Origin of the sequence: Actinomyces oris (assembly GCF_001553935.1) — a bacterium.
GTDB lineage: Bacteria > Actinomycetota > Actinomycetes > Actinomycetales > Actinomycetaceae > Actinomyces > Actinomyces oris_A.
The window spans coordinates 2,704,278-2,761,948 of the sequence record NZ_CP014232.1; the positions used below are offsets into that span (position 1 = coordinate 2,704,278).

A 57,671-nucleotide genomic window follows, 5' to 3' on the forward strand; every position below is an offset into this window, starting at 1 on the left:
CTCCCAGTAGGAGATCGTCGAGTACTCAACGGCGGGCAGGTTGCGCCCTGCAACGACTAGGAATCCCAGTGCGAAGAGGCCGCAGACGAGGAAGAGGGCCACGGCCCACATCCAGTTGGTGGCGGTGAAGGTGGAAACGCCGTGCCAAGGACGCAAGACGATGGACATCACCAGCGTCGCGCAGGCGGCCCAGAAGAAGTTCCACACGCCGCGGACGATCGAGTCAACATCCTTGCGGTATCCGTAGAAGAACAGTGCCAGGCCGTAAAAAACGCCGGATAGCAGGCCCAAAAGATCTCCCAGGCTCTTCTGAGGTAACTCAGGCGTTGTGGCAGACAGATCCAGCCCGAAGGTCAGGAACGAACCGATGACGGACTTGTCGGCGTCAGCGAGGCCAGCGGTCGTGCCACGACTGATGGTGCCGACGAGCCCCATCCCAGTGGCGGAGAGAAGCATGGCGATGGCGCCCAGCTTCTTGTTCATGACGTGCTCTGTGACAGAGGATTCAGCGGACGATGTCTGTCACATGGCAGTTGTGTCTCCTGAGTTCTCCCCCGGCGTGCGCGACAGACCGGCATCCTTGCCGGGTCTCACGCGGTCAGGTGGGTCTTGCCAGTCCTATGGAGTGTCCGCTGACCGCGCTGAGAAGAGCAGAGCCGGGAAAGGTGCGGGGCGGCAGCCCGGTCGCATGAGCCGCCGCCCCGCACCCTTGAGATCAGACCAGAGTCGGGTCAGCAACCTGGTTGGGGAAGTAGTCCTCGCAGCCACCCTCACGGTAGACGTCGGCCGTTGCGCAGTGCAGACCACCGCCGAAGGCGTAGGCGTCGCGGAAGGGAACCGGGATGACATTCATGCCCAGCTTGTCCATCTGCTCCATCTGGTGGACCTCGCTGGCCTCGACACACACGGTCTTGTGGTCGATGACCAGGCAGTTCATGGACAGCCAGACCGAGGAGTAGCACAGCGGCGGCGGAACCTCGTGGGCCGGGGGAGCGGCGTCGACGATCTGCCAGTCGTTGGCCTCGAAGATCTTGCGCTGCTCCTCGGGCAGGCGGCGGTGCGGGTTGTTGATGATGAGCCCGGGCCGCAGCGGCACGAAGGTGGCGTCGATGTGGATCGGGTAGGGGTCGCCGGGGAAGTTCACCGCGTGCACCCGCAGGTCCGGGTAGTAGCGCTTGAACCACTCCATCGCCTTGCGGTTGGTGGTCAGACCGTGCTGGATGAACAGGTCCTTACCCACGCGCATGACGTCGGCGGCGTCCCACATCGGCTCAACCTCAGTGGTCACGAAGTCCTTGGCGGCGGTGCGCTCAAGGCGCTCCTCCAGGGAGATCCGCTCGTCGTAGTAGTTGTGCTTGTAGGACTTGTCCGTCAGCCGCGGACGAGGGGCCTGGGTCCACTTGAACTCCGGGTCCTCCTCGAAGTACTGGTTCATGAGGGGCCAGTAGGCGAGGTACTCGAAGTAGCGGCAGCGGAACGAGTTGGCCGACGCCATGATCTCGTCACCGATGGTGAGCAGGATGTCACGCGGGGGCATCTGGGTGAAACCCGACTCCGTGCGGAAGTCAGGCGTCTGGATGGCCTGGTTCCACTGCAGCGGCGTGGGGCGGTCCACCTGAACGCCCAGACCCTCGAGGATCTTGACGTAGTTGTCGAGCTGCTCGTTGGCGGCCTCGACGGTGGCGGTGGGGCGGGGGCCCCACATGCCGCGCATCTCGGAGTCGATCGGCACCTTCTCAGAGGTGGCGGGCTCCTCGGGAGGAATAACCGAGAAGTCGGCGCGTCCGACGATGACACGCTTAAGAGGGTCGAAGTCGTTCCAAGAGTTGACGATCTTCGTCATGAGTAATTCACTCCTTTGTGCTCGATGTGTGATGCGTGAATGAAGACAGGTGATGTGTCTATGGTTCAACACTGTCATTCTACTCTGAAGGAACCGCAAAGTGGCCATAGGAGTATCTGAAGATAAGAATGATCGCTGAACCGTGGCACGGTCATTGTGGGTTCAGGGTTTTCACCACCTCCTTGAAAGACCGATACCGTTGCGCCGGTCAGGCCCTGCGGATGCGCGTGTCAAGCTGCTCGGGAATTGGGGGATGGATATCGTCTGGGCCCCCGTAGTTTCCTCCGGGAGTCACGATAGTCCCTGCCTGGCCCTCAATGATGGAAACGGCGTCCTCAAGACGTCCAATTGCCGCCATATCACCGGTCAACTCAACAAATTGGCACACCGCCTCGACCTTTGGTCCCATGGAACCACTGGGAAGTCCCATGGACCGCAGTTCTGCCGGCGTCGCCCTCGGAACCTGTTTCTGGTTCTCAGTCCCGAAGTCCTGAAACACTCCATCAACGTCCGTGAGGATGAGAAGCGCATCAGCCTCCAGGGCCTCAGCCATGACCGACGCCGTCAGGTCCTTGTCGATGACGGCTTCAACACCCTTGAGCTTGCCCTCCTCGCTACGGACGACGGGGACACCGCCGCCGCCGGAGCAAACGACGATCGCACCGGCATCCAGCAGGGTGCGCACCAGGCGGGTCTCGATGACGCGCTGCGGCATGGGGGAGCCGACGACGCGGCGGTAGTGCTCGCCGTCGGGCTTGACCACCCAGCCCCGCTCCTCAGCCAGCTTCTCGGCCTCCTCCTTGGTGTACACCTCACCGACGAACTTGGTGGGGTTGGAGAAGGCCGGGTCGCCGGCCATCACCAGGGTCTGGTTGACCATGGCGGCCACGTGGCGACCGGGCAGGGCGTTCTGCATGGCCTGCAGCAACCAGTATCCGATCATGCCCTGGGTCTGGGCACCGAGGGTGTCGAAGGGGTAGGGCTCGGAGAGGCGCTCGTCATTGGCGGACTGCAGGGCCAGGACCCCCACCTGGGGGCCGTTGCCGTGAGTCAGGACCAGCTCGTGCTTCTCCGCCAGCTTGGCCAGCTCGTGGGCCGCGATCTCGACATTGCGGATCTGGGTACTGGCGTCGGGCTTCTCCCCCCGACGCAGCAGGGCGTTTCCTCCGAGGGCGACAACGATTCTCACAACTCAGTCCCAGTTTCCCAGGGTCGCGACCATCACAGCCTTGATGGTGTGCATACGGTTCTCGGCCTGGTCGAAGGCGACGTTGCGCTCGGTCTCGAAGACGTCGTCGGTCACCTCCAGGCCCTCCATGCCGGTCTTGGCGAAGATGTCCTCACCGACCGTGGTGTTGCGGTCGTGGAAGGCAGGCAGGCAGTGGAGGAACTTCACGTCAGGGTTACCGGTGGCCTCCACCAACTGGGTGTTGACCTGGTAGGGCGTGAGCAGGGCGATGCGCTGGTCCCAGACCTCCTTGGGCTCACCCATGGAGACCCATACGTCGGTGTAGAGGAAGTCGACGCCCTTGACCCCTTGGGCGGTGTCGTCGGTGATGAGGATGCGGGCGCCGCTGTCCTTGGCCAGCTTCTCGGCCTGAGCCACCACCTCGGGAGAGGTCTGCAGCTCCTTGGGGGCCACCATCCGCACGTCCATCCCCATGAGGGCCGCCGAGATGAGCAGCGAGTTGGCAACGTTGTTGCGCGCGTCGCCCAAATAGGCGAAGGAGATCTGCTCGATCGGCTTGTCGGCGTGCTCCAGCATGGTCAGCTGGTCGGCGAGCATCTGGGTGGGGTGCCACTCGTCCGTCAGTCCGTTCCACACCGGGACGCCGGAGAGCTCAGCCAGGGCCTCGACGTGCTCCTGCTTCTTGCCACGGAACTCGATGCCGTCGTAGAAGCGGCCCAGCACCCGGGCGGTGTCCGCCACAGACTCCTTGTGGCCCATCTGGGATCCGGAGGGGTCGAGGTAGGTGACCTGTGCGCCCTGGTCGTAGGCGGCCACCTCGAAGGAGCAGCGGGTCCGCGTCGAGGTCTTCTCAAAGATGAGAGCGATGTTCTTACCGGCCAGGCGCTTCACTTCGCGGCCGGCCTTCTTGTCCGCCTTGAGCTGGGCGGCCAGCTCAAGCAGGGAGCTCCACTCCTCAGCCGTGAAGTCGAGCTCTTTGAGGAAACTGCGGTTGTGCAGGGGGTGGGACATGAGGATTCCTTCGTCCAGTGTGGTGATGTACTGATAGTTCTTCTTGTGTGTCGGCCAGGGCCGACTCAGGCAAGCGGGTCCCGCAGGGTCGGGCAACTCATGCAGTGTGGACCACCGCGACCGCGACCGACCTCTGAGCCGGGAATGGTCAGGACCTCGATGCCATGGGAAGTAAGGTACTCGTTCGTGTTGACGTTACGTTCATAGGTAACGATGACACCGGGGGCGATGGCCAGGGAGTTGGATCCGTCGTCCCACTGCTCACGGGCGGCGGCCATCGAGTCCTGGGGCGTGATGAGGACGTTGAGCTCGTCGACACCCAGGGCCTGGGCGATGACGCGGTACATGTCCTCGGGGGCGTTGCGCGTGACGCTGATCTGCTTGTCACCGTCCGGGCGCAGCGTGAGCGTTGGCAGCTTCCCCAGGCCGCCGTAGATGGTGAACGTGCCGACGTCGACCATGGTCATCACTGTGTCCAAGTGCATCTGGGCGCGGGTCCGGTTCATCTCGACGGCGACGATCCGGTTCACCTTGCCTCCGGCGAAGAGCCGGCTGGCGAGCCTCTCGATGCCCTGTGAGGTGGTGCGTTCGGAGACGCCGACCAGAACGGCGCCGTTGCCGATGATCTGGACGTCTCCACCCTCGACGGTGGCAGGGCCGGCCTGTGTGCCCTCTGACCACACGGGGAAGTCGGAGCCGGCGAAGAGAGGGTGCCAGCGGTAGATCGCCTCGTAGTTGATGGTCTCGCGCTGCCGGGCCGGCATCATCATCGAGTTGATGGAGACGCCGTTGTAGATCCAGCAGGACGTGTCGCGGGTGAAGAGGTGGTTGGGCAAAGGCGGCAGGAGCAGGTCGTCGTCTTCCATGGAGGCCAGCACGAGCGAGTCCGGGCAGGAGGTGCGCTCGAGCAGCTCGGCCTTCGTGATCCCGGCAACGAGCACCTCGGCCAGCTCGGCCCCGGACAGCCCCTGAGCCAGGGCGCGCAGCGGCTCGGCGGCGCTGGGGCCGTTGGTATTCTCGTTGACGACTCGGTCCAGGACGTACTGCCTGGCTTCGGGCACCTCGAGGGTCTGGGCCAGCAGGTCGCTGAGGTAGAGCACCTCGATGTCGCGGTCGGTCAGCACTCGTGCGAACTGGTCGTGCTCCTCCTGGGCCCGCTCGAGCCACAGCACGTCATCGAACAGGAGGTGGTCCTTGTTCTGTGGAGTGAGTCGGAGCATCTCGTTACCGGGCCTGTGCAGAATGACCTGGCGCAGCTTCCCGATTTCGGAATCTACGGAAAAATCCATGACTCCCTCTCTGACACAGCACTGTGTCGCCGATGTGGATCATGACGCGCGTCACGCGCTCTGACTGTCGAAGTGGTACGCCCGTACCGGATTGGTACGAGCGTACCAGGATGCTCGACGATTGAAAACTCCCTGGTAAAAAGAAGTTCAGAACAGGTTGATTGAGTGGTCGCCATCGAGGCGTGATGTTGCTCCCACCAAGTACTTCATCGCTTCATGAGGCACCGTTGAACGCTTCCAGCCTTCGGCTGAGGCGGCCCGACATCAGTAGATGACGTACAAACGTCAGCGGAGTTCCGACCCAGTCGGAGCCGCCTGCCCCAGTGAGGCAGGCATGGGATGATGCCGGACGTGAATGCCTTGCCCCCGCACCGCAAGGCCGCCATCCCCTCGGCCCCTGTGAGTGCCGTTGTCCTCGACTACGGCAACGTCCTGTACGCCTGGGAGCCCATGGCGGCCGTCGCCGGATACGTCTCGACCAGCGCCTGGGAGGAGTTCGTGGTCGATGGCGGGTTCCTGTCGTGGAACGAGAGACTGGACCGAGGGGAGCCCTTTGAACAGGTACTCGCCGACTGCACTCGGGCTCACCCCGGCCGCCCCGACTGGGCAGAGATCCTCTCCTTGTACCGTGAGCGCTTCGCCGCTTCGCTGACCGGCCCCGTTCCCGGGATGGCGGACCTGCTCGACGAACTCCTCGAGGAAGGCGTGGCCCTGTACGGACTGACCAACTTCGACGCCGCCCCCTTCGAGGCAGCCAGGCTCCTGGTTCCCCAGCTCGAGCGCTTCGTCGGCATCGTGGTCTCCGGGCACGAGCACCTGGCCAAGCCCGACCCGGGCATCTTCGACCTTCTGCTGAACCGCTATGACCTCGTGGCCTCCAGCACCCTGTTCATCGACGACTCGAGGGTCAACATCGAGGCGGCTGGTCGGCTGGGGCTACGCACCCATCACTTCACCGGCTCAGGACGACTGCGCGCCGAGCTCATCGCCTTAGGCCTGCTCCCCACGCCGGGCCGGCGCTGAACCCCGCGCCGGGTGACGTCGCCCCTTAGACTCGGCCGCATGCGTGTGCTTTTCGCCGGAACCCCAGAGGCAGCCCTGCCTACCCTGGAGGCCCTCATCGCCAGTGAGCACGACGTCGTCGGGGTCCTCACCCGTGCCGACGCTCGCAAGGGACGCGGCCGGACGCTGCATCCCTCTCCGGTGGCGGCCGTGGCTCGTGACGCGGGGCTCGATGTACGCACTCCAGCCACCCTCAAGGGCGAGCAGGCCGGAGATGTGCGGGACTGGGTGCGTGCTCTCAAGGTCGACGTCGCCGTCGTGGTCGCCTACGGGCGCCTGGTGCCGGCCGATCTGCTGGAGGTACCAGAGCACGGTTGGCTGAATCTCCACTTCTCGCTGCTGCCAGCATGGCGCGGAGCCGCACCGGTCCAGCGGGCGGTCATCGCAGGCGACGAGGTCACTGGGGCATGCGTGTTCCGCCTCGAGGAGGGGCTCGACACCGGTCCCGTCTATGGCCGACTCACGGAGGCCATCAGCGGTCGGGACACCAGTGGGGACCTGCTCGAGCGGCTGGCGCAGGCCGGGGCGCCCCTGGTCCTCGATGTGCTGCGCCGCATCGAGAACGACAGCGTGCGTCCGGAGCCGCAGGATGATGCGCTGGCCACGCTGGCCCCGATGCTCTCCTCGGCCGACGGCCGGATCCGCTGGGAGGATCCGGCGCTGGCCATTGATCGTCGGATCCGGGGCGTCAGTCCGGCACCGGGTGCCCACACCACCTATCAGGGGGCCAGGTTCCGTCTGGGCCCGGTCACCCTGGTCCCGGAGGTCACCGATCTGCTGCCCGGCCAGCTGCGCGCCACCAAGCACGAGGTTCTCGCGGGAACCGGGGGCTGTGCCGTCCGTCTGGGGCAGGTCGCACCCGCCGGGCGCAGCTGGATGCCCGCTGACGCCTGGGCCAGGGGAGCGCGCCCGGAGGCGGGCGCCATCTTGGGGGACTCTTCTTCCAGGAACGACGACGCTGAGGGAACGATCTGATGGGGGAGCGATCGGCACGCCGGAGCGCGTCGGGCGGCCACAAGGAGAGTCGACGAGGTGCAGGCCGCGGACAGGGCAACGAGCACGGCAGATACCGGGAGCAAGGCGGCAGGCGAAGCGGGCGTGGCGGTCACCACGAGGGTGGGCGCGGCCAGGGCCGGGGCCGGCGCTCCTTCAAGCAGGACGGCCCGCAGGCGGGTGCATCGACGCGCTCGGCGCGGGGCCGATCTGACTCGGCACGTGAAGTGGCTCTGGAGGTGCTGACCCGCGTTCGTCGCGATGACGCCTTCGCCAACCTCCTTCTGCCCGAGCTGCTCGAGACCGCTGACCTGGATCGGCGTGACGCCGGCTTCGCCACTGCCCTGACCTACGGGACCCTGCGGCTCCAGGGGCGCTACGACGCGATGATCGCCGCTTGCACGGACCGCCCCCTGGAGCGCATCGATCCGGCCGTGCTCGACGTCCTGCGCCTAGGGGCCCACCAGCTCATGGGTATGAGGGTGGCCCAGCACGCCGCAGTGAGCACCACCGTGGACCTGGCCACCACCTCCTGCGGACGCGGCGCGGCCACCTTCGTCAACGCCGTCATGCGTCGCCTCAGTGGGCGGGACCTGGACTCCTGGATGGATGAGCTGCGCCGGGACGCGCCCGATAAGACGGCCGCCCTGGCGCGCACCCAGTCGCACCCGGAGTGGATCGTCAAGGCGCTGCGTCAGGCCCTGGTCACCCACGGCCGCAGCGACGAGGAGCTCGAGGCCATTCTGGCCGCAGACAACGCCGACCCCGAAGTGGCCCTGTGTGCCAGGCCCGGCCTCATCGCCCCGGAGGCGCTGGCCAAGGCCGCCCGCAAGGCCGACCGGGCTCACGACGTCGAGCCGCGTCCCGGCAGGATCAGTCCCCTCGCCGTCGTCATGGTTGGGGGAGATCCGGGCCGGATCGAGGCGATCCGCGACTGCCGGGCCGGGGTCGAGGACGAGGGCAGTCAGCTGGTGGCACTCGTTGCGGCGCACGCCCCTGTGGAGGGCCGCGATGAGCGGTGGCTCGACCTGTGCGCCGGGCCCGGTGGCAAGGCCGCCCTGCTCGCCGCGAGGGCCGCGCAGACGGGCGCCCAGCTGCTGGCCAATGAGGTCAGCCCCCATCGGGCCGACCTGGTGCGCTCGGCCCTGCGAGCCATCGCGCCGGACGTCGCCCGGGTGCGTTGCGGTGATGGACGTGACCTCGGGCGCGATGAGCCTGGCGCCTACGACCGGGTCCTGGTTGACGCTCCCTGCACGGGTCTGGGGTCGCTGCGCCGCCGCCCCGAGGCCCGCTGGCGGCGGCAGCCGCAGGACGTCACCGTTCTGGCCGAGCTTCAGCGCGAGCTGCTGGCCAGTGCCCTGCGTGCCGTGCGGCGCGGGGGAGTGGTGACCTACGTGACCTGCTCCCCGCACGCCCTGGAGACGACCCTCGTGGTGCGCGACGTGACGCGGCTGCTGGAGCGCGAGGGCCTGCGCACCGAGCCCCTGCACGCCGGGGACGTCGCCACCCGCCTGGCCCCTCATCCGCCGGCCGGATCCGACCGGGAGGCGCTTCAGCTCTGGCCCCACCTCGACGGCACCGACGCAATGTTCTGCGCCCTGCTGCGCCGCACCAGCTGACTGACCAACCACACCAGCGCATCATGAGGAGCATCCCGATGACGGCCATCCACCCCTCGATCCTCAACTGCGACATTGCCCACCTGGCCGACGAGCTCGACCGGGTCACGGGCGACGTCGGCGCCCCGGGCGCCGACGGGATTCACGTCGATGTCATGGACAACCACTTCGTGCCCAACCTGTCATGGGGGCTGCCGGTAGTCGAGGCGGTGCTCGCCCATTCCTCGCTGCCCGTGGATGCCCACCTCATGATCCGCGACGCCGACCGCTGGGCGCCGGCCTACGCCGAGGCCGGCTGCCAGATTGTCACCCCCCACGCCGAGGCCACGACGGCGCCGGTGCGTCTGGCGCGCGAGCTCCACCGGCTCGGCGCCGGCGCGGGCATCGCCCTGAGGCCCGCCACCCCCCTGGAGGCCGTCGCCGATGTCCTGGGGGAGTTCGACCTCCTCCTGCTCATGACCGTGGAGCCAGGCTTCGGGGGCCAGTCCTTCATCGAGTCGATGCTGCCCAAGATCGGCCGGGCGCGCGAACTGGTCGGTGCCAGGGGGCTCGACCTGCGAGTACAGGTCGATGGCGGCATCACCGCCCAGACGATTGAGCGCGCGGCCGAGGCCGGGGCGGACGTTTTCGTCGCCGGGTCGGCCGTCTACCGGGCCGACGACGCCCTGGCCGCCATCTGCGAGCTGCGCGAGGCGGCCTCCTCGCACCGCCATGACGCTCGCGGCTGACACTGACGACGCCGCAGGGCGCTGCCCGCGACCGGCATCGACGCCCTGTTGGAGGAGGTGTTCGTGATGCAGATGTGGCAGCCGATGCGTGAAGCCACCCCGCCCACGTTGGGCTTGTGGGAAACCTCAAAGGCATTCGAGGGGTGGGAAGCACCTTTACAAGGCCCCCGTTATGCCGCCTCATTACTGGGGTCTCGATTGTTACACCAACGCAACTCTCAGTCTTTGTGAGGTTTCCACAAATGGAATGTGGTGTCCTGACCACGTAACGTCATAGTCCAGTGGACCCGCCCCTCGACGATTGTAGGGAAAGCACGGATCCACCCCGCCGGCCCAAGGAGGGCCCGCCGCCAGCCCGGCACCGTCCAGGTAAGGAGACTCTTGGTGACCCTCTCGCGTATCCTCATCGCCAACCGTGGCGAGATCGCACTGCGTATCGTGCGAACCGCCCGCGATCTCGGAGCGACGTCGATCCTTCCGTACACGCCCGAGGACCTGATGAGCCCTGCCGCAGAGCTCGCCGATGAGTCCTACGCACTGCCCGAGGGGTCGTCCTACACTGATGCGGCGGCGCTCCTCGAGATGGCCCGTGCCACCGGCGCAGACGCCATCCACCCCGGTTACGGGTTCCTGTCCGAGGACGCCGACTTCGCCCGCTCCATCATCGATGCCGGCATCACCTGGGTCGGGCCCTCGCCTGAGGCCATGGATGCCCTCGGGGACAAGATGAGTGCCCGAGCCACCGCCGAGCGGGCCCAGGTCGCCCCGGTGCCCGGCATCACCGACTCGGTCACCGACGCGGAGACCGTCATCGCCTTCGCCGCAACCCACGGCTACCCGGTCGCACTGAAGCGCACTGACGGCGGTGGTGGACGCGGCATCACTGTCCTGAACAACGACGACGAGGTCAGGACCACCCCGGCCTTCGAGTCCGCGGCGCAGGGCGGCGGGACCCTCATCCTGGAGCGGTTCGTCACAGCCGCACGCCATGTCGAGACCCAGTGCGCTCGCGACAGCCACGGCGGTTTCGCCGTCGTGTCCACCCGCGACTGCTCACTGCAGCGACGCAACCAGAAGCTCCTCGAGGAGGCTCCCGCGCCCTTCCTGCCCGAGGGTGTTCACGACCGTCTCGTCGCGACCTCCCGTCGCCTCCTGGAGACGGTCGACTACGTCGGGGTGGCCACCTGCGAGTTCCTCCTGACCCCCGAGGGCGATGTCTGGTTCCTCGAGGTCAACCCCCGTCTTCAGGTAGAGCACTGCGTCACCGAGGAGGTCACCGGCACCGACCTGGTCGAGGTCCAACTGCGCATCGCCCAGGGCGGACACCTCGGACAGGTCAACGAGCCCCGCGGCCACAGCCTCGAACTGCGCATCACCTGTGAGGACCCCTCCCGGGGACTGGCCCCCTCCACCGGTGCCATCACCCGCCTGCGCTGGCCGGCCGGCCCCGGGGTCCGCATCGAGTCCGGAGTCACCGAGGGCGACGTCGTCACCCCCTTGTTCGACCCGATGCTCGCCAAGATCATCATCACCGGCGCCAGCCGGGAACAGGCCATCGCCCGAGCCCGACGAGCCCTGCGAGAGACGGTGGTCGAAGGCGTCACCGTGTGCACCGCCCTGCACTCCGAGGTCCTGACCCGCCCCGACTTCACCGCCCCCGACGAGGCCGGGCGGCTGGCCGTGACCACGAGGTGGATCGAGAAGGAGGTGCTTCCCGATCTTGACGACGCCGCGGCGACGTCGCAGACCGACGGTTCGGCGGAGACGGTCGCCAACCCGCGCACCCGCTCCAGCTACATCATCGAGCTCAACGGCCGCCGCATGCAGCTGACCCTGCCCGACGGAATCCTCGCCCCCTCCAACCCGGCACGAGGCTTCAGCGCCCGCAGCAACCGGGCCCAGCCCCTGCGTGGCCGTTCTGGCGCGACCCGCTCACCTCGAGGCACAGCCCCCGGTGAGACCGGGAACGCCGGCGGTGAGCCCGGCGTCATCGCTGCGCCCATGCAGGCCATCGTCACCCGTATCTGCGTGGAGCCGGGCCAACGGGTCTGCCAGGGCGACCTGCTCGTGGTCCTGGAGTCCATGAAGATGGAGAACTACGTCCACGCACCCAGTGACGGCACCATCTCGGAGATCCCCGTCAGCGCCGGTCGCACCGTCTCGGCAGGGGATGTCCTGGTGCGCATGAGCACCCCCGAGAACAACTCCGAGGAGGCCTGAACCGTGACCACCGCCCCCATCACCGGTCCCGGAGCACCTGCCGAGACACCGGCCCAGGGAACCACCATGGCCGACTCGGTCGCCACCACTGCCTTCCGCCAGCGCATCGCCCGCGTCGATCGGGAGGCCGAGGAGCGAGCCGCCGCCCGCCAGCACGCCAAGGGCAAGCGCACCGCCCGCGAGCGCATCAACGACCTGCTCGACGACTCCACCTTCCTGGAGATCGGCCGCTACTCCGGTTCGGGCGCCGGCGACAAGGCCCGCCCCTCGGGCGTCGTCACCGGCTTCGGCCAGATCGACGGCCGCCAGGTGGCCATCTACTCCCAGGACTTCTCCGTCTCCGGCGGCGCCCTGGGCACCATCGAGGGGGACAAGATCGTCCGCCTCCTGGACGACGCCCTGCGCCTACGCATCCCCGTCATCGGACTCATCGACTCCGGCGGCGCCAAGATCCAGGAGGGCGTGGGAGCCCTGCGCCAGTACGGGCGCATCTTCAACCGCACCTGCGCCGCCTCCGGACTGGTCCCGCAGATCAGCGTCATCCTGGGGCCCTGTGCCGGCGGCGCCGTCTACAGCCCGGCCCTGACCGACTTCGTCATCGCCACCCGCCAGGCCTCCCACATGTTCGTCACCGGCCCCGACGTCGTACGCGCCACAACCGGTGAGCAGATCAGCGCCGAGGACCTCGGCGGTGCGCAGATCCACGGTTCCGTCTCCGGCGTCGTCCACTACGTGGCCGACGACGAGGAGGACGCGTTGGGGCAGGTCCGCACCTTCCTGGCCTACCTGCCCTCCTCATCCGAGGTCAGCGCTCCCCTGTACGCCTACGACGACGCCGACGCCCAGGCCGACGCCGAGGCCGCCCGCAGCGTCGGCGAGATCGTCCCGGCCTCCACCCGGCAGGCCTACGACGTCGTCGAGGTGGTCTCAGCCGTCGTCGACCACGGCGAGCTCGTCCAGGTCCAGGAGGAGTTCGCTCCCAACGTCGTGGTCGGCTTCGCCTGCTTCGAGGGCCACCCGGTGGGGATCGTCGCCAACCAGCCGCTGGTGGACGCCGGCACCCTGGATGTCGACGCCTCCGAGAAGCTCGCCCGCTTCGTGCGTTTCTGCGACGCCTTCGGGCTGCCAGTGGTCACCTTCGTCGACGTCCCCGGCTACCGTCCCGGAGCCGAGCAGGAGCACGCCGGCATCATTCGCCGCGGTGCCAAGGTCATCAACGCCTACGCCACCGCCACCGTGCCGCTGGTGACGATCGTCCTGCGCAAGGCCTATGGCGGCGCCTACATCGTCATGGGCTCCAAGGCCATCGGCGCCGACCTCAACTTCTGCTGGCCGGGAGCCGAGATCGCCGTCCTGGGCGCTGCCGGAGCCGTCGGCATCATTCACCGTCGCGACCTGGCCAAGGTTCGTGACGAGCAGGGGGAGGAGGCCGCGGCCGCCGAGCACGAGCGGCTCGTGGCCGAGTACACCGACGCCGTCATCAACCCCGACAAGGCCGTGGCCATCGGTGAGATCGACGCCGTCATCGCCCCCGAGGAGACCCGCAACGTCATCGTCGACTCCCTGGCCGCGCTGCGCGCCAAGAACGACGCCCGCCCCGAGTCCCCCAAGAAGCATGACAACATCCCCCTCTGACTCCGGCTCCGAGACCCACTCGCCACCGCCTCCATCGTCTTCCCCGACTTCACCCGACACCAGTTCAGGTAACCGTTCCGAGACCGCCGACCGCGCCGTCGCAACACCGAAGGACACCACTACCGTGCACACGAACTCGCAAGCCCCCAGCCCCGCGACCACCATCGCTGAGCGCCTGAGCGGAGGCGAGCCCTACATCATCACCTTCGGCGGCCAGGCCACCCCCTGGCGCCAGACGCTGGCCGACCTGGTTTCCCTGGACCACGCCCTGGCCGCTGACGTCGTGGCGGTCGACCGGGCCGTGGCCGAGCGTCTGGCCCCCGTATCCACCGACCTGCTCACCGTGACCCCGCGCGGCTCGAGGCTCCTGGACGACGAGGCGGCCCCGGTCTCCCCTCAGCACCGCACCACCGCCGACGGCGCCGATGTCTCCGTGCCCGGCATCCTCGTGGCCCAGCACGCCGCCCTAGCCTCCCTGCCCGGCGCCGGCATCGACCCGGTCGCCCACGCCCCGGTGAGCGCCATCGGCCACTCCCAGGGCGTCCTGGGCGTCAGCCTGCTCCAGGCCGTGCAGGCCGGCGAGCGCGAGCGCGTCATCGAGGTCCACGCCATAGCCCGCCTCATCGGTGCGGCGGCCACCCGCACCACCCGCCGCCTCGACCTGGGCACGGTGGGGGAGTCCACCCCCATGCTCTCGGTCCGCGGCGTCACCCGCAGCGTGCTCGACGCCGTCCTGGCCCGAGTCCCCGGCTCGGAGCGGATCTCCGTGGGCGTGACCAACGGCCGTCAGGCGCACATCCTCTCCGGGCGCCCGGCCGACCTCGAGGCCGTCGTCACCGCGCTGGAGGCCGCCGCCGCCCGCAGCGCCAAGGCCCGTAAGGACCGCCGTCGCGGGGGTGCCGTGCTGGCCCCGGTCACCGAGTTCCTCACCACCTCGGTCCCCTTCCACACCCCGCTGCTCGCCGGTGCCGTCGACGACGTCGCCGCCTGGGCGGCCGCCTGCGGCCTGAACGAGAAGCTCGCCCGCGACCTGGCCACCGCCGTGCTCATCGACCCGGTCGACTGGCCCGGTCTGGTCACCGAGGCCCTCGCAGCCGGATCGGACGCACCGGTGCGCACCGTCCTGGACCTGGGGCCGGGCAACGTCCTGGTCCGTCTCACCGAGGGCGTCGTGGCCGGCACCGGCACCACCGTCGTGCCCGCCGGGACCGCCAAGGCCATTGACGACCTCGACCGCACCGGCGCGGCCCCCCGGCCCGGCGTCGACCGCTCCCGCTTCGCCCCGCGCATCACTCGCCTGCCCGACGGCCGCCTCACCCTTGACACCGCCTTCACCCGCCTGACCGGGCGCAGTGCGGTGCTGCTGGCGGGAATGACCCCCACCACCGTGGATCCCGCCATCGTGGCGGCCGCCGCCAACGCCGGCTACTGGGCCGAGCTCGCCGGTGGGGGCCAGACCACTCCCGCCGTCCTGACCGAGAACCTTCAGGGCCTGGAGAAGGCCCTCGAGCCCGGGCGCACCGCGGCCTTCAACGCCATGTTCATGGACCGCTACCTGTGGAACCTGCACCTGGGGACCCAGCGCCTGCTGTCCAAGGCCCGCGCCGGGGGCGCCCCCATCGACGGCATCACCATCTCCGCCGGGATTCCCGAGCTCGAGGAGGCCACCGCCCTGCTCGAGCGCCTCCACGCCGAGGGCTTCCCCTACATCGCCTTCAAGCCCGGCACCGTGGACCAGATTCGTCAGGTCCTGGCCATCGCCCGCGCCGTGCCCGACAGCCCCGTCATCATCCAGATCGAAGACGGACACGCCGGTGGCCACCACTCGTGGGAGGACCTGGACACCATGCTCCTGGCCACCTACGACGCCATCCGCGCCGTGACCAACGTGGTGCTCGTCGTCGGCGGCGGCATCGGTACGCCCACCCGCGCCGCCGACTACCTCACCGGCCGCTGGGCCGAGGCCTACGGCACGGCTGCCGCCCCCGTCGACGGTGTCATGATCGGCACCGCCGCCATGACCTGCCTGGAGGCCAAGACCAACGACGACGTCAAGCAGCTCCTCGTCGACACCCCTGGAATCCCCGAGGACTCCGGGGTCGAGGGCGGCTGGGTCGCCTCCGGGGAGTCCATCGGTGGGATGACCTCCGGACTGTCCCACCTGCGCGCCGACCTCTACGAGATCGACAACTCCTCGGCCCGGGCCTCCCGCCTCATCCAGGAGCTAGCCGGTGACGAGGCCGCCATGGCCGCACGCCGCCAGGAGATGATCGACGCCCTGGCCAAGACCGCCAAGCCCTACTTCGGCGACGTGGAGGAGATGACCTACCTTCAGTGGGCCACCCGCTACGCCGAGCTGTGCGTCGCCCCCCACGAGGGGCGCAGCGCCACCCGCGCCGACTGGGCGGACGAGGGCTGGTACGACCGCTTCATCGACCTGCTGCACCGCATCGAGGCCCGCCTGAGCCGGGCCGACCACGGCGAGATCCCCACGCTCTTCGCCGACTACGACGCCGTCATCGACTCCGACGCCGCCCTGGCCGCACTGGCCGAGCACTACCCGTCGGCCGCCTCCACCCTGGTGGAGCCCGTCGACGCCGCCTGGTTCGTCGACCTGTGCCGCAAGCACCCCAAGCCCGTGCCCTTCGTGCCCGTGGTCGACGCCGACATCCTGCGCTGGTGGGGCACCGACTCCCTGTGGCAGTCCCAGGACCCGCGCTACACCGCTGACCAGGTGCGCATCATCCCCGGTCCGGTCGCCGTTGCCGGCATCACCACCATCAATGAGCCGGTCGGCGAGCTGCTGGGCCGCTTCGAGACCGCCGCCGTCGAGGCCCTCCAGGAGGCCGGCACGGGTGAGCAGGAGGCCGCCGGCCGCCTGGGCGCAGCCCCCGCCGTGGCCGACGGCGTCCTGGCAGCTCCCGTGGCCGACGCCAAGGAACTCGTCCAGGTGGCCCCCCACGTCCTGTGGAACGGCCACCTGACGGTCAACCCGGCCACCGTCCTGGACGACGACGCCTACAACGTCGTCGCCCGCCCGGACGTGGCCGAGGACGCCTACGACCTCGACATCCGCCTCGACACCCACTGGGACGGCACTCCCGGCGGAGATGAGATCCACGCCGTGCGCCGCCTCGTCGTGCCGCTGCGCCTGGCCCGCGCCTGGGACGGTGCCGCTCCACTGGTCGACCCCGAGCGCATCAGCGAGACGATGAACGACCTGCTGCGGGCCACCGCCGGCGTGGGGGCCGTGTCCATCACGGGAGACGACGTCGACCACCTGCCCGAGGTCCGCCCCGCGCAGGCCGGGGCCACGGACGTCCTGGGACGCCCCACCACCCAGCCCTTCGGCACCATCCACGGCTCCTTCACCCTGGCAAGCACCCTGGGCCACGACCACGCCTCGGTGACCGCCGACGCCCTGCCATCGGACCTGTCCGCCGCGCCCTTCGTGCCTGACGCCCTGCTCGGCCCCTGCTGGCCGGTGGTCTACGCCGCCCTGGGCAGCGTCGTCGAGGACGGCATGCCGCTCATCGAGGGCCTGCTCGGTGCCGTCCACCTGGACCACACCATCGACCTGCACCTCACCCTCCACCAGCTCCAGGAGGCCGCAGCCACGACCAGCCCCACGATCAACGTCACCGGCTGGGTCGCCGCACTGGAGGAGTCCAGCGCCGGCCGCGTCGTCGACGTGCGCCTGGAGCTGACCGACGCCACCGACGGCACCGTTGTGGCACTCATGCGTGAGCGCTTCGCCATCCGCGGCCGCGCCTCCGGCAACGCCGTGCCCAGCGCCCCCGAGCTCGCCGGCGGCACCGGACGCGAGACGGCCCCGGCCGCACGCCGCATCCTGCGCCGCACCACCGTCACAGCACCCGCGGACATGACCGCGTTCGCCCGGGTCACCGGTGACTTCAACCCGATCCACACCTCCTACAACGCCGCCCACGTGGCCGGCATGGAGGCCCCGCTCGTCCACGGCATGTGGCTGTCGGCCACTGCCCAGCAGGTGGCGGCCTCCACCGCGGCCGACGGCTCGCGCCACGTCCTAGCCGGCTGGACCTACGTCATGACCGGTCCGGTCGAGCTGAGCGACGACGTCGAGATCACCGTGGAGCGCACCGGACTGGTGGTCGGCGGCGGCTACGTCCTGGAGGTCGTCTGCCGCATCAACGGCGAGGTCGTCTCCCGCGGCACTGCCGTGACGACGCCCGAGCCCACCGCCTACGTCTACCCCGGCCAGGGCATCCAGGCCCCCGGCATGGGCCTGGACGAGATGAACTCCTCCAAGGCCGCCCGGGAGATCTGGGAGCGGGCCGATGCCCACACCCGTGCCGAGCTGGGCTTCTCCGTCATCAACCTGGTGCGCGACAACCCCACCGAGATGACCGCCCGCGGCGTCACCTACCGCCACCCCGAGGGCCTGCTCAACCTCACCCAGTTCACCCAGGTGGCTCTGGCCACCGTCGCCATGGCGACCACTGCGCGCCTGGCCGAGGCCGGTGCCCTGGTGGACAGCGCCGCCTTCGCCGGCCACTCCCTGGGCGAGTACACGGCGCTGAGCGCCTATGGGCGCGTCATGCCCGTGGAGACGACCATCTCGATCGTCTTCCAGCGTGGCTCCACCATGCACTCGCTGGTGCCCCGTGACGCCGATGGCGCCTCGAACTACCGCATGGGCGCGCTGCGCCCCAACCAGGCGGGCATCAAGGCCGACGAGGTCGAGGCCTACGTGCGCTCGATCTCCGAGGCCACCGGCGAGTTCCTCCAGATCGTCAACCACAACCTGGCCGGCGTGCAGTACGCCGTGGCCGGCACGATCAAGGGCCTGGACGCCCTGGCCGCGGACGCCCGTGCCAAGGCCAAGGCCCGCGGGGGCAAGAACCCCTTCATGTTCGTCCCCGGCATCGACGTGCCCTTCCACTCCGAGGTGCTGCGCCCCGGCGTGCCGGAGTTCCGTGGCCGCCTGCTTGAGCTCGTCCCTGAGGACCTGGATGTCGCGCGCCTGGTGGGCCACTACGTTCCCAACCTCGTGGCCCGGCCCTTCGCGCTGACCCAGGACTTCGCCCGTTCGATCCTTGAGGTCGTGCCCTCCGAGCCCGTTGAGGAGATCCTGGCCGACTGGGACTCCTGGGTGAAGCGCCCCACCGAGCTGGCCCGAGTCCTGCTCGTAGAGCTCCTGGCCTGGCAGTTCGCCTCTCCGGTGCGCTGGATCGAGACCCAGGAGGTCCTGCTGTCCTCCCCGAGCGAGGGCGGCCTGGGGATCGAGCACATCGTTGAGGTGGGCCTGGCCAATTCACCCACCCTGGCGAACCTGGCCACCAACACCCTGCGTCTGCCCCAGCACGCCGGGCGCCACGTCACCGTGCACAACGCTCGTCGCGACGAGGCCCGGGTGCTGGCCACCGACACCGACCCAGCCGTCGAGCTCACTGAGCCGGACTTCGACGTCCCGGCCGCCGAGGAGCCGGCTGCTGAGGCCCAGGCTCCCGCGCAGGCCGCTGCTGCCGAGCAGGCTCCCGCCCCCGCGGCCGAGGCCGCACCCGCTGGTCCGGCTCCAGCCGCAGCCGGACCGGTGGACGACCTGCCCTTCGGTGCGACCGACGCCCTGACGGTGCTCCTGGCCCACGCCTCGCGCATCCGCCCCGAGCAGATCGGCGCCACGGACACCACCGAGACGCTCACTAACGGAGTCTCCTCGCGCCGTAACCAGCTCCTCATGGACCTGGGCACCGAGCTCGAGCTCGCCTCCATCGACGGTGCCGCTGACGCCGACATGACGGCCCTGGCCGCCACGGTCGCCAAGGGCGCCCCCGGCTACAAGGCCTTCGGTCCGGTCCTCACCGAGGCCATCCGCGTGGGACTGGGCCGCCTCTTGGGCCCCTCCGGCGTGCGCGCCTCCCGTATCGCCGACCGCGTCACCGGCACCTGGGGACTGGGGCAGGGCTGGGTCTCTCACGTGACCGCCGCCCTGTTCCTGGGCACCCGGGAGGGCGCCTCGATGCGCGGCGAGGACCTGGCCTCCCTGGGCTCCTCGGCCCCGCTGACCAGTGCGAGCGCCGTGGACTCCCTCATCGACTCCGCCGTCCAGGCCGTCGCCGCCGACCACGGTGTGAGCGTCGCCAAGCCGAGTGCCGGCGGTGCCGGGGGCGCAGTGGTCGACTCCGCGGCCCTGGACGCCTTCGCCCAGAGCGTCACCGGCTCCGAGGGTGTCCTGGCCACCACGGCCCGCACCCTCCTGGACGCCCTGGGGCTGGCCGAGAAGGCCACTGTCCCGGCTGATGCCGATGACGAGGCCTCCCGTACCCGGGCCGCCATGGCCGCCCTGGACGCCGAGCTCGGCGCCGGATGGGTCAAGTCCGTCACCCCGGCCTTCGCCCCTGAGCGCGCCGTCCTCATCGATGACCGCTGGGCCACGGCCCGTGAGGACGTCGCCCGCCTTGGCTCCGGCGAGACCGACCTGGACGCCTCCCGCCGGCTTCTGGCCCCCGAGCGCTTCGTGGGTCTGGGACAGGCAGTGGCCGATCACGCCACCTGGTGGGCCAAGCAGGCCAAGGCCTCCGACCTGGCCGACGGCGCCGAGCGCACCGCCGTCCTGACTGCGATCGCCCAGGCCGCGCCGAAGACCCCGCAGGCCGGTGACGCCACAGTGCGCTGGTCCGAGGACGTCGCCGTCGTCACCGGTGTGGCCCCCGGGTCCATCGCCGCGGCCGTCGTCGGGGAGCTGCTGGCCGGTGGCGCCACCGTGGTGGCCACCAGCTCGCGCCTGACCCACGAGCGCCTCGAGTTCGCCACCACCCTGTACCGCGAGCACGCCGCGGCCGGCGCCAAGCTGTGGATGGTTCCCGCGAACCTGTCCTCCTACCGAGACGTCGACGCTCTGGCGGAGTGGATCGGCAACGACCAGGTGGTCACCTCCGGCGGCTCCACCAAGGTCGTCAAGGAGGCCCTGGTTCCCACCCTCCTGTTCCCCTTCGCCGCGCCGCGCGTCTCGGGCACGCTGGCCGACGCCGGCCCGGCGGCCGAGTCCCAGACCCGCCTGCTGCTGTGGTCGGTGGAGCGCACCATCGCCGCTCTGAGCGCCATCGGCACCGACACCCACGTCGACCACCGTCTGCACGTGGTCCTGCCCGGCTCCCCGAACCGGGGCACCTTCGGCGGTGACGGCGCCTACGGCGAGGTCAAGTCCGCCCTGGACGCGATCGTCAACCGCTGGTCCTCGGAGCGGGCCTGGGCCCAGCGCGTCACCCTGGCCCACCCGCGCATCGGCTGGGTCAAGGGCACCGGCCTCATGGGCGGTAACGACCCGCTCGTCGCCGCTGTCGAGGCAGCCGGGGTGCGCACCTGGACCACGGAGGAGATCGCCTCCGAACTCACCGGCCTGTGCACCACCGAGGTGCGCACCCAGGCGGCTCAGGCCCCGGTGAACGCCGACCTCACGGGGGGACTGGGTGACGACATCGACCTGGTGGCCCTGCGTGAGAACGCCGCCGCGCAAGCCGCTGCGCCCGCCGAGGAGACCGAGGCCCCAGCCGTCATCAAGGCCCTGCCCACCCCGGTGGTGCCGACCCAGCCCACCGCCCCCCAGTGGGGCGAGGTGAGCGCCGACCTGGATGACCTCGTGGTCATCATCTCCACCGGAGAGGTCTCCACCTGGGGATCGGGCCGTACGCGCCGCGAGGCCGAGCTGGGAATGAGCGGCGGGGAGGACGTCGACCTGACCGCCGCCGGCGTCCTCGAGCTCGCCTGGGGCATGGGTCTGCTCACCTGGCAGGACAGCCCCAAGGCCGGCTGGTACGACACCGACGGAGAGATGGTCGAGGAGTCCGACATCCTGGAGCGCTACCGCGACGAGGTCGTGGCCCGCTGCGGTATCCGCGAGTTCGTCGACGACGGTGTCATCGCGCCGATCGCCGACGAGGAGGTCACCGTCTACCTCGACCGCGACATCACCCTGTCGGTTCCTGACGAGGCCACGGCCCGCACCATCGAGGCCTCCGACCCCGAGCACACGCTCGTGGTTCCCGACGCCGAGACCGGCGAGTGGACTGTCACCCGACTGGCCGGCTCACTGGCCCGGGTGCCGCGACGCGCCGCGCTGTCGCGCACGGTCGGCGGCCAGTTCCCGCGCGACTTCGACCCGGAGCGCTGGGGCATCCCCGCCTCGATGACCCAGGGCATGGACCCGATCGCCTCCTGGAACCTGGTCACCGCCGTCGACGCCTTCCTGTCGGCCGGCTTCACCCCGGCCGAGCTCCTCAAGGCCGTCCACCCCTCCGATGTGGCCTCCACGCAGGGCACCGGGTTCGGTGGCATGGAGTCGATGCGCAAGATGTTCGTCGGCCGGTTCCTGGGGGAGGAGCGTCCCAGCGACATCCTCCAGGAGGCCCTGCCCAACGTCGTGGCCGCCCACGTCATGCAGTCCTACATCGGCGGCTACGGCGCCATGGTCCAGCCGGTGAGCGCCTGCGCCACCGCAGCCGTCTCCATTGAGGAGGGCTGGGACAAGATCGCCCTGGGCAAGGCCGACGTCGTCGTGGCCGGCGCCATCGACGACATCTCGATCGAGTCGGTCGTCGGCTTCGGCAATATGAACGCCACCGCGGAGGCCGCGGCCATGCGCGCCAAGGGCATCTCCGACCGCCACTTCTCACGCGCCAACGACCGCCGTCGCGGCGGATTCGTGGAGGCCGAGGGCGGCGGCACGGTGATCCTGGCCCGTGGCTCCGTGGCGGCCCGTATGGGGCTGCCGGTGTCCGGTGTGGTCGGTTTCGTCTCCTCCTACGCCGACGGTGCCCACACCTCGATCCCGGCACCCGGCCTGGGCGCCCTGGGCGCCGGCCGCGGCGGGCGCAGCTCGCGCCTGGCCAAGGCCCTGGCGGCCCTGGGCGTGGAGGCCGACGACATCGCACTGGTCTCCAAGCACGACACCTCCACCGGTGCCAACGACCCCAACGAGTCCGAGCTGCACACGCGTCTGGCGCGCGCCCTGGGACGCTCCGAGGGCAACTCGCTGGTGGCGGTCTCGCAGAAGACCATCACCGGTCACGCCAAGGGCGGTGCCGCCGTCTTCCAGGTCGCGGGCCTGACCGAGATCCTCGCCTCCGGTGTGGCTCCCGGTAACGCCTCCCTGGACGTTGTGGACGCCCCCCTGGCCAAGGACGCCTTCTGGGTGTGGCCGCGCAGGCCCATCCGTCTGGCCGGTCGTGGTGGCCAGGACGGGCGCGTCCCGGGCGCCGGCCCGGTGCGAGCCGGTCTGCTGACCTCGCTGGGCTTCGGACACGTCTCCGGCCTCATCGCGATCGTCCACCCCGGTGCCTTCGAGGCCGCCCTGCGGCAGGCCGAGGGCCAGGAGGCGGTTGACGCCTGGCTGGCCTCAGCCAATGCCCGCCTGGCCGCCGGCACTAGGCGCCGCCGCGCAGGCATGATCGGTCGGGCCCCGCTGTTCGAGCAGGTTCAGGGCCGTCGTCTGGGGGAGGAGTCCAAGCAGCGCGACCCGCATGAGGTCGAGGCCGCCATGCTGCTCGACCCTGAGGCCCGTCTGGGCTCCGACGGCGTCTACCACGCGGGGGAGTAACCACCTCATCTCAGCGCTCACAGGACCGGTTTCACGGCTAATGGGTTCCATTTCCGTGGAACCGGTCCTGTCTGTGCTCGCACAGTCTTTCCAAAAGGAAATTCCTCGATGATTTGTAAGCTCTTCTTCATTGGGGCTCGGCGATGACAAAGCCGCGGCTTCCAGATGCTCCACAGCCTTCCCCCGGTTCTGCTGTTGTGTCAGTGGGTACGGACCTGGTGCACATTCCGGGTTTCTCCGCCCAGCTCGATCAGCCCGGCAGCGTCTTCGCACAACGCGCCTTCACGGCGCGCGAGCTCCGAGAGGCCCGAAGTCGTTCGCAGGAGAGGGGAACGACCCCGGCCCAGCACCTGGCAGCGCGATGGGCGGCCAAGGAGTCCTTCATCAAGGCCTGGAGCCAGGCACACGTTCTGTGTGCAAAATGTCGCGGAACGAGTACCTCTCCGGTTATCCTGGCCGAGGACGTCGACTGGCGTGAGATCGAGGTTGTCACCGATCGGTGGGGCCGGCCTTCTTTGCGCCTGAGCGGCACCGTTGCCCAAGCTGTTGAGCACAGCCTCGGAGAGGAGGTATCAACCCCAGGGTGTTGGCCGGTTTCCTTGAGCCATGACGGCGATTACGCCGCGGCCATCGTCCTTCACGTGCGTTGAGTCGTACCCACACAGAAGGAACGATGAAGAAACCTCGACCATGATCCAGTGAGCGGTCACTGCTGCCCGTCAAGTCATGTCACGTACGGATGTCCACATCATCCGAGGCGCTTGTCTGTCACTCATGGTCACGCCATCAGAAACATCAACGACGAGCCGCGATATACCGCGCACGCCGACCTGAATCGTTCAAGAGGCTCCAGAAGTCCTCTCTCCAACGGCGGTAGCGGTGTATCTCTTCTCTGACCGACGTGAGGACATATAGATGACTGCCACTACCTATCAAGCCATCGCGATGATCGTCTACTTCGTGGCCATGCTCGCCATCGGGGGCTGGGCCTATCTGCGAACGGACAACTTCGACGACTACATGCTCGCCGACCGCGACCTCAATCCTTGGGTGGCGGCACTGTCGGCGGGAGCCTCGGACATGTCGGGGTGGCTGCTGATGGGACTGCCGGGAACCCTGTACGTCAGTGGACTGGTCGAGGGATGGATCGCCGTCGGACTGACGGTCGGGGCCCTGGCCAACTGGCTGCTGGTGGCTCCTCGTCTGCGCGCCTACACCGAGGTCGCCAACAATTCGATCACCGTCCCCAGCTTCCTGGACAACCGACTCCACGACACGCATCGGTTGCTGCGGTGGTCCAGTGGTCTCATTATTCTGGTCTACTTCACCTTCTACGTCTCCTCCGGCATGGTCGCCGGCGGCCGTTTCTTCGAGTCCTCCTTCGGAATGGACTATCGCCTCGGCATGGTCATCGTCGCCGCCATCACCGTGGTCTACACGCTGATCGGCGGGTTCCTGGCCGTGTCCTACACCGACTTCGTCCAGGGCGTCATGATGGTGACCGCCCTGGTCATGGTGCCCGTCGCGGGTGTCATTCGGCTCGGGGGACTGTCCAACCTGAGGCAGGCCATCGCCGAGGTCGACCCTCACTACTGGGTCATCTGGGGGCCGACGACGACGCTGCTCGGCGTCATCTCGGCGCTGGCCTGGGGCCTGGGCTACTTCGGCCAGCCGCACATCATCGTCCGGTTCATGGCTATCCGCAGCCCCAGGGAGGCCGTGGCCGGAGGCACCATCGGAATCGGCTGGATGCTCTTCGCCGTGCTCGGTGCAGCCGGCACCGCGATCGTGGGCGTGGCCACCTACCAGCACGACAAGAAGCAGCTGGCCGACCCGGAGACCGTCTTCATCACCCTGGGCAAGCTGCTCTTCCACCCGTTGGTCGCCGGATTCATGCTGGCTGCCATTCTGGCCGCCATCATGTCGACGATCTCCTCCCAGCTGCTCGTGACCTCCTCGGCGCTCATCGAGGACCTGTACGGTTCCTTCGCCCGCACCCGGGAGGAGAAGATCAGCGGCAACCGCATGGTGCTCTACTCACGCATGGCAGTCTTCGCCATCGCATTGGTCGCGGCGGTCATGGCCTGGAACCCCAGTAAAACGATCCTCGACCTCGTGGCCTTCGCCTGGGCCGGCTTCGGCGCCTCCTTCGGCCCCACCATTCTGCTGTCGCTGTACTGGAAGCGCTTGAGCGCCATGGGAGCCTTCGCCGGAATGATCACCGGGGCCGTCGTCGTCATGATCTGGGGGAACGTCTCCGGTGGCCCGGGCGGCGTCTTCGACCTCTACGAGATCGTGCCCGGATTCCTGAGCAACCTCGCTGTGGCCGTGGCCGTATCTCTCGCAAGTCAGCCCTCCAAGGAGATCTCCGAGGAGTTCGACGCCGCCGTTGCGGCCTCACGGGCGTAGCCGGCCCACACCATTGCTCGCGGCGCTGTGGATCATCATGGCGCCTTGAGCGGTCCACGACTGCTGTGGTGACCCAGAACGATGGTCACCGCAGCGGCAGTGGCCCCGTAGCGATCAACGTTGTATCCTTGCGGCCAGCAACGTGCTCCGGGGTCGGTGAAAGTCCGAACCGGCGGTCACAGTCCGCGACCCGCTCGCACCGCAGCCGCTTGAGGCGGCCATGGATGCAGCGGCTGAGCCGGTGGAATCCCGGCACCGACGGTGAAAGTCCGGAGGGGAGGATGCGCGTGGCGCTCAGCGGGGAGACCCGCAGCTCGAGACAACGTCCCAAGCTCACGGACAGCCGTGAGCTCACCGGGAGGTGAACCGGGCGAGCGCCCAGCACGTGTGTGCGCCGACCGACGGCACACAGGCGGACCCCGGTGCAGCCGGGAGCACCCGTTCCCGGAACGATCCGGGAGGACACCGCCGTGTACAGCCCCAGCCCCATCGGCAAGGCCGCACGCTCCTACGCTTCCCCCACCGCAGTATCCCGCGATGCCCACGAGCCGGTGACGTCCTCAGGCTCGCCAGCGCCCTCGCCGTCGGGGTCTGCCTCAGAGTCGCCGCGCACAGTTCCGGCTCACCATGAGCCTCGTATCCGCGCAGTAGGCCGTCGCGGCCCGTGGCCGGCGTTCCTTCTCGGCGCTACTCTGCTCGTCGCGTGGCAGGCCGCCGCGGCCTCAGGCGCCGTTCCGGCGATCTTCCTGCCCAGCCCGCTGGCCGTCGTCAACCGGATGTGGCTGGGCCTGACCCAGGCTGGGCTGGCCGCCTACGCCGGGGTGACGCTCAAGGAGGCGCTGCTGGGTTGTCTGCTGGCTGCGGCCTTTGCGCTGCCACTGGCCTGGGTGCTGCACCATTGGCGGTTCTTCTCCCGGGCGGTGCTGCCCTATGTCGCTGCGAGCCAGGCGGTTCCCGGTATCGCCTTAGCCCCGCTCCTCGTCCTGTGGATCGGCTACGGCACTCTGCCGGTGGTGATTCTGTGCGCCTTTATGGTGTTCTTCCCCATCACGATCACCGTGCTTCTGGGGCTGCGGGGCCTGGACACTGACGTCATCGACGCCGCCCGGCTCGACGGCGCGCACGGGCTGAGCATGCTCGTGCACATGGAGCTGCCCATGACGCTTCCGGCGATCTACACCGGACTGCGCACAGGGTTCACCCTGTCGATCACCGGCGCGGTCGTCGGAGAGATGATCATGGGCGGTGACGGCCTGGGAATGCTGTTGTCCACGCAGCGCGACAAGGTGGACACCACGGGCATGTTCTCCACCATTGCCCTCCTGTGCATCCTGGCCACCACCATCCACTGGGCGCTCCACGAGCTCGAGCAGCGCAGCCGCACGGTGGACGCCCTGCGTGGCCGGCGTGCCGGCTGAGCTGCCCGACCATCGCGCCCTCGCTCCCATCGCCCTGCCCTGATCCGCCTGGAAAGGAAACACTCATGCCCCTCTCGCGCCGCCACCTGCTCGCCAGTGGTCTCGTCCTGAGCGGAACCGGCGTGCTCGCCGCCTGCTCCTCACAGTCAAGCAGCCCACTGACCATCGGCCTGACCTACACGCCCAACATCCAGTTCGCCCCCATCTACATGGCAAAAAAGAACAGCAAGTACGCCTCCGGGGTGAGCCTGCGTCATCACGGGGCCCAGGAGGGGCTCTTCGACGCTCTTCTGAGCGGAAAGGAGCAGCTTGTCGTGGCGGGAGCCGATGAGGCCGTCGTCGCCGCCTCCAACGGGTCTGACCTTGTCGTCGTCGGCGGCTACTACCAGTCCTATCCGGCCTGCCTCATCGTGCCGGAGAGCTCGCCAATCAAGACACCCGCGGACCTCAAGGGCAAGACCGTCGGCACGCCGGGACGCAAGGGGGAGACCTGGTACGCCCTCCAACTGGCCATGGACACCGCCTCGCTGAGCGAGTCCGACCTGACGATCCAGGACATCGGCTACACCCAGCAGGCTGCGCTCGTGGGTGGCAAGGTTGACGCCGTCGTCGGCTTCTCCAACAACGACGCCGTGCAGATCAAGCAGGCCGGCACCGCGGTGCGCACGATCCAGCCGTCCGAGTCGATCCCCCTCATCGGCGTCTCCCTGGTGACGACCCGCAAGCTGTTGGACTCCAGGCGTGAGGACCTTCAGGCGGCGGTCAAGGCCTCAGTGGAGGGCATGACCGCGTTCGTCAAGGATCCTGACGCCGCGGTCGAGGCGACCAAGGAGTACGTGCAGGACCTGGTTGACTCCACTCAGGCCGCCAACGCCCGCGAGGTCGCCGTGGCCACGGGCAAGCTGGTCAGCGGGGAGGGCAAGGCGGCCGTCGGCTCAGTGCGGGTCGACGACTTCACACCGATGATCGAGTTCCTCGCCTCCCACAAGATCCTGGGCGACAAGAAGACACCCAAGGCCGCCGATGTCTGCGTGCCCCTGGGGCAGTAGAACGCAGGGGAGTGGGCCAGGGCGTCCGCCCCGGAAACGTCACCGGGGGAAGGCGTCTACAGCCGGCAGGCCAACAGTGAGGAGACGAGGATGGCGCGCGCCCCGACCTCGTAAAGCTCGTCCATGACCCGGTTCATGTCGGCTCGCGGGACCATGGCGCGTACCGCCACCCAGTCGGGGTTCTGCAGCGGGGAGACAGTGGGGGACTCGATGCCCGGGGTGAGGGCCGCCGCCAGGTGCAGCTTGTTCATGGGGATGTCGTAGTCGATGAGCACGTAGGCGCGGGCGCGCAGCACCCCCTCCAGCCGCCGTACGAGCGTGGCCAGCCCGGGCTCTGCGCGGAACTGCTCGGTGGTAATGAGCACGGCCTCGCTGACAAGGATCGGGTCCCCGAAGGTCTCCAGGCCGGCGGCCCGCAGCGTTGTTCCGGTCTCGACGACGTCGGCGATGAGGTCGGCAACGCCCAGCTGGACGGAGGACTCCACGGCGCCGTCGAGGTGAACGGTCTGGGCATCCACGCCCCTGGCGGCCAGGTAACTGCGCACCAGGACGTCATAGGAGGTGGCCACGCGGCGTCCGGCGACATCGGCCAAGGAGCTCATCGTGCCCTTGGGGGCGGCGAAGCGGAAGGTGGAGCGGGCGAAACCCAAGGGCAGGTGCTCGACGGCGTCGACCCCGGAGTCCAGGAGCAGGTCGCGGCCGGTGATGCCGGCGTGGACGGTGCCTTGACCGACGTAGACGGCGATGTCGCGCGGCCTCAGGAAGAACAGCTCGACGTCGTTGGCCTCGTCGACGAGCACGAGCTCGCGGCCGGTACGGCGGGTGCGGTAGCCCGCCTCGGAGAGCATGGTGATGGCGGGGTCGGACAGGGAGCCCTTGTTCGGGACAGCAATACGCAGCACAGCGGTTCCTGATCTGTGGTGGGGGAGTCGAGTAGGAGGCGCGAGGGGCCTGGGGGCCTACAGGTAGCGGTAGACGTCCTGAAGGCTGTAGCCCTTGGCGACCATCATGACCTGGGCGTGGTAGAGCAGCTGGCTGATCTCCTCGCAGGCGGCCTCATCGGACTCGTGCTCGCAGGCCATCCAGGCCTCGGCGGCCTCCTCCACGAGCTTCTTGCCGATGAAGTGGACCCCACGGTCCAGTTCCTCCACGGTCCCGGAGCCCTCAGGGCGGGTGGCCGCCTTGTGCTGCAGCTCGTCGAAAAGGTCCTCAAAGGTCTTCATGGACCTAGGCTATCGGAAAGCCGGTGAGACACTGACCGACCGTTGTCCCATGACCTCGGTAGAACCGGGCCGGCTCGCAGCGCTCGGTGCTGGTGACGCAGACAGCCATCTCCGAGTGACGTTTTGCCCCGAGGCGACGGCAGGCCTCTATGGCCGCAGAGACCAGCTGCCGCAGATTGATTCAATCCCGGATGGAGGCGTCTCTGGCTGCCCGGGGCGGCTGACCTCATCGCCACCGGCCAGATGCTCGGGATGAGCCCGACGATCGGCAACTACGCGAAGTCTGCTGCCCCTTGTGAGGGGCTTGAGGCCGTCCCACCCTGAGGTTTTCCACAGGGTGTCCTTGGGGGCTGGTGTGGGGGTGTTGGGGCGGGTAGTGTCAATACACCGTCTGGACGGGCAGTGTCGCCCGACCTGGCGGGGTACGAGTTGTTTCGGTGGCGAGGAGGCTTCCGTGATGAGTGCGTCCCTACGATCTGCTGCGCCCGTGGGTGCGCGGCAGCCAGTTCCCGGTCCGGGCCGGTGGAGAGTGTCGCAGCGGGGCTGTGCCGCGCACGGCCGTGGCGGCCGGCTGAACTGTCATGGCATTAGTGAGTCTGCGGAGTGGGCCCGGCTGGCGGTCGGGCCGGAGTGGTTGAGCAGGCCGGTGCTGTTGGGGCGCGGTCGGCGGCCAGGGACTCGTCTTGGACGTCGGAGGGGTGTGTCTGGGCTGGTGGCGGTGTGTGTGCTGGCGCTGGGGGTGGCGGCCTGCTCGGCAAGGGACGCCAAGGCGGAGGCCAGCGCGAGCGCCAGCGCCAGCGCGTCAGCGGCTATTGCTCGGGCCGAGAAGGGCATCGCGGATGCCAACGCCAGCGCGACCGCCTCGCGCGAAGCCGCCCTGACTCCTGAGCTGCGCGCCAAGCGCGACGCCGCCCTGGCCGAACCCGCCCCGGCCAAGCCCCCACAGCTGAACGAGGAGAGCGCCGAGGGCGCAGCAGCCAGCGTCGGCTACTTCCTCAACCTCTACCGCTACGCCTTCATGACCGGGAAAACCAAAGAGGTTGACTCCATGAGCGAGAACGGATGCGTCTTCTGTAAATCAGTGATCGACCGAGCAAATCAACTACACAAAGATGGAGGATGGGCTGATAAGTGGGACCAAGACATCACGAACGTCAGGTACTACGACAAACTCGAAGGATATGATTACAGTCGAATCGAGGCAACCATAAACTACGGAGAAATGACCTCTTATTCTGGGGGAAGTTGGGAAAAGAGTGTTGCACCTCCCACCGAAGGACAGAAAGTGCGTTTCGCCATTAGGTACGTCAACGGGGGCTGGGCGATCCGGGAAGGTGAAGTACTGCAATGAACCATACACCTTCCTCTATTGCTGCCTATCTGATCTTATCGTTGACATTATTTGTTTCGGTCGAGGCTGCCGCTCTCGGCATTGGTTGCGACAATGAGGGAAATAGTAAAGACTCTTCGGGAACTAATGTTCAGTTAGGTGCAAACAACTCGGGTGACTCGACTGAGTTTACCGGAGATAAGCAGGTAACCATCGAATCTCCATCGTCAGGAGAAGGAGACCCTTCATCCAGTTCTCCAACCGTTCAGGCTTCGGATCCGTCGATGTGGGAGGAGCAGTCGCATCGGGAGTGCTCGCCCGAGAAGGACGCCTACGGGCTGGACAAGTACAAGTGCAACCTGGCCACCCTCAACCGCCCCGGTGGGCCCGACCAACCCACCACCGCCGGTGGTCCGCGTACGGTCACGGTCACCACCCGTCAGGCCGCCACCTTGATCGCCTCGGGCTCAGGCATCACCCGCCAGCCCCCAGGACCCAAGGTCATCATCTCCAAGGCCTTCATCGTCTACACCAACCCCGCCGTGCGCTACCAGACCACCACCATCCTGGGCACCTCCATCGAGGTGGAGTTCACCCCCACCTCCTACACCTGGGGCTGGGGAGACAGCACCACCACAACCACCACCGACCCAGGAGCCCTCTACCCCCACCAGACCGTCACCCACCACTACCAGCACACCGCCACCGGCGTCACCACCACCCTGACCACCACCTGGACCACCAGGTACCGCCCCGCCAGCGAGGACCAGTGGCGGCCCATCGAGGGCACCATCACCACCACCGAGACCTCCACCCCCTACGACCTGGTCCGCATCGTCACCTACCTCACCGACGACGCCGAAGAAGCCCAAGGCCACTAACCCCCACACCCAGCACCCACGCCCACACCCCACACCGCCCACCTCACTCCACAACCGGTGTCACAAACGGCGACTTTTAAGACCACACCCGGCCCGACAACCACCGCACCCTGACACATATGCGCAGGCCAGAGCCCCACAGGCCCAGGCACGCCAGCCGACGAACAGCCTAAAAGTCGCCAACCGTGACACCGAGGGCGCACGGCACACCGACACCACCCCCACTCAGTCCCGGATGGCGGCGCGCCGGGCACCTAGGGCCGCTGTCCCCATCGCCACCGATCCGACGAGCAAGCTGAGGACGACGATCATCAGCCAACGCTCGGGGAACTGGTGAGCGATACTCATCCAGACCCAGGGGGCCAGCCGCCACAGCCAGGTGGCCGCCAAGACCTCGTTACCGCCGATGAGCAGCCCCATGATGACAAGGATGATGTTGAGGACGATCGCCACGACGATCCGGGTGCTCAGAGCCACCGCCAGGCTGACGGCCGCGATCATGAAGGCAACGACCGGCATCACCATGAACCCGTAGACCGGGCCGGTCACCGCCGGCAGGTTCGGGTCGGTGCGGGTCAACGTGTCGCCCAGGACCGTCATGCCCCAGGAGGCGCCCAGGACCGGGATGAGGAAGAACCCACTCAAGACCGCAGCTGAGGTCAGGATGGCCCCGGCACCTCGGCGGGTGATGAGCGCACGCCAGGCAGGTTGGAGACGTCCCCACACCGTGATGCCGACGAGGGCTGCGGCAACCGGCACTCCCATGAGCTCGAGGAAGCTCTGCCCGTACCCGGGTGGGTACACGATGTGGAGGATCCCCAGGAAGGCGAGCAGCAGGACCGCCAGGACCACCCACACGATCCAGGGCAGAACGCCGGCCATCGCCAGGACGGCACTGCGCGGCCCGGGAACACGGGCCATACGGGTGGTGGGCGTGGCTCCACGAATCGGGATGCTTTGGGGTCGCGCGCCCGGGGCCTGCTCCAGTGACTGCACCGAGACGGTCTCCGACTGATCGTCAACGGCATCCCTTCCGCCAGGAAGCAGTCGGCTGAGCCGGGAAACCGACGACGCCGAGGCCCCAGCACCACCAGAAACCCCACAGAGCACGGCCAGTCCGACGCCGGCCAGGGTCAGGCCGATCGTCAGCAGGAACCCGGGCAGGAGCGGGTAGCCCCACACCGGCGAGTCTGCCTCAAGCAGCACGCTGCTGCCGTGAACACCCAGCAGAGGCAACGGGACCCTCGCCGTCCAGGCCCACGGGAGCATCCACCAGTCGCTCCGCTCGGCCTGGACCACGCCCGCCACGGACCAGACGAAGCCGAGGACAGGGGCGACCCCTACGGAAACAACTCGCAGCACGTGGAAGGCTGCCATGCCCCAGGCGCAGGCGCCGGTGACGACGATCCACATGTAGGTGGCGAACAGCAGGTACCGGTCCCAAGGACCCCAGCCGTTGCCAACGATCAGGGCGTGCCCCACCACCGGGGCGACCAGCGCCACCTGGCAGGCCAACGCGGACAGGCTCAGGACCACGAGGCGGGCACCCGCCACCCGGCGCGGCGCGACGGCGCGCCATGCCGTCCCACCCTGACGCCACCGCTGCTCACGCCACTGGGCCATCGCCCCGGTCAGCAGCCCCAGAGGCACGGCGAAGCCCCCGGCATACATGTGCATCCACGCCAGGGCATTGCCGTTCCACTGGAGCTCCGTGACCACTCCTGAGGAGATTGAGGCGTTCGCCAGGATGATGGTGTGAACGGTGAAGATGAGAGTCGCCCCGATCACGCCCCAGGTGAAGGTGCGCCGACTGCGGGTGAACTCAGCGCGCACCAGGTCCCACAGGCCTACTCTCACCTTTGCCGTCCCCTGTGCCTTCACCCGGGTCTGCGGCTGCACAACGGTGCTCATGCGCGCACCTCCGTCCCGACAGGGCGTCCGCTTCCGGTGACTGCCGCCAGGAATGCCGCCTCCATGGCCCGTTCGTCGTCGGCGTCGGCGAAGTCGGCCAGCGGCCCCTCGTAGACGAGGCGCCCGGTCGCCAGAACCCCGATGTCGTCACTCATGCGGGCGATCTCCCCGAGCTGGTGGCTGGAGACGACGACAGTGCGTCCCTCGTCAGCCAGGTTCCGCACGAGATCACGCAGCTCGATAATGCCCTGAGGATCCAGTCCGTTCTGGGGCTCGTCGAGGATGAGGACCTCCGGGTCGGTCAGAAGCGCCATAGCCAGAGACAGGCGCACCTTCATGCCCGTGGAGAAGGAGCCAGCACGCTTCCTGCCGACTCCAGCCAGCCCGACACGCTCCAAGAGCGGGGCAATGGCCTGCGGCGAGGTACCGGTCAGACGGCAGTGGACGAGCAGGTTGCGTCGCGCGGACAGCTGGGGAAAAAGGGCGGGGCCGTTAATGGAGGCCCCCACCTGGGCCAGGCTGCGACGGGAGAAGGGAGCACCCTGAATCTCCACACGCCCAGCGTCGGGTGTGAGCAGCCCCAGGGCGATGTTGAAGGCGGTCGACTTGCCCGCCCCGTTGAGACCGAGCAGCCCGTAGACACGGCCGGGATAGGCCGACAGGTCCAGATCGGTGAGGACCTTCTGGCGACCGAATGACTTGGAAATCCCGGCGAGCCTGAGACCGGGCGTCAGGCCGACGGCGTGGGCGGGGGAGGGGGGAAGTGATGATACTGCGGTGGCTGTCATGGTTCCATGCTCGTGCGCACCAGTACCTCAACGGATCCCCACCAGGGATACAGTCCGCATCCGCTCCCACACTCCCGTCTCCTCCCTGAGGAGGAGAGCTACCGCGGCTGGACGAGTCCCGTGGTCAGGGCGTAAATGACGAGCTCGACCCGGTTGTGGCAGCCCGTCTTACCCAGGATCGTCTTGACATGGGACTTGACCGTCGACTCGGCGACATGGAGCCGCTCACCGATACTGGCGTTACTCAACCCCTGGCACACCAACGCGAGTACGGCGTCCTCCCGAACAGTAAGAGCCTCGTAGGGACCCGACGGCGCCCCCACAACGGGCACAGCCCCATCGATCGGTGCCGACCGGGAGGCCGACGACGGCGGGGCACCAGGTCCGGTACCTGCATCAAGATGCGCCAGAACGGTTCCGGTGACGGCCGGATCCAGCCAGGACCCTCCGCCGGCGACGACGCGGATCGCCTCCAGCAGTGTCGCCGGCTCGGCGTCCTTGAGGAGGAAGCCGTGGGCGCCGGCACCCAGCGAGGCCAGGACGAGCTCCTCATCATCGAAGGTGGTCAGGACCAGAACCCGCAACGAGGCAGTGGCCGGTGCGGCACGCAGCTCGCGAATGGCACTGACCCCGTCCAGGACCGGCATCCGCAGATCCATGAGCACAAGGTCGGCCCCTGCGTGGAGACCGGTGGCTCGAGCGGTCAAACCCTCCACGGCCTGACGCCCGTTGACGGCCTCCAGAACCACCTCCATGTCGGGCTGTGCAGCCACGAGAGCACTGAAGGCACTGACCAGCAGCGGCTGATCGTCGACAACAGCCACCCTGATAACACCGGTCGTCCTGGTCGTCATCTGCAGTCTCCTGATTCTGTCTCGCCGGCCGTCATGGCGCTCGCGGGCAGCTCGAGCGGCGCCACCGGGAAGTCGACATCAATGGTGAAGAAGCTGTGGTCCCCGTTGTTGTGGACGCCGTGGGTCATGGTTCCGCCCACGAGCCTGAGCCGCTCCTCGAGGCCGACGAGTCCGCTGCCACCGAAGGGGGAGTGCTCTGCGACGTCGGGCACCGGGTTGGCGACGTGAAGGTGGCAGGAGTCCTGCGACAGTGTCAGGCTCAGCTCGATCTGGCCGGTTCCGTGCCTGACGGCATTGGTGAGGGTCTCTCCTACCAGACGCACGAGGGTGAGGCGTTGTATCGCAGACCACGCCGAGTTGCACCGCTCCAGGACCTCCGGTTCGGGAAGCACGGCGCTGATCCGGCTCCCCGAACTGCGAGTGGTCTCGATGAGGGCCGGGATGGTCCGCAGGTCCGCCAGGGGAGTGATCTCGCCGGCGTCGGAGCGCAGCACGGAGACGAGCTGGCGCACGGAGGCCAGGGAGGCATCGGCCGTGTCACGCACCGTGGTCAGGGTGCTGCGCAGCCGTTCCTCGCCTCCCAGGGCCAGGCCGGTGGCGGCCTGCACCTTGATCGTGGTGAGGCTGTGGCCCACCAGGTCGTGGAGCTCTCGGGCCAGGCTGAGGCGCTCGGCCGCAACCGCCTGGGCCGCGGCGATGCCAACGTCGAGGGCCTGGCTCTCGGCGATCCGGCGCCGGGAGGAGGCCAGCAGGTAGGTGAGTACCACGGCACCGACGAAGACCAGGCTGGAGAGTGCTCTGACCAGGAGGATGGTTCCGTCCCAGCCGGAGCCTGTCGTCGGGTCGGCGTCTGATTCGTAGGGCGGGGTGTAGGAGGCGAGGGTAACGGGGTTGACCAGGGCGCCGGCCAGAGCCAGCAGGAGTGCCGCCGTGCCCCAGCGCCGGTCGGGCTCCCAGCGGGTGACGGTGTAGAGACTGGTGATGGCCGTGGCGATGATCGGGTTGAGGCCGAGGTTGACGGGAGAGAGGACCACGAGGATCGCGTAGGCCGCCAGCAGGGCGTAGGTCGCGATGAAGGAGACACGCAGGAGACGCAACCGTCCGAACTGCGTCAGCGCCAGCGCCAGACACAGGGCGAAGTCCGCAACATAGATGGCATAGCCGCCGAAGCGCAGGATGAAGGTGACCGACTCCAGTGCGAAGGCGAGGAAGACGATCCCCAGGGCGAGATCCACGACCGGGATCGAGTAGTGTGCCCAGCGACCTCCTCGTCCCGGCACCATGCGGTGACGGGCCTGCCAGTCGTAGGCCGCTGACAGACTCGCTGTCGTCGGCAGCACCGCGCTGCGGGCCGTCGCGCCCGGTTGGCCGTCTCGATCAGCCATGCGCTGTTCCCTCGTCCAGGACCCGCCGTGCGTGGCGACCGGCCGCCGCTGCGGCGATGAAAGCGGCCGCGTCCTCATCCAAACCTCGTCGCATGGTGGACAGCCTCACCCCGGTCTGCGCCTCCACCTCCCGCAGCAGCTCCAGGAGCCCGTCGGTGGGAACCTCGACGAGTCGGTGCTGCCCGGCGCCCGGCCGGGGCGCGCACAAGGCCTCGGCCTCCTGACGCACCTGTGCCCCCAGTGGCCCCTCCAGGTCGGGGACGACGACGTCGGCCCCCACCAGTGCGACTCGCCCGTAAGCCGTCATCGAGTGGTGGGACACGCCCCGGTGGCGGGCGCGGGCATCGGCGTCAGAGACACGCAGGCAGGCCACCGGGTGTCCGCCCAGCGTGGCGACGGCGTTGATTGCGTCCCCGCAGGCCACCCCGGAGAAGCCCCAGGGCGTCTCGGTGCCCAGATTGCCGGGCCCCTGGATGACGACGGCGGCATCGGCGTGCAGGACGTGCCGGGCCGCCAGGAGCGCGTTGTGAACGCTGACCGCCTCAATGTCACCGCCCCAGGCCTGCCCGGCCGTGATGGTCCCGGTCAGCCACCCGGCCAGGCTCAGGGCGGCAACGACACGCGAGTAGGCCAAGGGCAAGGCCCCGCCGTCGGTCATGATGTAGGCGACTCGTGGCTGCTCCTGGCCGTCGGGGAAGCGCAGCCCGGCGAGCACCGCCGGCAGACTCGAGTGCAGGTCGGCCACCACCACCGGCATCCCCTCCAGATGGAGGCTGCCGATCGGCTGGGACAGCAGGCCGTGGTGGGCCGTGCCCTGCTCGTCAACGCCGGTGACCATCACCTGGTCCGGCATGTAGCGGGCCTTGACGAGGTGCCCCTCGCGCGGAGGATCGGGGGGCAGGACGTCGAGGCGAGAGCTGACCATGGCGTGCCCACCCGTGCCCAGGGCACGGTCGAGGGCCGAGACCTCCAGCCTCACCCGCTCCCCAGAGTCGGGCAGCCCAGTGAGGGCCTCGTAGGCGACCGCACGGACCCGCTGGCCGGGCAGCAGGCCGTCCGCACCATTTGGGGCCCCGACGATCTCCACGTCCAGCTCGACGCAGGATCGCCCCACGGGTCCCCATGCCGTCCTGGTCCCGGTCACTACGCCGTCGCGCCACATCATGGCGGCAGACTATCCGGGCGCGCGCGCCACCAGCCGCAGGCCACCGGATTCTCCTAGGCTGGGGCACCGTGAGCCAGCCGACCCGTAGCACCGAGGAGCGCCTGGTGAGCCTTCTGCTCACCTTGCGCAACACCACCACCGGTCTCAGTGCCGAGGAGCTCGTGGCCAGTGTGCCGGGATACGGCTTGGCGGACCCCTCCACGAATCCGCTCTCGGCTCGCCGCAAGTTCGAGCGGGACAAGGACACGCTGCGCGAGCTCGGTATCGAGGTGACCACCACCGGACGCCCCGAGGAGCCCCGGTACCGGATCATCGAGGAGGACTACACCCTGCCCGCGCTCCACCTGAGCGCCGAGCAGGCCACCTGCCTGAGCCTGGCCGCATCCGCCTGGCGCGACGGCGATCTTCCCGCCACTGCCCGGAGGGCCCTGACCAAGCTGCGCGCCGTCAGCGAGGGACCGACCGGGGGCAGCCCCACCAGCCTGCCGGTCCTCACCGCGGACCTGTCCGGTGAGGAGATCCCCGAGGAGCTCATCACCGCGGTCGACGAGCGCCGCCTGGTCACCTTCGACTACGTCTCAGCCCGCTCGGGCAGCACCCGGGCCCGCACTGTCGAGCCGCACCACCTGCTCCTGGCCGAGGGCGCCTGGTACCTCGACGCCGTCGAGCCGGCAGGCGCCCACAGCCCAGACGCCAGCAGGCAACCGGAGGAAGCGGAAGGAACCGCCGTCGGGCTGCTGACCTTCCGACTGGCTCGCATCACTGGCTCAGTCACCGTTCACGGAAACCCCGGAGCCTTCACCCGGCTTCCCGCCAAGGCGCCCAGCCGCCAGCGCGCACTGCTCGCCGCCCTGCCGGGGCGGGCTCTAGGACTGCGCCTGGCCGGGGCCCACCTCGATCCGGTTCAGGCCTCTGCGGCCGACCTGCCGGCGCACCTGGAAGGCCGTGATCTCATCGCCGTCGAGTACGAGGATCCCTTCTCCTTCGCCGGAACCGTGGCAGCACTTGGCGACGCGGTCGTCGTCCTCGCCCCCGAGTCCTTGCGCCAGGCGGTTCTGTCCCACCTGCACGGCGCCGCCGGGCTTGCGGCACCGGAAGGGGAGTGACGATGGCGCGCGTATCCGCCTCCGACCAGCTCACGCGACTGCTGGCCCTGCCCGCCTGGGTCGCGGAGCACCCCGGCGTGACCGTCACGGAGGCCGCCAAGCACTTCGGCGTCACCCCGGCCGTCATTGAGCGCGACATCAACACGCTGTGGGTCTCCGGCTTGCCCGGAGGCATGCACGGGGACCTCGTGGACTTCGACGCCGCGGACTTCGAGGCCGGGCGCCTGCGCCTGTCCGAACCACTGGGGCTGGACCGCCCGGTTCGCCTCACCCGGCAGGAGGCGATCTCTCTGCTCATGGCACTCAGGGTGCTCGCCGATCTCTTGGCCGACGACGACGCCTCCGCACCCGTCATCGCCTCCACCCAGCAGGCGGTGACCGCCCTGCTCAGCTCAGGCGCCTCCACCGAGGACTCCGACGCCCGCGTCGATCCGGGAACCGTCACCACCACGGGCCCAGGCCCCGTACACGCCGGACGCTCCAGCCATGCGTCCCGGATCCTGGCCACGGTGCGCTCCGCCCTGCAGAACAGACGGCGCCTCCACCTGGTCTATGTCTCCGCCACCGACACCCCCTCGGAGCGAGACGTCGATCCCATCACCCTGGAAAGTGATGGATCACATATGACGCTGGTGGGCTGGTGCCTCAGTGCCCAGGCCCAACGCAGCTTCCGCCTGGACCGGATCACCTCGGCTGAGGCGCTTGACACCCCGGCCGTGCGGCATCGCTCCTCACGCAGAAGGAACCAGCCCGAGGCCGACCACTCCGCGAGCGACAGACCTCGCGCCACGCTGGTTCTCCAACCCACGGGCCGCTGGCTCGCCGAGCAGGTCCCGTACCTCTCGCAGGAGGAGACCGCGGACGGATGCCTCAGGGTCGTCGTCGAGGGACGCGACCGCGCCTGGCTCATCGGCCTGGTCCTCTCAGCGGGTCGCCATCTCGTGGCGGTGGAGCCCCCGGACCTCGCCCAGGAGGCGGCAGCATCCGCCAAACAGGCTCTGACCTCATACGACTGCTGAGCCCTGCCCCGTCCGCCTTGGGGAGAACCATCAGGACCCTCGTTCTGAGGCGCCCGCCCGGGAGGCTACACTCAGCCCGTATCGATAGCCCCTACCACAAGGAGCAGCACCGTGAAGTTCACTCCGACACACATTGTCGTCCTGCTTGTCCTCGTCCTGCTTGTCTTCGGCTCCAGCAAGCTGCCCGACATCGCCCGCAGCGTGGGCCAGTCCATGAAGGTCTTCAAGAAGGAGGTCAAGGAGCTGCGCGACGACGACTCCAAGGACCCCCAGGCTCAGATTCAGCAGCCGCAGGAGGGCACCTACTACACCGAGCCCACCCAGTCCGGCCAGACCGCTCAGAGCGCCGAGGGCTCATCCCAGAAGTGATGTCATCCGGCCAGAGCCGGTGACCTGCAGACGAAGGAGGCCGTGGTGCCCAAGCTCCCTCAGATCAAGCGATCGAGGCGCAAGGACAACCCCGAGGCACGCATGTCGATCGGGGACCACCTGCGTGAGCTGCGCAACCGGCTCTTCATCTCTGCCCTAGGCGTCCTGGTGATGTCGGTTGTGGGCTATGTGCTGTACGAGCAGGCCTTCTCCCTCATCACCCGGCCGATCGATGCCGCCAATGCCCGCGGCGCCAACCTCACTCTGAATTTCGACACGATCCTGGCCTCCTTCGATATGAGACTCCAGGTCTCCATCTGGCTCGGCGTCCTGTTCTCCGCCCCACTGTGGATGTACGAGTTCTGGGCCTTCGTCGGACCGGGCATGACCCGCAAGGAGAAGGCCTACACCTGGTCCTACGGCGTCGTGGGACTCTTGTTGTTCTCCGCCGGCGCTGCCCTGGGGATCTGGGTGATGCCGCATGCGGTCGCCATCCTCACCAGCTTCATTCCTGATGGCCCCACGGCGGGCCTCATCAACGCAGGCGTCTACCTGTCCTTCACCATGCGACTGGTGGTCGTCTTCGGACTCGCCTTCCTCCTGCCCGAGCTCCTCGTCGCCCTCAATATGCTGGGGCTCATGAAGGGTTCCACGATGCTCAAGGGCTGGCGCTGGGCCGTCGTTGCCATCTTCACCTTCATGGCTTTCGCCAATCCGCTACCCGATGCCTGGTCCATGATCTTCATGGCACTGCCAGTCACTGGCCTGTACTTCCTGGCCTGCTTCATCTCCATCATGCATGACAAACGGGTGGAGAAGAAGCGCGCTGAGCTCGATGCCGAGCTCGAGGCCGCCCTGGCCGAGTAGCAGGGTGCTTCACCCCGTCCCTGCCTGACTTGTCCCAGCCTTTCCTTCGATGCGTATCGCTCTGCTGTCCAACCCCTCCTCGGGTCGGGGACGTCATGCGGCCGCTGACGACGTCGCCCGCCGGATCCTCACCGAGGCCGGTCACGAGGTCCTTCACGTGCGTGGCAGCTCCTACGAGCAGGCGCGTGACGCAGGACGGGCCCTCCTGGGGGACGGTCCGCACCGGAACGTTGAGGCACTGGTGGTCGTCGGCGGAGACGGCATGGTCCACCTTGGGGTGGATGTCGTCGCCACGACGGGTGTGCCTCTGGGCATCGTGGCCACCGGTACCGGTAATGACATCGCCCGGCACTTCGGTCTGCCCAGCCGGGATGCGGAGGCCTCTGCCCGCCTCATCAACCAGGCGCTGTCCGGAAAGGGCGCCATCACGGCGGTGGACGCGATCTACGCCTCCCGCCCCGACGGCACCCTGCTCGCCCCGCAGCGTCGCTGGTCCCTGGCCGTGGTCAGCGCCGGAGTGGACGCAGCCGTCAACGCCCGCGCCAACACCCTCTCCTGGCCCGCCGGCGAGGGACGCTACGTGCGCGCCTTCACCGCCGAGCTCGCGACGCTGGCGCCCTACGGCTACCGAGTCACCACCGACGAGGGCGCCTGGGAGGGACCGGCGCTCCTGCTGGCGGCGGCCAACACCCGTTACGTCGGCGGCGGCATGGACCTGGCTCCCCAGGCCGACCCCACTGACGGCCTGCTGGAGGTGCTGCGCCTGGATCCTGTGGGCCGCACCCGCCTGCTCGCCCTCTTCCGCCGGCTCTTCCGCGGCACGCACCTGACCGACCCGGCCGTCCACCTCGAGCGCAGCCGTACCGTCACCATTGAGGCGCTCACTGAGCGAACCGGCCATGACCGGGGCCTGCGCCCGCCTCCTCACCCCTTCGCCGACGGCGAGCCGCTGGCCGAGCTGCCCCTGCGCCTCGAGGCAGTCCCCGACGCCGTCCGGCTGCTCCTACCGGCTCAAAGCTGATCGGGCCCGTAGGGTGTTGCCATGAGCTCACCAGCCGAGCGCTATGCCGCATCTCGACGTCGACAGGCCGCCTCCAGCAGTGAGCTCGCCCGCTTCGCCCAGGGCTACGACTTCCCCCTCGACCCCTTCCAGGAGGAGGCCTGCCGCGCCGTCGAGCGGGGAGAGGGTGTCCTGGTCGCCGCCCCGACGGGCGCCGGCAAGACAGTGGTGGGGGAGTTCGCCGTGCACCTGGGCCTGGCCCGGGGACTCAAGACCTTCTACACCACCCCCATCAAGGCCCTGAGCAACCAGAAGTACCTGGACCTCGTGGCCCGCCACGGTCAGGAACGGGTGGGGCTGCTGACCGGTGACACCTCCGTCAACCCCCACGCGGACGTGGTGGTCATGACCACCGAGGTGCTGCGCAACATGCTCTACTCGGGCTCGCGTGACCTGGACCGATTGGGCTTCGTGGTCATGGACGAGGTCCACTACCTGGCCGACCGCTTCCGCGGACCGGTGTGGGAGGAGGTCATCATCCACCTGCCCGCCGAGGTCCAGGTGATCTCCCTGTCCGCCACGGTCTCCAACGCCGAGGAGTTCGGCGACTGGCTCGGCCAGGTGCGCGGCAGGACCGCCGTCGTCGTCTCCGAGGAGCGCCCCGTCCCGCTGACTCAGCACATGATGGTCGGACGCCGGCTGCTGCCGTTGTACTCCCACCCCGCGGAGGTACCTGAGCAGTCCGACCAGCTTGACCAGTCCGAGCAGTCCGAGCAGACCGAGTTGGAGCGGCAAGCGGAGCAGGCGGAGCAGACGGGGCAGCCCCCGCTCAACCCTGAGCTGCTCAAGGCCGTCAAGCAGGCCCGGCGTGCCGCCGCCTCCGGTGGCGCCTCCAAGAACAGCTACCGTGGCCGCGGCGGCGGTTCGGCCCGAGGGCCGCAGCCCTGGAAGCGCTCCGCCCGAGGGGGACGGGCGCCTCGCCGTGGCGAGGGGGGAGCCCGCACGGCCAGGTTGAAGCCGCCCTCCCGACTGCAGGTCGTCACGGCCCTGGAGGGGGCGCGCCTGCTGCCCGCGATCGTCTTCGTCTTCTCCCGGGCGGGCTGCGAGCAGGCCGTCCACCAGGTGGTCAGCGCCGGGGTGGACCTGACCACCGAGGCCGAGGCCGCCCGGATCCGCCAGGTCATCGAGCGGCGCACGGCTGACATCCCTGTCAGCGACCTGGGAGTCCTCGGCTTCCACTTCTGGGCCCACGCCCTGGAGCGCGGCGTCGCGGCCCACCACGCGGGGCTGCTACCGGTGTTCAAGGAGACGGTGGAGGAGCTCTTCAGCGCGGGCCTGGTCAAGGTCGTCTATGCCACCGAGACCTTGGCGCTGGGGATCAACATGCCCGCTCGCACCGTGGTCCTGGAGTCGCTGCGCAAGTGGAACGGCTCGGCTCACGTCACCCTCAGCCCGGGGGAGTACACCCAGCTGACGGGGAGGGCCGGACGCCGTGGCATCGATGTGGAGGGCCACGCCGTCGTGCTGGCGGCCGACGACGTCGAGCCGGCCACGGTCTCCTCGTTGGCCTCCCGGCGTACCTACCCGCTGGTCTCCGCCTTCCGCCCGACCTACAACATGGCCGTCAACCTGCTCGAGCGCATGCCGCGCACGCGGGTGCGTGAGGTGCTCGAGCAGTCCTTCGCCCAGTTCCAGGCCGACCGCGGCGTCGTGGAGCTGGCCGCTCAGGCTCGCCGCAAGCGCCGCAGCCTGGAGGGCCTGGAGAAGGACATGACGTGCCGTCTGGGTGACTTCCGCGAGTACGCCTCCCTGCGCCAGGCCATTGCCGACGCCGAGGCGGACCTGTCGCGGGACAAGTCCGCGGCGCGCCGCAGCGAGACGGGACGGACCATGAGCTCGCTGGGACGCGGTGACGTCATCGTCTTCCGCAAGGGGCGACGCCGCCGCCACGGCATCGTCCTTCAAGTCGGTGCCGACCGGACTGGGACCCCCACCATCACGGTGCTGGGGGAGGATGCGAGAGTCGTCGCCCTGACTCCGGACACGGCACCGGACGGGGTCATGCGCGTCGGCGCCCTGCGGGTGGCCGACTCGGTGGACCCGCACCGGCCCCGGGACCGGGACCGACTCGTTCAGCGTCTGGTCGACGCTCTACGCGCCGGGGACCTGGAAGGGAGCGGCAAGCGCACACGCACCCGCTCCAGCCGCGCGCAGGCCCGCCGAGACAGCGCGATCGAGAACCTCGAGCGACTGCGCCAGGAGATGCGCTCCCACCCCTGCCACGGGTGCCCCGACAGGGAGGAGCACGCCCGGGTGGGCCGCAAGTGGTCCAGGGCCAAGGCCGAGGCCGAGCGCCTTCAACGGCGCATCGAGACCCGCACCGGCACCATCGCCCGCCTCTTCGATGCCGTCTGCGAGGTGCTGCTCGAGCTGGGTTACCTGCGCCCGGCGGACCGGGGGCACCCGGAGCGTGAGCTGCGGGTCACCGGTGCCGGCAAGGTACTGGCCCGGATCTACGCCGAGCGGGACCTGCTCATCGCCGAGTGCCTGCGCACGGGGGTCTTCGAGGACCTCAGTGCCGCGGAGCTGGCCGGGGCACTGAGCGCCTGCGTCTACGAGCCGCGACTGAGCGCCCAGTCGATCGGGCTGCCCGTAGCGCCCGCATCCAGGCTCGGCCAGTGCCTGCGCGCGCAGCTGGGGGTCTCGCACCGGATCCACGACCTGGAGTCCCTGGCCCGCATCGAGGCCTCCTCGGGCGCGGAGCCCGCGCTGGCCGGGGCCGTCCAGGCCTGGTGCGACGGCGCGCAGTTGGCGGACATCCTGGACGCCACGGAGCTGACGGCCGGGGACTTCGTGCGCTGGTGCAAGCAGCTGCTCGACGTCGTCGGGCAGATCGCGAGCCTCTCACCGCCACCGAATGCCAGCTCCGAGCAGGCCAGGGCGGTCACCGACCTGTCGATGCGCGCCGCCGAGGCCTCCCTGGATCTCAATAGGGGAGTAGTGAGCTGGTCGGCCGTGTGACGCGGCGGCTAGTACTCTCGTTCCAGCCGATACTCCGGACGACAGGACTCATGCCCCTATGTCAGGCTTCTTCGCCCTTCTCGACGACATCGCCACGCTCGCCAAGCTGACGCTGTCCACTGTTGACGACACGGCCTCCATGGCTGTCAAGACCTCGGCGAAGGTCTCGGCGGCCGCCGTCGACGACGTCGCCACCACCCCCCAGTACGTCACCGGCATCACCCCGGACCGGGAGCTGCCGATCATCAAGAAGATCACGCTGGGCTCGCTGCGCAACAAGCTCCTCATCATCCTGCCGATCGGCCTGCTGCTGACGGCCGTGGCGCCATGGCTCCTGCCGGTGGCGCTCGTCATCGGTGGCGCCTACCTGTGCTTCGAGGGCGGGGAGAAGATCCTGGAGCGCTTCGGCGGCGCTGCTCACGTCGAGGAGGAGTCCGGTCCGATCGACGAGGCCCAGATCGTCCGTCAGGCCATCACCACGGACTTCGTCCTATCCACTGAGATCATGCTGCTGGCCCTGGCCGAGGTGGAGGGGGAGTCCTCCATGCGGCGCATCATCGTGCTGGTCCTCATCGCCCTGCTCATCACCTTCGCCGTCTACGGCCTGGTGGCGGCTCTCATCAAGCTCGACGACGCCGGCGCGCACCTGGCCGGACAGGGCCGCACCGGCGCCATCCGCTCGATGGGCCGCGCGATCGTGACGTCTGCGCCGGCCCTCTTCCGCGGCATCGGGATCATCGGGACCGTGGCGATGCTGTGGGTGGGCGGCCACATCCTGGCGGCCAACCTCGCCAAGGTCGGTTTCCACCCGCTGCACCACGCCATCGAGTGGGCCGAGGAACTCACCCACAACCCAGTCCTGTCCTGGATCACCGGAACAGCCATGTCCTGCCTCATCGGAGCCGTCATCGGCACCCTGCTGGCCCTGGCCTGGCGGCCCGTGCATCACGCTCTGGCCCGCCGTCACAAAGGTTAACTATCAACATACCCGTATGCTTCACCGCGTGACAGTGCCCTCTCGGTTGCCCTCCCGGATGCTCTCTCAGTCCCCCAGCTGGCTTCGTCGATCAGCCCCGGCGGTGGTGGCGCTGCTGGCAGGTCTGGCCACCTACGCCGCCTTCCCCCCGGTGAACCTGTGGTGGTCGGCCCTCATCGGGGTCGGGGCCTTCATGCTCCTGATCCGCGGCCGCCGCTTCTGGGCGGGCACCGGTCTGGGACTGCTCTACGGCTTCGGCCTGTTCACTCCTCTGCTGCACTTCACGATGGTGGGCATGGGCAACCCGATCGGCTGGATCGCGCTGACGCTCTTCGAGTCCCTCTACCTGGCCGCACTCGGCGGGGCATGGTCCCTGGTGAGCCGTCTGCCGCTGCTCCAGGGGGCTGCCCGACGAGGCCGGTTCACCCGGCGTGTGCCGGCCGGTGCGGCCGGCGTGCTCTTCTTCGCCCTGCTGTGGTCCGGGGTGGAGGAGCTGCGCTCGGTGTGGCCGCTGGGCGGTTTCCCCTTCGGGCGCCTGGCCTTCGCCATGGCGGATGCCCCCGTCCTGCCGGCGGCGGCCTATGTCGGTAGCGCCGGGGTGGGCCTGCTGGTGGCGCTGGCGGCCGCATGTCTCGCTCACGCGGCTCGGTCCGTCTATGAGCGCCGCGCCATGCCGGTCCTCGCCTGCGCAGCACTCGCTGCGGCTGTGCTCGTTGCGCCGCGGTCACTGCCTCTGGATACGCGCGCTGAGAACGGCACCGTCCGGGTCGGAGCCGTGCAGGGCAATGTGGCCACCGACTTCGAGGACGCCTTTAACCGGGCCCTGGAGGTGACCGGTAACCACGCCAAGGCGACCAAGCAGCTGGCCGCCGACGTCGGCCCCGGCAGCCTCGACATGGTCATCTGGCCGGAGAACTCCGCTGACCTGGACCCTCGCGACTACCCGGCCTCGGCGACCATTGTCGATGAGGCAGCCCAGGCGGTCCAGGCGCCGGTGCTCGTGGGCGCGGTTCCTGTCGTCGACGACATCCGCTACAACGACGTCCTCGTCTGGAATCCCGGAGACGTCTCGGGCAAGACGGCTCATCCTTACTACCGCAAGCACCGGCCGGTGCCCTTCGCGGAGTACATCCCCTCCCGCTCCCTGGTACGGCGTCTGACCACCCAGGTCGACCGGGTCGGTATCGACATGCTGCCCGGCACCGGCCCCAGCACGCTGGCGGTTCCGGCCGTCACCCAGGGCCGGGACGTCACCTTCGCCATGGGCATCTGCTTCGAGGTCGCCTACGACGACGCCCTGCGCACCGGCGTCGAACAGGGAGGGCAGGCGATCATCATCCCGACGAACAACGCCTCCTTCCTCGACTCCGGTGAGGCCGCCCAGCAGCTCGCTCAGGGCCGTGTCCAGGCCGTGGTCCACGGCCGCAGCGTCATCCAGGCCTCCACCGTCGGCTACACCGCGATCATCAATCCCCGCGGTGAGGTCGAGCAGGTCACCCGGCCCTACACTCAGGCGAGCCTCGTGGCAGATGTTCCGCTGCGCAGCTCGCAGACCGTCGCCGACCGGCTCGGTGCCGCCCCCGGCATCGTCCTCCTCGCCGGTGCAGGCGCACTGGTGGGAGCCGGTATTCTGAGCCGGCTGCGCTCAGGGCGGAAGGCAGCAGCTGCGGCCGGAGATCGCCGGCGTCGTCACTGATCTCAGATAACCTCAGGGCGCCGCCACTAGCCTCGGCGCCACACGACCCCAACCTTGGAGACTGAAGTGAAGGCACTCGTCGTCATCCCCACCTACAACGAGATCGAGTCCCTGCCCACGGCACTGGACCGGGTCCGCGAGCACGCTCCTGAGGCCGACATTCTCGTCGTCGACGACGGTTCCCCCGACGGCACCGGCGACTACGCCGACACCCGTGCCGACGAGGACTCCCACATCCATGTCCTGCACCGCTCGGAGAAGAACGGGCTGGGCCCGGCCTACCTCGCCGGGTTCTCCTGGGCACTGGCCGCCGGCTACGAGCTCATCGTGGAGATGGATGCCGACGGCTCCCACCGCGCCGAGGACCTGGCCCTGCTCATTCAGCGCGCTGAGATGGCGGACGAGCCGGACCTCGTCATCGGCTCGCGGTGGGTCTCCGGCGGCGCCACCGAGGGCTGGGACGCCAAGCGCGTGGCCCTGTCCAAGGCCGGGAACCTCTACATCAACGCCATGCTGGGGCTGCGCGTCAAGGACGCCACCGCGGGCTTCCGGGTCTTCCGCGCCTCGATCCTGCGCCGCATGGACCTGGGGAAGGTCGAGGCCCTCGGCTACGGGTTCCAGGTCAACATGACCAAACTGGTTGACGAGATCGGCGGACGCATCGTGGAGATGCCGATCACCTTCTTGGAGCGGGAGGCCGGGCAGTCCAAGCTCTCGGGGGTATATTCACCGAGGAGCTGTCCCTGGTGACCCGCTGGGGTGTGGCCAAGCGCTCCGGCCAGCTGCTCGATGCGGCCAAGGTCGCCGGAAGCAGGCTGCGCGCCGCCCGCGACAAGCGCCGTCGGGCCGCCGCCGGGTACCAGCAGCAGCGTCCGACGAGCTCATCGCGGCAGAAGCGCTCCTGACGGCTTTCAGCCGCTGACCCGCTCGCGGTAGACCTCACCGCTGCGCAGCGCCTCGAGGCGCTCGTTGAGGAGAACCTCGAGCTCATCGACCTTGCGGCGCTCCAGGAGCATGTCCCAGTGGGTGCGCGGGGTCTTCTTGGGCTCGTCGGGCTCGGGCTCGTCCTCGCCGCGTCGGGCGGCGAGCTGGCCGCACTCGGGGCACTCCCAGGTGGGAGGCACCTCGGCCTCGGTGGACATCGGGATCCTGGTGACGTGCGCCATCGGGCACTCGTAGCTGACGATCATCCGCTCGGCGAACTCGACGCCGTCCTCCGACTCCATCGACTTCGCGCCAATGGTCATGCCTCGCAGTGCGCGGTCTGCCATGCTTGTGGTCTCCTTGTGGCTCGTCTCTCGTGGTGTCCCGGTTCTGATGGGCTCCCGCCGGGTTCCCCCGGCATCGACGCGATCAGGGTAATGATGATACCGGTTGGCGTCTAACGCGGTGGCGTCGATCCGTTTCAGTTAGCGCCTGTGCGGACCAGCGGGGACCGGCATACTTGGTTCCATGGCTCAGCGCATCGGCATTCTCACGGCGGGCGGCGACGCCCCGGGACTCAACGCGGCGATCCGAGGTTTCGGAAAGGCGGCGATCCAGCAGCACGGCTGGGAGCTCGTCGGCTTCCGGGACGGCATGCGCGGCCTGGCCGAGAACCGCTTCACTGAGCTCGACCCCGCTGCCCTTTCAGGGATCCTCACCACCGGCGGAACCATGCTGGGAACCAGCCGGGACAAGGTGCATCGGATGATGGTGGACGGCGAGCCCCGCGACATGGTGCCCACCATCGTGGAGAACTGCGAGAAGGACGGGATCGACGCCCTGGTCTGTCTCGGCGGGGGAGGGACCGCGAAGAACGCCAAACGCCTCATGGATGCGGGTCTCAACGTTATTCACCTGCCCAAGACCATCGACAACGACATCGTCCACACTGACTCCTCCTTCGGCTTCGCCACGGCTCTGGAGATCGCCACTCAGGCTGTGGACCGCTTGCACTCGACGGCGCACTCCCACCACCGCATCATCCTCACCGAGATCATGGGGCACCGGGCCGGCTGGCTGGCCCTGGGCGCCGGCATTGCGGGTGGGGCGGATGTCATTCTGCTGCCGGAGATTCCGTACTCGGTGGACGCGATCGCGGACAAGATTGAGCGGCGCCGCGCCCACGGGTCGTCCTTCTCCGTGGTGGCCGTGGCCGAGGGGGCGCTGTCAGTGACGGATCACGCCGAGCTGGAGCACGCCCGCGCCCTGGTCAAGGATGCTTCCAGTCCCGAGCGCAAGGCCATGGCGAAGCGGGGCGTCAAGCGCCTGGAGGCCTCCCACCGTGCCAACACCTTCACCCTGGCCGAGCAGCTGGAGAGCCTGACCGGACTGGAGGCGCGCGTGTCCATCCTGGGATACGTCCAGCGTGGTGGTTCGCCCTGCGGAGCGGATCGTCTCCTGGGCACGCGTCTGGGCGTGGCCGGAGCCAACGCGATTGCGGAGGGCCACTTCGGAGTCATGGTCGCCGACCGTGGTCACGGCACGGAGCTGGTACCGCTCAAGGAGGTGGCCGGCCACACCAAGTTCGTTCCGGCCGACCATGAGTGGATCCAGGCCGCACGTGCCGTGGGGACCGCGCTGGGGGACTGAAGCCCCGACGAAGAACCGGGCCTCAGCCGGCCAGGAGCGGCCCCGGAGTCCAGGCGATCTCTCCTGGACCTACACCGGTGGGCGCGTCACCGGAGACGATGACGTCTGCGCGCCGCCAGGGACGGTCCTTGGCGAAGAAGAGGCGCTCGCCGGCCATCCACCAGTGCCAGAAACGCACCGACTCCTCGGCGTCGCCGTTGACTCCCTCAGCGATGTCCCGCTTGATGCCGCGGCGTTCGGCCACGTCGTCGCCGGTCTGGACCCATACGTGCGCGTCGATGAGGCTGCGCACTGCGGCCAGGCCCGCCCCGGTCCCTTCGACGAGGACCAGGGGAGAGCCGGCTGGGATCCGGATGGAGCCCTCGCGGCCGTGCTCGCGCCACTTGTCCGGGACCAGGTCGAGGCTGCCGACCCGACGCAGTTGAGTCAGGGTGTCGACGTACAGCTGGTCCCAGTCGTAGAGCGGCTCGTTCCAGATGAGGTCGTCCAGGTGGAAGGCTTGCGCGCCGGGGACGGCTGCGGCCAGCGCCGTGGTGAGTGTGGTCTTGCCCGATCCGCCCCTCCCGTCGACGGCGATGATCGCCGGCCGTCCCTGGGGCGTGCCGACCAGGTTAAGCAGGTGCGCAACGAGCTCATCGGTGGCACTGACCTGCCACTGGGTGACGGCGGGTTCCTCGGGCTGGAGCTGGATGGCCTGGTCGGTGTTGACCCGTCGGAGGCTGTCAGAGGGCTCGTTCTGGTTCTCGCACACGGTGGGTCCTTTCATGCAACGGCTCATGAGGGTCAGGTCGAGGATCTGACCATGTTTCTCGCCGGCCTGCGGGACAGTGCCGACAGTGGTGAAACCATAGCGCTCGTGCAGGCGCACCGAGGTCGCGTGACCCGCCTCGATGAGAGCGATCATCGTGCGGTCCCCGGCCCGCCGTGAGGCCTCGATGAGGGCGGCGAGGAGCCTGGCACCAAGACCTTTGCCTTGTGCCGCAGGGCTCAGGTAGATCGAGTCCTCAACGGTGCGGGCGTAGCCCTCGTAGGAGTGCCAGGGGCCGGCCACCGCGAAGCCAACGACGTCGTGCGGCTCACCGCTGACGTGGGCGACGAGAGCGGTTCCGCGCTGCACCATGGGCGCCAGCCAGGCCTCGGCCCCGGCGTGGTCCTGCTCAATGCTGGTCCAGATGGCCAGGGACTCCCGCACGGCGGCGTTACGGATCCGGCGGATCGCGGGAGAGTCAGCCATCGTCGCCGGGCGGATCCGATAGGTACATGCCGCCTCGGCACGTCCATCACCCTGCGCCTCACTCGGGGGCATCGTCGTTCACCTCCTCGACATACTGGGCAAGGTACTTCCCCGTCAGCGTGCTTCGTTCCGCCGCCATCTGGGCCGGAGTTCCGGTGAACACGACGCGGCCGCCGTCGTGGCCCGCTCCGGGGCCGAGGTCGATGATCCAGTCGGCGTGCACCATCACGGACTGATGGTGCTCAATGACGACGACGGTGCGGCCGCTATCTACGAGGTGATCCAGGAGCGTCAGCATGGCCTCGATGTCGGCCGGGTGCAGTCCGACAGTCGGCTCATCGAGCACGATGATGCGGCCTTCCTGGCTCAGGTGGACGGCGAGCTTGAGCCGCTGACGCTCACCACCGGACAAGGTGGTCAGGGCCTGGCCGAGGTGGAGGTAGCCGAGCCCCACATCCTTCAGCCGTGACAGGATTCTGGCTGCCGCGGGGAGACGAGCCCCGCCCTGGGAGAAGAAGGCCAGCGCCGCCTCGACGCTCATGTCCAGGACATCGGCGATGCTGTATCCGGCGAGGCGATAGGCGAGCACCTCGTCCCTGAAACGCCGACCGTCACAGGCCTGGCATCGGGACTCCACGGTCTCCATGAAGCCCAGCTGCGTCTCAATGACACCCGTTCCGCCGCACACCGGACAGGCCCCGTCGGAGTTCGCCGAGAAATGCGCGGGTTTCGCACCTTGGTCCTTATTGGCTTTGGCGAAGGCCTTGCGAACAGGGTCGAGCAGTCCGGTATAGGTGGCGGGATTCGAGCGCCTGGAGCCTTTGATCGGTGCCTGGTCGATCGTCACCACGCCATCAATGGGGGAGAGGTGACCATGGATGAGGCTCGACTTGCCAGATCCGGCCACTCCAGTGATGACGCTGAGAACTCCCAGGGGAATATCGACATCGACGTCGTGAAGATTGTTCGTGCTGGCGCCGCGAATCTCGATTCTTCCCGTGGGGGAGCGGTGGCTGTTCTTGATTCGCATCCGGTCCGCTAGGTGGCGTCCGGTAAGAGTGTCGGAGCCGCGCAACTGCTCGACCGTTCCTTCGAAGCAGATCCGGCCTCCTCGGGTTCCCGCTCCCGGCCCCAGGTCCACCACGTGGTCGGCTATCGAGATGGTCTCGGGTTTGTGCTCGATGACGAGCACAGTGTTTCCTTTGTCCCGTAGCGACAGCAGCAGCTCATTCATCTGGTGGAGGTCGTGCGGGTGCAGACCGATGCTGGGCTCATCGAAGACGTAGGTGACATCGGTGAGGGCCGAGCCCAGGTGGCGCACGAGCTTGGTGCGCTGAGCCTCACCGCCCGAGAGGGTCGAGGCCGGGCGGTCCAGTGACAGATAGCCCAGCCCGATGAGCACGAAGGCGTCCAGCATGTCCTTCAGATTATCCAGCAGGGGAGCGGCACCGGTCAGAATCCCTTGAAGACGAGTGATCCACTGCGCCAGATCCGAGATCTGCATGGCGCAGGCATCAGCAATGGATTTACCGTCGATCAAACAACTGCGGGCGGGTTCGGACAGGCGGGTTCCATGACACTGCGGGCAGGTTCCGAACACGACGGCCCGTTCCACGAAGGAGCGAATATGAGGCTGCAGTGCCTGTGTTTCCTTGGACAGGATCGACCGTCGAATTCTCAGAACGAGCCCCTCATAGGTCACATTGATGCCGCCGACCTTGATCTTCGTGGGCTCCTTGTAGAGCAGATCGTCTCGCTGCTGGGGCGTGAAGGCGGCTACCGGAACATCTGCCGGAAAAAGACCGGATTCAGTAAAGCTGCGCACCTGCCAGCCACCGGTTGCGTATCCTGGGACGGTGATGGCGCCGTCATTCAAGGAGAGCGTCTCATCGAGCACTTGCGTCAGATCGATGTCTGAGACCTGACCCATGCCTTCACAAGCCGGGCACATCCCGCCCTGGATGGTGAATGTCTTGCGCTCGACAATCTTGCGGCTGCCACGCTGCGTGGTGAGCGCACCACCACCGGTGACGGACGGGACGTTGAAGGCGAAGGCTTGAGGTGAGCCGATATGTGGCACGCCGTGCGTCGAGTACAGAACCCTCAGGAGAGCTCCGACGTCGCTGACGGTGCCGAGGGTTGAGCGCGGGTTGGATCCCAGGCGTTCCTGGTCCACGACGATCGCCGGCGTCAGTCCTTCCAGACGGTCGACGTCGGGACGTGTGCCAGTCTCCATGAAGCCCTGCACGAAAGCCGGGTAGGTCTCATTGACCAGACGGCGCGACTCGGCGGCGATCGTGGCGAAAACGAGCGAGCTCTTGCCCGAGCCCGATACGCCGGTGAAGACCGTCAGCCTGCGCTTGGGGATGACGACGTCGACACTGCGCAAGTTGTTCTCACGAGCCCCGACGACACGGATGACGTCATGCGCATCGGCGGGGTTGTCTCCAGCAGCCCTTCCAGTCACACGCACCATTGTGCCGGACTGCCAGACGTCGCCGACGACCGGATGTCCCGGACCCGATGCCGCGCACAGCGCTCCTGAGAACAAGCCCCACTTACCGAACGCCGATAATGCACATTATGTCATTCTTGCAGGAGCGACACTCTCCCGCGACACGCGGTAGGAACTGGGCGGCGTCCTGCCTGGTCGCCACCCCTAAGGCGAGCGCTACCCCTGAACCCTCGACCTTGCGAACCTCTCGCGGCATGTAGCCTTCACGGAGTGCGCCAGCCGGCCCGCTGCCGACTATCCCTCAGGGAGCCCCATGTTCCTCGCGCTGCGCGAGATCCGCCACGAACCCGTGCGCTTCACGCTCATCATCTCCGTCATCACCCTGGTGGCCTACCTCACATTTTTCTTGGCCTCCTTGGCTGTGGGCCTCGCCCACCGCTACCGCGCCGGCATCGACGGCTGGAACACCGCCAGCGTCGCCGTCACGGACGCCTCCAACGAGAACCTCTCCGCCTCCCGTCTGAGCGACAAGCAGCTGGAAGCGGCCACGGCCCTGGCCAAGGACAACGGAACCACAGCCTCTGCCCTGATGAGCACGGCCGCTGTTGCCCAGGCGCCAGACGTCAATGACGAGGACGGCGAGGCGCTGCGTGAGGATGTCTTCGCTTTCGGAATCGATCTGGACGGACAGCTCAGTCCGCCTGTGGCCGACGGGCGGACGATCTCCGCCCCCGATAGCGAGGTCCTCGTCGACGACTCGCTGAAGGCCAAGGGACTCGCGGTTGGTGACACGATTCGACTGCTGGGCTCTGACCACGACTGGACCGTTGTCGGATTCACCCATGACACCACCTTCCAGGCGGCTCCCGTGGTGACCATGGACAGCCGGGCCTTGCGCCAGCACGGCCCCACCAGCCTGTCCCCAGCCGTCTCCGCCGTCGTCTTCAACTCCGACCTGACCACCGACAGCAAGGCCACGCAGTCCGCCAAGGACGCAGGACTGACGATCCTCACCACCGAGGAACTCGTTCGCACGCTCCCCGGCTACTCGGCCCAGGTACTCACCTTCAGCCTCATGATCGGCTCACTCATCATCATCACCTCCACGGTTCTGGGCATCTTCATCTACGTGCTGACGCTGCAGAAGAGACCGGTCCTGGGCATCCTCAAAGCCCGCGGCGTCCCCACCGGCTACCTCATCCGCTCCGGATGCGCCCAGACCCTCGTGCTGTCGGTAGCCGGCATCGGCATCGGCCTGCTTCTGACGATGGCGACGTCCCTGGTCCTCCCCCGCGCCGTGCCTTTCAGGATTTCCGCTCCCCTGGACCTGCTCATCGTCACGGCATTCATCGCCATCTCCGTCATCGGAGGCTTCATCTCCGTCCGGGTCATCTCCCGCATCGATCCCGTGGAGGCCATCTCATGACCGCATCAGCAGCAGCAAGTGGAGCGGCAACCCCGGTCATGTCCCTGGAGTCGGTGACCCGCGACTACCGTCAGGGAGATGAGACCGTTCACGCCCTGCGCAGCACGGACCTCGAGCTGCGCGCTGGTGAGCTGGTGGGGATCCTGGGCCCCTCAGGATCAGGGAAGTCCACGCTCCTGACCATCATGGGCGGCCTGCGCACTCCCTCGAGTGGCCGCGTGACGATCTCCGGTCAGCCCTTCTCCAGCCTGCCAGAGAAACAGCGGGCCAGGCTCCGACTTCGGCGCATCGGCTTCGTCCTCCAGGCCTCGGGGCTGGTTCCCTTCCTCAGGCTCAACGACCAGTTCAGCCTGCACGACCGAGCGGCACGAACGCAGGGCGACACCGACCGACGGGACCATCTGCTGGACTCACTCGGCATCACGAAGCGCGCCCACGCCTACCCCTCGGAGCTCTCCGGGGGCGAGCGTCAGCGCGCCGCCATCGCGGTGGCGCTCTACCACGACCCGGACATCATCCTGGCCGATGAGCCCACCGCCTCCCTGGACACCCGACGGGCTCAGGACGTCGCTCGTCTGCTTGCGGACCAGACCCACGAGCTGGGCAAGGCCACGGTGATGGTCACTCATGACGAGCGGCTGCTTCCCGTATGCGACCGGGTCCTGGCGATGCACGACGGTGTCCTGACCGAACAGGACGCACCCAAGGACAGCGAGCGCCAGAGCGGTTCACGCGATGACCGCTGAGCAGCGCTGGCTCCTCCCCGCATGGAGAACTACAGTCGGTAGCCGTGTCCACGATCCCGCACTCCGACCACTTCCCCACTGCTGTCTTCCTCGGTGACTCCATCACCACCGGTTGGCGAGCCCTGAGCCATCCTCGTAATCGCTGGACCTCGCTCGTGTGTGAGCATCAGCGGTGGCGGGAAGTGAACCTGGCGGCGGACGGCCTGGGCTTCTTCGCACGACGTGGGGGCCACCTGCCCGGCGGGCAGCGCTCGCCGTCGTGCCGCGACACGACCTGGCTGGAAGCGGTACTGCGTTGCGAGCCCGACATCGTCACGATCAGCCTGGGCCTGAACGACGCCGCCTTCCTCCCCTCTCAGCGTGAGCTGGTCGAGCAGGCGATCGACCATGACCTCACCTTCATCTCCACACGCCTGCGGGGCGCGCCGGTCATCATCGCCCCCTACTTCCCCTCCCTGGAGGTCGGTCCGCGTTTCCAGGCCATCCGCCGTCTCGTGCACGAGAAGGCCACGTCCCTGGGTCTGACCTCGACCGATGCCTTGAGCACGACCATCAACGGTGACGAGGACCGCCTGGCCATCGACCAGATCCACCCCGACGACGCCGGACACGCCCGGATGGCTCGCGCCATGATCTCCTTCTACACCGAGATCCTGCCCAGCGCGTAACACTTCCACCCACGTTTACGCAGGTCAGTTGGGTAATGACTCCCTCGAGGCATATGCTTGGCAGCAGATCGCACTCACCGTGACCGACTGAAGGAGCTCGAGGACCCTCGTGGAGTCACACCGCGAACCCACACTGGCCGATGTCGCCCAGGCTGCAGGCGTCTCGCTGACGACAGTCTCCCGCGTACTCAACAACCGCGGCTACCTCTCCCAAGAGACACGGGAGCGGGTGGCTGAGGCGATCGCTCAGCTCAACTACCGCCCCAATCAGATCGCCCGAGCACTGCACGGAAAGTCCACGCATTCAATCGGGCTGATCGTCCCCACCGTTGCCCTGCCTTTCTTCGGCGAGCTGACCGAGCATGTCGAGGACTTCCTCGCAGAGCGCGGCTACCGGACCTTCGTCTGCAACTCGATGGGCAAGGCGGATCGGGAGCGCGAGTACCTCGACCTGCTCGTCTCCCACCGGGTCGATGGCATCATCTCCAGCGCCCACAATGACGGCCTGGCCGACTACAGCTCGATTCACCTGCCCCTGGTCAGTGTGGATCGGGACCTCTCCCCCATCGTCCCCAATGTCCGCTGCGACAACGAGGCCGGCGGTCGACTCGCCGCCGAGCACCTGCTCACACGGGGGGCGCGCCGTCCGGCCCTGCTAACGTCTCGCACCGGAATCCACAACCTGAGGGAGAAGGGGTACCGCCAAGTGCTCCAGCAGGCGGGCATCGAGCCGGTGGTCCTGACCGTCGACTTCAACACACCCAACAGTGAGCGCCCCCGTCTCATCCGCGAACGGCTCGACCTCGTGGCCGACGACATTGACGCGGTCTTCGCGACCGACGATCTGGCTGCCGCGCAGGTGATCGAGTGGGCGGCCCAGCGCGACCTGCGGATTCCGGACGACTTCAAGGTGATCGGCTTCGACGGAACGGTCG

General features: G+C 68.3%; 41 protein-coding genes, 1 pseudogene and 1 riboswitch (2 of these 43 cut by a window edge). Of the genes and pseudogenes, 27 read left to right on the forward strand and 15 right to left on the reverse strand.

The genetic code is table 11. The features are described 5' to 3' along the window. From AXE84_RS10910 to AXE84_RS10930, 5 genes are all read right to left on the reverse strand, one after another. On the reverse strand, window positions 1–483 hold the 5' portion of the coding sequence (locus AXE84_RS10910; protein ID WP_236750056.1) for a hypothetical protein. 36 nt of this gene lie to the left of the window's left edge; 483 of the gene's 519 nt are visible here — the first part of the coding sequence; its start codon is at window positions 481–483; the stop codon falls past the left edge of the window. Between the two features lie 232 nt (window positions 484–715). Then, window positions 716–1,843, reverse strand: coding sequence for a serine/threonine protein kinase (locus tag AXE84_RS10915; protein ID WP_004564867.1), 1,128 nt, complete (start codon window positions 1,841–1,843; stop codon window positions 716–718). 208 nt (window positions 1,844–2,051) lie between these two features. Beyond that, window positions 2,052–3,032 (reverse strand): carbamate kinase, encoded by a 981-nt coding sequence (gene arcC / locus AXE84_RS10920; protein WP_060957889.1) that lies wholly within the window; start codon window positions 3,030–3,032, stop codon window positions 2,052–2,054. A gap of 3 nt (window positions 3,033–3,035) precedes the next feature. Continuing rightward, window positions 3,036–4,043 (reverse strand): ornithine carbamoyltransferase, encoded by a 1,008-nt coding sequence (gene argF, locus AXE84_RS10925; protein ID WP_060957890.1) that lies wholly within the window; start codon window positions 4,041–4,043, stop codon window positions 3,036–3,038. A gap of 65 nt (window positions 4,044–4,108) precedes the next feature. Then, window positions 4,109–5,332, reverse strand: coding sequence for an arginine deiminase (locus AXE84_RS10930; protein ID WP_010615247.1), 1,224 nt, complete (start codon window positions 5,330–5,332; stop codon window positions 4,109–4,111). A gap of 342 nt (window positions 5,333–5,674) precedes the next feature. Between AXE84_RS10930 and AXE84_RS10935 the strand changes: the two genes are divergently transcribed. From AXE84_RS10935 to AXE84_RS10985, 11 genes are all read left to right on the forward strand, one after another. Beyond that, complete coding sequence (locus AXE84_RS10935; protein WP_236750057.1) at window positions 5,675–6,355, forward strand: HAD family hydrolase; 681 nt, start codon at window positions 5,675–5,677, stop codon at window positions 6,353–6,355. Window positions 6,356–6,394: 39 nt separating this feature from the next. After that, window positions 6,395–7,369: a methionyl-tRNA formyltransferase gene (gene fmt, locus AXE84_RS10940; protein ID WP_060957892.1), complete on the forward strand. Its 975-nt coding sequence runs from the start codon at window positions 6,395–6,397 to the stop codon at window positions 7,367–7,369. A 245-nt stretch (window positions 7,370–7,614) separates the two neighbouring features. Continuing rightward, window positions 7,615–9,006, forward strand: a complete 1,392-nt coding sequence (locus AXE84_RS10945; protein WP_060957893.1) for an RsmB/NOP family class I SAM-dependent RNA methyltransferase — start codon at window positions 7,615–7,617, stop codon at window positions 9,004–9,006. A 38-nt stretch (window positions 9,007–9,044) separates the two neighbouring features. Next, on the forward strand, window positions 9,045–9,734 hold the full coding sequence (gene rpe / locus AXE84_RS10950; RefSeq protein WP_060957894.1) for a ribulose-phosphate 3-epimerase: 690 nt from the start codon (window positions 9,045–9,047) through the stop codon (window positions 9,732–9,734). 384 nt (window positions 9,735–10,118) lie between these two features. After that, a complete protein-coding gene (locus AXE84_RS10955) occupies window positions 10,119–11,954 on the forward strand; it encodes an acetyl/propionyl/methylcrotonyl-CoA carboxylase subunit alpha (RefSeq protein ID WP_060957895.1) in 1,836 nt (611 codons plus the stop codon). A 66-nt stretch (window positions 11,955–12,020) separates the two neighbouring features. Beyond that, window positions 12,021–13,589 carry an acyl-CoA carboxylase subunit beta gene (locus AXE84_RS10960; protein ID WP_236750225.1) on the forward strand — a complete coding sequence of 523 codons (1,569 nt, stop codon included), beginning with the start codon at window positions 12,021–12,023 and terminating at the stop codon, window positions 13,587–13,589. Window positions 13,590–13,713: 124 nt separating this feature from the next. Beyond that, window positions 13,714–23,166, forward strand: a complete 9,453-nt coding sequence (locus AXE84_RS10965; protein WP_081093163.1) for a type I polyketide synthase — start codon at window positions 13,714–13,716, stop codon at window positions 23,164–23,166. Window positions 23,167–23,309: 143 nt separating this feature from the next. Further along, window positions 23,310–23,816, forward strand: coding sequence for a holo-ACP synthase (locus tag AXE84_RS10970; protein WP_060957897.1), 507 nt, complete (start codon window positions 23,310–23,312; stop codon window positions 23,814–23,816). A 265-nt stretch (window positions 23,817–24,081) separates the two neighbouring features. Further along, window positions 24,082–25,575 carry a sodium/proline symporter PutP gene (putP, locus tag AXE84_RS10975; protein ID WP_010615234.1) on the forward strand — a complete coding sequence of 498 codons (1,494 nt, stop codon included), beginning with the start codon at window positions 24,082–24,084 and terminating at the stop codon, window positions 25,573–25,575. 138 nt (window positions 25,576–25,713) lie between these two features. Beyond that, window positions 25,714–25,864, forward strand: a riboswitch (FMN riboswitch). A 133-nt stretch (window positions 25,865–25,997) separates the two neighbouring features. Beyond that, window positions 25,998–26,993 carry an ABC transporter permease gene (locus AXE84_RS10980; RefSeq protein WP_060957898.1) on the forward strand — a complete coding sequence of 332 codons (996 nt, stop codon included), beginning with the start codon at window positions 25,998–26,000 and terminating at the stop codon, window positions 26,991–26,993. A 65-nt stretch (window positions 26,994–27,058) separates the two neighbouring features. Continuing rightward, complete coding sequence (locus tag AXE84_RS10985) at window positions 27,059–28,042, forward strand: ABC transporter substrate-binding protein (RefSeq protein ID WP_060957899.1); 984 nt, start codon at window positions 27,059–27,061, stop codon at window positions 28,040–28,042. A gap of 56 nt (window positions 28,043–28,098) precedes the next feature. Here the strand turns inward: AXE84_RS10985 and hisG are convergent, their stop codons facing one another. Both hisG and AXE84_RS10995 read right to left on the reverse strand, forming a co-directional pair. Then, window positions 28,099–28,944 (reverse strand): ATP phosphoribosyltransferase, encoded by an 846-nt coding sequence (gene hisG, locus AXE84_RS10990; RefSeq protein WP_010615231.1) that lies wholly within the window; start codon window positions 28,942–28,944, stop codon window positions 28,099–28,101. Window positions 28,945–29,001: 57 nt separating this feature from the next. After that, a complete protein-coding gene (locus tag AXE84_RS10995; protein ID WP_010615230.1) occupies window positions 29,002–29,265 on the reverse strand; it encodes a phosphoribosyl-ATP diphosphatase in 264 nt (87 codons plus the stop codon). Window positions 29,266–29,977: 712 nt separating this feature from the next. Between AXE84_RS10995 and AXE84_RS11000 the strand changes: the two genes are divergently transcribed. Then, window positions 29,978–30,616: a DUF6318 family protein gene (locus tag AXE84_RS11000; protein ID WP_081093208.1), complete on the forward strand. Its 639-nt coding sequence runs from the start codon at window positions 29,978–29,980 to the stop codon at window positions 30,614–30,616. A 263-nt stretch (window positions 30,617–30,879) separates the two neighbouring features. Beyond that, window positions 30,880–31,476 carry a hypothetical protein gene (locus AXE84_RS11005; protein WP_060957900.1) on the forward strand — a complete coding sequence of 199 codons (597 nt, stop codon included), beginning with the start codon at window positions 30,880–30,882 and terminating at the stop codon, window positions 31,474–31,476. Window positions 31,477–31,701: 225 nt separating this feature from the next. On the opposite strand, the gene AXE84_RS11010 is transcribed toward AXE84_RS11005, so the two are convergent. The 5 genes from AXE84_RS11010 to AXE84_RS11030 all read right to left on the reverse strand — a co-directional run bounded on the left by AXE84_RS11010 (window position 31,702) and on the right by AXE84_RS11030 (window position 37,579). Further along, the gene (locus AXE84_RS11010; RefSeq protein WP_060957901.1) at window positions 31,702–33,387 is read right to left on the reverse strand and encodes a hypothetical protein; all 1,686 of its coding nucleotides are present in this window, start codon (window positions 33,385–33,387) and stop codon (window positions 31,702–31,704) included. Continuing rightward, window positions 33,384–34,175: an ABC transporter ATP-binding protein gene (locus AXE84_RS11015; protein ID WP_060957902.1), complete on the reverse strand. Its 792-nt coding sequence runs from the start codon at window positions 34,173–34,175 to the stop codon at window positions 33,384–33,386. Before AXE84_RS11015 ends, AXE84_RS11010 begins: the two co-directional genes overlap by 4 nt. A gap of 98 nt (window positions 34,176–34,273) precedes the next feature. Further along, window positions 34,274–35,029, reverse strand: a complete 756-nt coding sequence (locus AXE84_RS11020; RefSeq protein ID WP_060957903.1) for a response regulator — start codon at window positions 35,027–35,029, stop codon at window positions 34,274–34,276. Beyond that, a complete protein-coding gene (locus tag AXE84_RS11025; protein ID WP_060957904.1) occupies window positions 35,026–36,414 on the reverse strand; it encodes a sensor histidine kinase in 1,389 nt (462 codons plus the stop codon). Before AXE84_RS11025 ends, AXE84_RS11020 begins: the two co-directional genes overlap by 4 nt. After that, entirely contained in the window at window positions 36,407–37,579 is a 1,173-nt protein-coding gene (locus AXE84_RS11030; protein WP_060957905.1) for a DUF3866 family protein, read from the reverse strand. The genes AXE84_RS11025 and AXE84_RS11030 overlap by 8 nt, the downstream gene beginning before the upstream one ends. Window positions 37,580–37,647: 68 nt before the next feature. Between AXE84_RS11030 and AXE84_RS11035 the strand changes: the two genes are divergently transcribed. The 9 genes and pseudogenes from AXE84_RS11035 to AXE84_RS11075 all read left to right on the forward strand — a co-directional run bounded on the left by AXE84_RS11035 (window position 37,648) and on the right by AXE84_RS11075 (window position 48,538). Continuing rightward, on the forward strand, window positions 37,648–38,685 hold the full coding sequence (locus AXE84_RS11035; RefSeq protein WP_208854557.1) for a helix-turn-helix transcriptional regulator: 1,038 nt from the start codon (window positions 37,648–37,650) through the stop codon (window positions 38,683–38,685). 2 nt (window positions 38,686–38,687) lie between these two features. After that, entirely contained in the window at window positions 38,688–39,704 is a 1,017-nt protein-coding gene (locus AXE84_RS11040) for a helix-turn-helix transcriptional regulator (RefSeq protein WP_060958260.1), read from the forward strand. A gap of 111 nt (window positions 39,705–39,815) precedes the next feature. Next, a complete protein-coding gene (gene tatA / locus AXE84_RS11045; RefSeq protein WP_009397669.1) occupies window positions 39,816–40,073 on the forward strand; it encodes a Sec-independent protein translocase subunit TatA in 258 nt (85 codons plus the stop codon). A gap of 45 nt (window positions 40,074–40,118) precedes the next feature. Beyond that, the gene (gene tatC, locus AXE84_RS11050; protein WP_060957906.1) at window positions 40,119–40,940 is read left to right on the forward strand and encodes a twin-arginine translocase subunit TatC; all 822 of its coding nucleotides are present in this window, start codon (window positions 40,119–40,121) and stop codon (window positions 40,938–40,940) included. Window positions 40,941–40,989: 49 nt separating this feature from the next. After that, a complete protein-coding gene (locus tag AXE84_RS11055) occupies window positions 40,990–41,961 on the forward strand; it encodes a diacylglycerol/lipid kinase family protein (protein WP_060957907.1) in 972 nt (323 codons plus the stop codon). A 21-nt stretch (window positions 41,962–41,982) separates the two neighbouring features. Next, window positions 41,983–44,961 (forward strand): DEAD/DEAH box helicase, encoded by a 2,979-nt coding sequence (locus AXE84_RS11060; protein ID WP_060957908.1) that lies wholly within the window; start codon window positions 41,983–41,985, stop codon window positions 44,959–44,961. 58 nt (window positions 44,962–45,019) lie between these two features. Beyond that, window positions 45,020–45,937: a DUF808 domain-containing protein gene (locus tag AXE84_RS11065; protein ID WP_060957909.1), complete on the forward strand. Its 918-nt coding sequence runs from the start codon at window positions 45,020–45,022 to the stop codon at window positions 45,935–45,937. A gap of 58 nt (window positions 45,938–45,995) precedes the next feature. After that, a complete protein-coding gene (gene lnt, locus AXE84_RS11070; RefSeq protein WP_060957910.1) occupies window positions 45,996–47,633 on the forward strand; it encodes an apolipoprotein N-acyltransferase in 1,638 nt (545 codons plus the stop codon). A gap of 66 nt (window positions 47,634–47,699) precedes the next feature. After that, window positions 47,700–48,538, forward strand: a pseudogene (locus AXE84_RS11075) (polyprenol monophosphomannose synthase). Between the two features lie 6 nt (window positions 48,539–48,544). On the opposite strand, the gene AXE84_RS11080 reads toward AXE84_RS11075, so the two are convergent. Continuing rightward, window positions 48,545–48,904 (reverse strand): RNA polymerase-binding protein RbpA, encoded by a 360-nt coding sequence (locus tag AXE84_RS11080; RefSeq protein ID WP_010615210.1) that lies wholly within the window; start codon window positions 48,902–48,904, stop codon window positions 48,545–48,547. Window positions 48,905–49,085: 181 nt separating this feature from the next. On the opposite strand from AXE84_RS11080, the gene AXE84_RS11085 reads away from it, so the two are divergent. Then, on the forward strand, window positions 49,086–50,207 hold the full coding sequence (locus AXE84_RS11085; RefSeq protein ID WP_060957911.1) for a 6-phosphofructokinase: 1,122 nt from the start codon (window positions 49,086–49,088) through the stop codon (window positions 50,205–50,207). 22 nt (window positions 50,208–50,229) lie between these two features. On the opposite strand, the gene AXE84_RS11090 is transcribed toward AXE84_RS11085, so the two are convergent. Both AXE84_RS11090 and AXE84_RS11095 read right to left on the reverse strand, forming a co-directional pair. After that, on the reverse strand, window positions 50,230–51,513 hold the full coding sequence (locus AXE84_RS11090) for a GNAT family N-acetyltransferase (protein WP_060957912.1): 1,284 nt from the start codon (window positions 51,511–51,513) through the stop codon (window positions 50,230–50,232). Then, window positions 51,500–53,908, reverse strand: a complete 2,409-nt coding sequence (locus AXE84_RS11095; RefSeq protein WP_208854558.1) for an ATP-binding cassette domain-containing protein — start codon at window positions 53,906–53,908, stop codon at window positions 51,500–51,502. The genes AXE84_RS11090 and AXE84_RS11095 overlap by 14 nt, the downstream gene beginning before the upstream one ends. A 301-nt stretch (window positions 53,909–54,209) precedes the next feature. Between AXE84_RS11095 and AXE84_RS11100 the strand changes: the two genes are divergently transcribed. The 4 genes from AXE84_RS11100 to AXE84_RS11115 all read left to right on the forward strand — a co-directional run. Next, window positions 54,210–55,322: an ABC transporter permease gene (locus AXE84_RS11100; protein ID WP_060957914.1), complete on the forward strand. Its 1,113-nt coding sequence runs from the start codon at window positions 54,210–54,212 to the stop codon at window positions 55,320–55,322. Continuing rightward, window positions 55,319–56,068, forward strand: coding sequence for an ABC transporter ATP-binding protein (locus AXE84_RS11105; protein WP_060957915.1), 750 nt, complete (start codon window positions 55,319–55,321; stop codon window positions 56,066–56,068). Before AXE84_RS11100 ends, AXE84_RS11105 begins: the two co-directional genes overlap by 4 nt. Window positions 56,069–56,112: 44 nt before the next feature. Beyond that, on the forward strand, window positions 56,113–56,736 hold the full coding sequence (locus tag AXE84_RS11110; RefSeq protein WP_060957916.1) for an SGNH/GDSL hydrolase family protein: 624 nt from the start codon (window positions 56,113–56,115) through the stop codon (window positions 56,734–56,736). Window positions 56,737–56,845: 109 nt separating this feature from the next. Continuing rightward, window positions 56,846–57,671, forward strand: partial view of a LacI family DNA-binding transcriptional regulator gene (locus AXE84_RS11115; RefSeq protein WP_060957917.1) — the 5' portion only. 206 nt of this gene lie beyond the right edge of the window; 826 of the gene's 1,032 nt are visible here — the first part of the coding sequence; it begins with the start codon at window positions 56,846–56,848; the stop codon falls past the right edge of the window.

What these genes read in the sequence shown, in the direction of transcription:
- AXE84_RS10915 (WP_004564867.1), bottom strand. Translation starts at nt 1,843, where the DNA reads ATGACGAAGATCGTCAACTCTTGGAACGACTTCGACCCTCTTAAGCGT.
- argF (WP_060957890.1), bottom strand. Translation starts at nt 4,043, where the DNA reads ATGTCCCACCCCCTGCACAACCGCAGTTTCCTCAAAGAGCTCGACTTC.
- AXE84_RS10930 (WP_010615247.1), bottom strand. Translation starts at nt 5,332, where the DNA reads ATGGATTTTTCCGTAGATTCCGAAATCGGGAAGCTGCGCCAGGTCATT.
- AXE84_RS10935 (WP_236750057.1), top strand. Translation starts at nt 5,675, where the DNA reads ATGCCGGACGTGAATGCCTTGCCCCCGCACCGCAAGGCCGCCATCCCC.
- fmt (WP_060957892.1), top strand. Translation starts at nt 6,395, where the DNA reads ATGCGTGTGCTTTTCGCCGGAACCCCAGAGGCAGCCCTGCCTACCCTG.
- rpe (WP_060957894.1), top strand. Translation starts at nt 9,045, where the DNA reads ATGACGGCCATCCACCCCTCGATCCTCAACTGCGACATTGCCCACCTG.
- AXE84_RS10960 (WP_236750225.1), top strand. Translation starts at nt 12,021, where the DNA reads ATGGCCGACTCGGTCGCCACCACTGCCTTCCGCCAGCGCATCGCCCGC.
- AXE84_RS10970 (WP_060957897.1), top strand. Translation starts at nt 23,310, where the DNA reads ATGACAAAGCCGCGGCTTCCAGATGCTCCACAGCCTTCCCCCGGTTCT.
- putP (WP_010615234.1), top strand. Translation starts at nt 24,082, where the DNA reads ATGACTGCCACTACCTATCAAGCCATCGCGATGATCGTCTACTTCGTG.
- AXE84_RS10985 (WP_060957899.1), top strand. Translation starts at nt 27,059, where the DNA reads ATGCCCCTCTCGCGCCGCCACCTGCTCGCCAGTGGTCTCGTCCTGAGC.
- AXE84_RS10995 (WP_010615230.1), bottom strand. Translation starts at nt 29,265, where the DNA reads ATGAAGACCTTTGAGGACCTTTTCGACGAGCTGCAGCACAAGGCGGCC.
- AXE84_RS11005 (WP_060957900.1), top strand. Translation starts at nt 30,880, where the DNA reads ATGTGGGAGGAGCAGTCGCATCGGGAGTGCTCGCCCGAGAAGGACGCC.
- AXE84_RS11010 (WP_060957901.1), bottom strand. Translation starts at nt 33,387, where the DNA reads ATGAGCACCGTTGTGCAGCCGCAGACCCGGGTGAAGGCACAGGGGACG.
- AXE84_RS11015 (WP_060957902.1), bottom strand. Translation starts at nt 34,175, where the DNA reads ATGACAGCCACCGCAGTATCATCACTTCCCCCCTCCCCCGCCCACGCC.
- AXE84_RS11020 (WP_060957903.1), bottom strand. Translation starts at nt 35,029, where the DNA reads ATGACGACCAGGACGACCGGTGTTATCAGGGTGGCTGTTGTCGACGAT.
- AXE84_RS11025 (WP_060957904.1), bottom strand. Translation starts at nt 36,414, where the DNA reads ATGGCTGATCGAGACGGCCAACCGGGCGCGACGGCCCGCAGCGCGGTG.
- AXE84_RS11030 (WP_060957905.1), bottom strand. Translation starts at nt 37,579, where the DNA reads ATGATGTGGCGCGACGGCGTAGTGACCGGGACCAGGACGGCATGGGGA.
- AXE84_RS11040 (WP_060958260.1), top strand. Translation starts at nt 38,688, where the DNA reads ATGGCGCGCGTATCCGCCTCCGACCAGCTCACGCGACTGCTGGCCCTG.
- AXE84_RS11055 (WP_060957907.1), top strand. Translation starts at nt 40,990, where the DNA reads ATGCGTATCGCTCTGCTGTCCAACCCCTCCTCGGGTCGGGGACGTCAT.
- AXE84_RS11060 (WP_060957908.1), top strand. Translation starts at nt 41,983, where the DNA reads ATGAGCTCACCAGCCGAGCGCTATGCCGCATCTCGACGTCGACAGGCC.
- AXE84_RS11065 (WP_060957909.1), top strand. Translation starts at nt 45,020, where the DNA reads ATGTCAGGCTTCTTCGCCCTTCTCGACGACATCGCCACGCTCGCCAAG.
- lnt (WP_060957910.1), top strand. Translation starts at nt 45,996, where the DNA reads ATGCTCTCTCAGTCCCCCAGCTGGCTTCGTCGATCAGCCCCGGCGGTG.
- AXE84_RS11080 (WP_010615210.1), bottom strand. Translation starts at nt 48,904, where the DNA reads ATGGCAGACCGCGCACTGCGAGGCATGACCATTGGCGCGAAGTCGATG.
- AXE84_RS11085 (WP_060957911.1), top strand. Translation starts at nt 49,086, where the DNA reads ATGGCTCAGCGCATCGGCATTCTCACGGCGGGCGGCGACGCCCCGGGA.
- AXE84_RS11090 (WP_060957912.1), bottom strand. Translation starts at nt 51,513, where the DNA reads ATGCCCCCGAGTGAGGCGCAGGGTGATGGACGTGCCGAGGCGGCATGT.
- AXE84_RS11100 (WP_060957914.1), top strand. Translation starts at nt 54,210, where the DNA reads ATGTTCCTCGCGCTGCGCGAGATCCGCCACGAACCCGTGCGCTTCACG.
- AXE84_RS11105 (WP_060957915.1), top strand. Translation starts at nt 55,319, where the DNA reads ATGACCGCATCAGCAGCAGCAAGTGGAGCGGCAACCCCGGTCATGTCC.